A 57,671-nucleotide genomic window follows, 5' to 3' on the forward strand; every position below is an offset into this window, starting at 1 on the left:
CTTGGACCTGCTTACGCAATGGGAAAAATCCTTGAGCGAAATGGCTTGAAGATGGAAGACATGGACGTGATTGAATTCCATGAGGCATTTGCCGGACAGATTCTAGCAAACATTGCGGCTCTTGCATCTGATGAGTTCTGCCAAGAAAATATTGGCCTCGACAAAGCTGTTGGCCAGATTCCAATGGACAAAATGAACCTGTGGGGCGGATCGCTTTCCATCGGCCATCCATTCGGAGCTACTGGTGCGAGAATCGTGACCACCACAGCTAACCGCTTGATTGCGGAAGGCGGCAAATACGGTCTATTGGCCGCTTGTGCTGCCGGTGCGCACGGTCATGCATGTATTTTGGAACGATACGAATCATGAGACTATTATCAATCATTCTACTCTCAGTAAGCCTTCAACTGAAAGCTCAGATTATTATTGAACCGTACGTTACGGGAGAATATAGAGACGATGTGGTTTATATCGGAACGTATCAATCGCCAGGCAATTGTTCGTTTAATGATGGTACCGATTTCACGTTTGACTTCTCGAACTTATTCCTTCCAGATGGAATGGAATTCGCGTTGATCGTAGATGCACCAGACCCGTCCAATGTTTCATTGATGAATGGTTGGCTTCCTGTAAGCGTAGGCGATTCAACCGTTTTCACATCCTCATCACAAGGACTTGGAATCACCGCAGCCAGTGGCCCTGCTACCATCAATTTTCATATTCGAGCAATAGGAACACCAACAACATCTGGTCAGGAATATCCCTGCTGGATTGATGAAGGTGTAACCGAAGCCCTTTGCGGAAACATCTACTCCCTTTATCAAGGAGAAAGTCTGGTTCCGTGTTTAGTTGCTCCCTCTGTTGGCATAGATGACGTTGAAATTCCAACAATCAGCATTGAACTGAACCAACTTGGATTATCAATAACCACTGACGAAAGTGGTCTTGTTTCCGCTTTTGGCTTGGATGGCCGTCAACTAATCTCTAAACAAGTTGACACTGGTTTTACATTCCTTACTCTTGCTTCACTCGCAACGGGAACATATGTTGTTCGGTTTGAAGGAGAAAAGAATACCATTTCAAAGAAAATATTACTTCAATAAGAGTAAAGGCGATTGATTGGCGAATAACGATTAACGAACAGCGATTTACGATTGATGACACCGCAGGAACTTGAAGACAGGTTGATCGCCTTTGCAGTTTCCATCGTTCGGATAACGGAAAAGATGTCAAATTCATACGCTTCGCGATACTATGCTAACCAACTGTTACGAAGCGGGGCTTCTCCAGCGTTAAATTATGGAGAGGCCAGATCAGCCGAATCAACAAAAGACTTCATTCATAAAGTGAACATCATTATTAAAGAGTTGAGGGAAAGCTTCATTTGTTTGAAGATCATTGAGCAGACAAATCTTCATTCAGAAATGAGTGTTATTCAGACAGCAAAATTAGAATGCAACGAACTGATTTCCATTTTCGTGGCAAGTGTAAACACCGCAAAAAAGAAACAATAGGAGTAACGTGAATCGACTGCAAACAATCGCAATTCGTTAATCGATAATCGTTATTCGCAAATTGAATACTATGAAAATGAGGGACGAAGAACGATTAACGATTGAAAATATAATTACCAATTGGAAGAAAAGCGTTCTCGGAAAAATAAATCACACCAATAACATCTATCGATTCCAGCCATTCACAATTCGTTAATCGATAATCGTTATTCGCAAATTGAATACTATGAAAAATAAGTACGTTGAAATAGAAAAACGAAACGGCATTGCCATCATTTGGATGGACGAGCAAGACTCGAAGATCAACAAGATCGGGCCGGATATGATCGACACCTTCAATCCGATGATGGATGAATTGGAGAAAGATCCTGAGGTGCGAGCTGCTGTGATGATCAGTCGCAAGAAGGACTTCATCGCGGGAGCAGACATTGAAGCTTTTGCCAATGTGAAGAAGGAAGGCGATTGGCAACCCATTGCCAAGAAAGGTCACGAGATTCTTGATCGACTTTCTAAAAGCAAAAAACCTGTTGTGGCCGCCATCAATGGTGCCTGCATGGGCGCTGGATTGGAGATTGCCTTGGCATGTGCCGCTCGCGTTGCTTCGGATAGTCCGAAAACAATCATGTCGCTACCCGAAGTGAAACTCGGTCTGCTGCCTGGCGGTGGCGGAACGCAACGACTTCCACGTTTGGTTGGTATTCAGAAAGCATTGGACATGATGCTTACCGGCAAAAACGTGTTTGCCTATCCTGCCAAGAAAATGGGATTGGTTGACCGAATTGCAACCAAAGAAGCCTTGCTCGATGCAGCCATTGTTCTCGCAAATGAGATTGCGAAGCGACCGCTCAAAAGAGAAGACAAGCGTTCGGGAATGGAGAAATTCCTTGAAGGAAATCCGATCACGCGCGGCATCATTTTCAAGAAGGCGAAGGAGATGGTTGACCGTCAGACGAACGGAAATTATCCAGCTCCTTACGAGATCATGGAATGTGTAAAAGTCGGAATGAGTTCGGGCGAAAAAGCGGGTTATGCCGAAGAGGTGAAACGCTTCGAAAAACTCATCCTCACGCCAGAGAGTTTCCAGCTTCGTGGCATTTTCTTCGCCATGACGGAAAAGAAGAAAAATCCGCAGGCCGCATTGGCACGCAAAACCGACACCATGGCCATGGTCGGTGCTGGTTTCATGGGTGCAGGAATTGCACAGGTTTCTGCCGCTAGGGATGTTCGAGTACTACTCAAGGACATCAAGCAGGAAACATTGACCCAAGCACGCAAAACCATTTGGGGCGACATTGGCAAGCGCGTGCAGCGCAAGGCGATGAACCAATTAGATGCCGACCGATTGATGAACCGCATCAACGGACAGCTCGATTACAACAATTTTGACAAGGTTGATGTGTTGATTGAAGCAGTCTTCGAAGACCTCAAAATCAAACATATTGTAATGAAAGAATGCGAGGAGCATTTGAGCAAGGACGCGATTTTCGCTTCCAACACCTCCGCACTTCCGATCAGCGAAATCGCGAAAGCAAGTAAACGACCTGAGCAGGTAATTGGGATGCACTACTTCTCCCCTGTTCCGAAAATGCCGTTGTTGGAAATCGTGGTGACAGATCAAACTGCTGATTGGGTCACGTCAACTTGCTACGACCTTGGTGTCCGTCAAGGAAAGACCGTGATCGTTGTGAAGGATGGTCCTGGTTTCTACACCACACGTATCCTTGCTCCGCTTTTGGGCGAAGCTCTAAACATGCTGGAAGAAGGTGCGGATGCCCTTCAGATAGATAAAGTGCTGAAGAAGTTCGGTTTCCCAGTTGGACCGATAACCTTGATGGACGAAGTTGGAATTGACGTTGGCGCGCACATCATGAGTGGTGAGTTGATGCAGCATTTCGTTTCCACCAGAAAAGGAGTGAAAGTTTCTCAGGCGATGAAGAAGATGTTCGATGCCGGATACCACGGTCGCAAGAACAAGAAAGGCTTCTATCAATATGATGAGAACGGCAAGAAGAAGCGCGAACTCGACCCTAACGTTTATAGCTTTTTCGGGGGCAACACCCGCAAGCAGTTTGACGAGAAGGAAATGTATGAGCGCATTGGCATGAGCATGGTAAGCGAAGCCGCTTTGTGTCTTCAAGAAGGCATCATTGCCAATCCGTTGGATGGCGATGTGGGTGCTGTTTTCGGACTCGGCTTCCCTCCTTTCCGTGGCGGACCGTTCCGTTACATGGACACACTTGGAGCGCAAGCAACGGTTGACATCTTCAACCGATTGGCAGCGAAACATGGCGAGCGTTTCCTTCCGCCTCAGATCATTGTTGATAAGGCGAAGGCGGGAGAGAAGTTCTATCAATAGACCGCCAAACCAAATGAAAGAAAAGCCGAGGCAATTGCTTCGGCTTTTTTGTTCGTCATGAGTTAAAAGAACATTGTAATTTACTGATTTGAATATCCAAGAGCTAACGCAAAACTGCAACCTGTTCCATGCTCTTCAGTGCGTAAAACACATCTATAACAAGTTATTTATTAATCTGACATCTTACTTTACGGAAGAAATTGCGACATTCATCTGTTCGTTTTCAGGTATCCATCGCAAATGCTTCGTCCCTCCCACTTTTTTGTTGCTGCATTAGGGCTTGCGCTTTTCCATGGCAGCTTGGCCAAGGCAGATGGAATTCAATTCATTGAGAATCTCGGGCAATGGAATTCGAAGGTGCTTTACAAGGTAGACATCCCCTCTGGAGCACTTTTTCTAGAGAAGGACGGTTTCACCTATTCGTTACTGGAACGGGAGACGCACCACCATCCACATGTGCAACATCCCGAATCGACCATGCTGAGGGGGCACGCTTTCAGAATGAAATTCGAACAGGCATCGGATGCGGTTCAGCACGCAGGAGATCACAAGAGCTCAAACTATCGAAACTACTTTATCGGAAACGACCCCGACCAATGGAAATCGTGGGTCTATGCTTATGCCGAAGTGAACTACACATCGCTCTATGATGGCATTGACCTCAAGGTCTATTCCCATAACGGTAGTCTGAAATATGATCTGATAATCGCACCCAATGCAAACCCCAACACCGTTGCCATGCATTACGAAGGATTGGACGATATGCGGGTGCTTGCAAGTGGCGATCTGAAACTCACCACCTCCATCATGGATGTTTTCGAGAAAAGTCCTGTTGCATTTCAGGTGATTGACGGACTGCGGAAAGACGTTGCATGCAAATTCAAACTCGAAGGAAAGCGCGTTTCATTTGAGTTCCCCAACGGCTATGACGAAAACCATGAACTCGTCATCGACCCTCAGTTGGTTTTTGCCTCCTACACCGGTTCTACCACCGATAATTTCGGAAGCACCGCCACGTTCGACAACAACGGGAACCTTTATGGGGCGGGAACAAGCTTCGGCTCAGGTTACCCTGTAACCACGGGAGCCTATACCCAACCAGCAGCTGGCAATACCGATATCGGCATCAGTAAGTTCAGTGCCGATGGCTCTACCTTATTGTATTCCACTTTTGTTGGTGGCGCCCATGCCGAATCGGTGAACAGCCTTATTGTAAACAGCAATGATGAACTCTATCTGTTGGGAACATCCAGTAGCTTGGACTATCCCTTAAGCACCACGGCATTCCAATCTACCAATGGCCGAGGGCAAGCCGTCAATTGGTCTGCATTGCCACCTTCCGGTTTTTCGTATGGCTATGGAATTGAACATGCCTTGGGATGCGACATCGTAATAACCAGATTAGCTGCTGATGGCTCCAATATCCTATCGTCAACCTTTGTTGGTGGAACCGATAATGACGGCCTGAATCCGAACACCATCCTGTACTATAATTACGGAGACCCCTTCAGAGGAGAGATAAACATTGATGCTGCCGGAAACGTGTATGTGGCCAGTTCTACCGAATCGGCCGATTTTCCTGTGACCGCAGGATCGGCTCAACCCAACATTGGAGGCGGCCGCGATGGCGTGGTTTTTAAGATGAATCCGAACCTAAGCACCATGCTTTGGTCCACATTCATTGGAGGTTCTTCAACAGATAATGCCTATTCCGTTCAGCTGAGTTCGTCAGGAGAAGTGGTGGTGGCTGGAGGAACGATCAGCAGCAATTTCCCTACAACTTCAGGCACACTTTTTCCTAATTCTCTCGGTCAGGCTGATGGATGGGTCACGAAAATCGCGCCTAACGGAAGTACTTTCAACGCATCTACCTTCATCGGAACGAACAAATACGACCAGGTCTATTTTGTGCAACTTGACCCCGATGACAATATTTTCCTTTTGGGCCAAAGCCTTGGCAATATCCCAACAACACCTGCAACGGTTTACAGCAATCCTAGCAGCGGGCAGTTCATCCAAAAATTGGACAATTCTCTGAGTACAGTTCTCGTATCTACTACCATCGGAACAAGCAGTGGTTCCATCGATTTTTCGCCCACGGCATTTCTGGTGAGCAACTGCTACCAGATATTTCTTTCCGGTTGGGGTGGTTCTACCAATCGGGAAGTTGGCAATGCAACTCAAAGCACAACCGTTGGGCTTCCCATTAGTTCCGATGCATTTCAGTCTACCACAGATGGCAGTGATTTCTACCTGATGATGCTCGAAAAAAACGTGGAAAGTCTGATCTACGGAACATTTTTCGGAGGTGCTCAAAGTGATGAACACGTTGATGGAGGCACGAGCCGATTTGACAAGAACGGAGTGGTCTATCAGGCCGTGTGCGCTGGTTGTGGCAATCATGATGATTTTCCGACAACACCTGGGGCTTGGTCCAACACAAACAATTCTAGCAATTGCAATTTGGGTGTGTTCAAATTCGACCTTAATCAGGTTATTGCTGTTCCTGCGTTCAACGTGCTTCTCGAAAATTGTGAGTATCCCCTCGAAGTTGAATTCAGCAACACGAGTTCGGGCGCCAATACCTTTTTATGGGATTACGGAGATGGAGTAGTTTCTACCGCATTCGATGGCAGTCACTTTTATGCTGACCCAGGAAGTTATGAGGTAAGCTTATTGGCTTCCGATTCTGCGGGATGCCTGACACCCGACTCCGCCACCTTACAATTCGATATTCCCATTCCACCGGTGATCTTGGCTTTTGGAACAGACACCATCTGCGCATTAGACACGGTGCCTCTAGGTGTTGATGGCGTGGGAATAGCAAGTTATGAGTGGATTCCTCCCGGGTCATTGGATGACCCATATTCAACCCAACCCAATGCAAACCCAACAGAAACCACGGTCTATACCGTATTGGCAACCGACTCTATCGGATGCACCGTTTCTCAAGAGGTCATTGTTTACGTATCAGACCCTCCTCCGCTTGATGCAGGGGAAGATGCATATCTGCAACCAGGAGTTTACGGAGAGTTGACCCCAAATGTGAATCCTGGAAACATCGTTGAATGGACGCCTCCTGAAGGATTGAGCTGCACAGATTGCCCGAATCCGATTGCCAATCCGGAAGAAACCACCACTTACTATATTCTTGTGACCGATGAGCTGGGTTGCACCAACACGGATTCCGTAATCGTATACGCCTACCCGACCATCTATGTGCCTAATGCATTCACTCCTGGCGGAAACAACAAAAACCCCATATTCTACGCCTATGGAAGAGGAATTGCAGATTTCACGTTGACCATTTATAGCCGCTGGGGACAGGTGATTTTCCAAAGTACCGATCTAGACACAGGTTGGGATGGAACCATGAACGGCACCGATGTGCAAACGGGTGTGTACATCTGGAGCCTGAAATACACCACTGATATTGAGCCGCTTACCATACACACAGACATTGGGCATGTCACCCTTCTCAGAAACGTGTATTAGTCGATTTATGCCTAAAGTGTGAATGCTGGACGATAAGTTAAAGCACAATTACGCATCTTCGCAGTAAATCGCATCTATCATGAAAAATAACCTTGTTTATCCCGTCTTGCTGCTTGCAATTATCCACCTTTTTGGTTGTAGCAGTAAATCGGAAAAACCAGCTGAACCGGAAGTTGCCCAAACAGATCAGCCAGCGGCTGTAACCGGAAACGCCCAAAAAGGTCAATCGTTGTATGTGGTGTGCTCAACTTGCCATGGCCCACAAGCTGATGGAATGCTTGCATTGGGCGCTCCTGCCTTAGCAGATCAAGAGCCTTATTACTTGCATCAACAGTTGCAGAACTTCAGAACCAACAAGCGTGGTATTCATGAAAAAGATGTGTTTGGCGCTCAAATGGCACCTATGGCAAAAACGCTGAATGGAGAAGGAATTGACGATGTGATCGCTTACATCAAAACCATGCCTTCTCCCAAAGTAGTACCAACGATGGCGGGAGGCGATGCCGAGAACGGGAAAGCCTATTACAACATGATCTGTGGCGCATGTCACGGCCCAGGTGCTGTTGGGATTGAGTCGCTGCATTCACCTCGATTGGTCGGTCTTCAGGATTGGTATGTGGAACGTCAGCTCAATAACTTCCGACAAGGAGTACGTGGTACGGTTGATGGAGACACATACGGTGCGCAGATGCAGCAGATAGCCTTGTCAATTCCAGATGATAAAACAGTGAGCGACCTCATCGCGTACATCAATTCGCTGAGCGCTGAATGAGAAACTCGCTCGCAGGAATCGTTTTTCTGTTAGCGGCCATTTCGTTCGCCCTTTCATCCTGCGAAAAAGATATTGTTCCGAATGATGCGGAGGGTACACAAGAAATAGTCTCCACCTCTAACGGTGAATTCGAACTCTGCAAAAACTGTCCGCCAGGATTTGAGCTGACGGATGAAGGCATTTGCAAACTCCGTTCGCTTTATCAGCAATATGCTTCTCTTACAGATCAAGGCGTTGGAGGGTTGAAAACTGCACTTCCTGAATTCCGAGACGGTTTCACCCCGCAACAGATAGACCTTGGCCGCTACCTTTTCTTCGACCCCATTCTTTCTAAAGATGGAACAATAAGTTGCGCTTCGTGCCATCAACTCGAAAAAGCGTTCAGCGATGGCTTGGCAACTAGTGTTGGAATTGGCGGGCAAGAGGTAAAACGTGGGGCGCCAAGTTTGTGGAACGTGGCCTTCCTCAAACTTTTCTTTTGGGATGGACGAGCCACAACCTTGGAAGAACAGATGCAGGGTCCGCTTTTCGCAGAAAACGAAATGGGAACAACGCCTCATAATTTGCGTGAGACCATCAACTCCATTCCCAATTATGGCAAAATGTTCCGCGTAGCGTTTCCAGAACGGAATGAGGCCAAAATCCAGTTGGAAGAAATCTATACGGCTTTGGCAGCTTTTCAGACATCGCTCATTTCTCTCAATAGCCGCTACGACCAATACGCGCACGGTTTTCATGGCGCGTTGAATCCGCAGGAAATTGAAGGAATGAATGTGTTCCGTTCGTTTGTGGCCCGCTGTGCCGAATGCCACACGCCACCGCTTTTCACTAATCAGCAACTGGCTGTTCTGGGAACGCCAGAGCCTGAAGGACGCGAGTTGGATCCAGGAGCGCAGGTTCCTTACAACGATGTTTCGCTGCGGGCAGGATTCAAAATTCCGAGTCTGAGAAATGTGGCGCTAACCGCTCCATACATGCATTCGGGTAGGTTTAAAACACTTCGCGAAACAGTAGAATTCTACACCAAGGGTCGCGGCCATGCCGTTCCCGAAGGAGAAAATCTCTACTTGCATTGGCACATTTGGGAGCCCGAGCTCTCAGATAACGAGTTAGATCGACTCGTAGATTTCCTCCAAACACTTACGGATGAAAGCTTTATGCCAAAACGTCCAGATCGATTACCTTCATCGCCTTGATAAAAATCAACTCTCTCAAAACACCATGAAAAAAGCCATCATTTGGATCATTGTAAGCGCACTCGTCTTCGCGATCGGTGTCTATTTCGGTAAAGTAAAATTCTCAGCTTCTGGCCCTGCCGCCCCTCCCCCAACCTTCTTTGAAGGTGGCGATGGAACAATGGCTGTTGATCTTTCAGAGAAAAACGTTATCGAAGTAAAGGATGGCCAATCTATCCAAGAAGCTGTTGGAAAGGCAAATCCGGGTGACCTAATCCGTGTTTATCCTGGAACGTATCACGAATGCGTCTACATCGATAAGGACAACATAACGCTTCAAGGCGTTATCCAAAAAGGGAATTGGCCAACATTGGATGGAAGTAAGGACGGTGAGAAAGTCTTGAATGATGCGATTCTCTATTCGGGGTCGAATATGCTGATCGAGAACTTCAAGATCGTTCAGTACAAGGGTAACGGCATCATGGGTCAGGCAGGAAACAACTTCCTCATTCGCAACAATTGGATCATCGAATCAGGTGTTTACGGCATCTTCCCAGAATTCGGGAAAAATGGTCTTATCGAGCACAACATTCTTAGCGGAATTGCGGATGCAGCCATTTACGTTGGCATGTGCGACAACATTGATGTGAAGTACAACGAGGTATACGAAAGTGTGGCTGGAATTGAGATTGAGAACTGCCGTCATGCTTTGGTAGAAGGCAATTACACACACGATAACACAGGCGGAATCCTCGCCTTTATCACTCCTGGACTTCCCATCAAAACCTGCTTTGATGTGATCATCCGAAACAACTTCGTTGTAAACAACAACCACGAGAATTTCGGAAAACCGGGCGCCATCATATCGTTGCTTCCTAAAGGAACAGGGATTATTGTAATGGCTGCTGATGATGTGGTGATTGAGAACAACATCATTACCGGAAACGGAAACACGGGAATAGCAATTACCGACCTGAGTTTTGGTTCTCAATTATCGAAAGATACTGCGGTTGAACCAAATCCTGACCGTGTGGTGATTCTGGACAACGTGATGTATGGAAATGGAGAAAACCCAGTGGCTGACATTAAAGCGGCCATGGCTACTCAAATGGACACGAAAGGTCCAGACATTCTTGCTTACGGAGGCGGTGTTGGAAGTTGCATCCGTAATCGGGACATGTACCGAACATGGGGATTGGAAAATTATGCAAGTTGTGAATTGGCCAGTACTGCTAACGTAAAATCGTACTTGTTGGCGGAACCGGTCGCACCTAGAGAATTGGAGACGGATGAAAAAGGAAAGATGGCCTATTACGGAGTTTGCTCTGGTTGCCATGCCTACGATGTCCGCATGATCGGGCCTCCTGTTCAAGCCATTCAAGCCATGTACAAAGACAATCCGCAAGGCTTGGCCGACTACATAGCCAATCCTGTTCGTAGACGTGAGGATTATCCGGAAATGCCGCCTCAGAATTACTTGACAGAAGAAACCCGTTTAGCCGTTGCTGAGTTCATGCTCAACTTCGAAAAGAAAAAATAATCAACCCAACCCCAAATGACCATCAACCATAAACTTCTCAGCATAGCGGCAAGCGCTATGCTGTTTACTTCATGCGCCCAACCCAAACTGAGCTCCGAAGAACTTCACAAGAAGTTGCAAGAGGAGATGATCGCGGTGCAGGAAGGTGGCGTGATTGAGATTCCTGAAGGAACATACGAGTTCACGAGCGATCTTTCTATGCGCGATGTGAAAAACGTGACCATAAAAGGTGCGGGAATGGATAAGACCATCATCAACTTCGGTAAACAGACCGATGGCGCACAGGGTTTTTATATCAAAGCTGATGGCGTGACCATTTCTGACATGACCATTCAGGATTTGAGTGGTGATGGAATCAAAGTGCACGAAAGCAAGAATGTGACCATCCGAAACGTGAAGGTTGAATGGACAAATGGTTCTTCCTCAGCTAACGGTGCCTATGCGCTTTATCCTGTGCTCTGCGATGGATTGTTGATTGAGAAATGCACGCTCACAAATGCGAGCGATGCAGGGATTTACGCAGGACAAAGTCGCAACGTGATTCTTCGCGACAATTACGCTTCCATGAACGTGCAGGGAATTGCGATTGAAAACTGCTCGTTTGTGGATGTTTACAACAACACTTGCGAAGGAAATGCCTGCGGAATCGCGTTCTACAACCTTCCAGACCTCATCGAAAAGCAAGGAACAAACGTTCGTATCCACGACAACATCATCCGAAACAACAACCACGATAACTTCGGAAATCCGGGGGCAATTGTAGGAGTTCTTCCAGGCGGAACAGCAAGCTTCATCTTGGCAGGAAGAAACATTGAAATGGATCACAACACCTTCTCAAATCACAAAACCACCAGCACGGGCATCATCAGCTACCAATTGACGGAGCGTCCGTATGAAGACAGCCTCTTCTACCCTTTCTCAACTGGAATCAACGTTCACGATAACATCTACGAAGACCAAGAACCGATGCTGCCAGACACCACAAAACGTTTGGGTAAGCTGATGGCCTCGTTGTTCGGAGCAAAATCGCCTCATATCGTTTATGATGGCATTTTCGATCCTGCGCTTATCAACATGGAAACCATGACCATTGCGCCTGAGGACATGATCTGCATCAAGAACAACAACACAACTTTCTGCAACTTCAATGCTCCTAGCAACTTTCAAGACCTGAGTACGGAATTGGAAGGCTTTGATTGCGAACATCCAAGACCAGAATCTCCTGTCAAAGAAGAAATCTGATGAACGGAAAAACAGTCGTCATCACAGGCGGAAACGCGGGAATCGGCAGAGCCACCGCCATTGATCTTGCCAAGAAAGGTGCAAATGTGGTGATCACATCTCGCTCAGAAGACAAAGCGAAAGAAGCGGTTGCGGAGATCAAGAAATCGTCAGGAAACGAGAAGGTTGATTTTGTGACCATTGACCTGAGTTCGCAGAAATCAGTTCGCGAAGCGGCAGAAAAAGTGAGAACGAAATGTCCAAAGATTGATGTCTTGATCAATAATGCCGGATGCTATGTTTCTGACCTGCAACTGAATGTTGATGGGTTGGAAATGCAGTTCGCCACGAATCATTTGGGACATTTTCTACTGACCAATCTGTTGATGGACAATCTGAAAGCCGCAGGAAAAGCGCGCATCGTCAACCTCGCATCGATTGCCCACAAATCAACCCGTGAACTGGACCTCAACGACATCAATTTCGAAAAGTCTGGTTATGGCGGTTGGAAATCGTATTCGCGTTCCAAGTTCTGCAACATCCTTTTCACAAAAGAATTGGCCAAGCGATTGGAAGGAACGGGCATCACTGCCAATGCAGTTCATCCAGGCGGTGTGCGCACCGAAATTGCCGAAAAGAACGCCAATTGGTTCACAAAACTTGGTTGGATTTTGAGCAAGCCGCTGATGGTTACAGTGGAAGAAGGTGCAAAAACATCCATTCATTTGGCATCATCGCCAGATGTTGAAGGAGAAACAGGCGGTTATTGGGTAAAAAGCAAAAAATTCTTCAGCAATCGCCCATCACAAGAACCCGAAACGGCCAAGGCACTTTGGAAAAAGAGCGAAGAATTGGTTGGTCAGGAATTTCCATTGGGTAATTGATGCGCAAGCTCCTCATCATAGGAATTATTGTTGCTGTTTGGATTGGATGCAGCGAAAAACCGTCTCTTGAAGGTCCTGTGAATGTTCCCATTTCGGGAGATTATTTCAAGAAATTATCCGAGTATCATCTATTCCGAGGCGATCTGAAAAACCTTGAAGCAAATGATGGCGTGCTGCCTTACACACTGAATTCCACTCTCTTCACTGATTACGCTCACAAAGCGCGATTCGTTTGGATGCCTGATGGAAAAGCAGCCGAGTACAATCCAACACGAGAGTTTGATTTTCCTGTCGGAGCTGTTCTCGTAAAAAACTTCTATTATCCGCTTGATTTTAGAGATGAAAGCAAAGGACGAAGGATCATTGAAACGCGGTTGTTAATACATCGCGAAGATGGTTGGGTCGGACTTCCGTACATCTGGAATGAGGAACAAACGGATGCGCAATTGGAATTGGCAGGAGGTCGAACGGATGTTTCGTGGATTCATGATGATGGCACGAAGAAATCCGTCAACTACGTGATTCCGAACAAGAACCAATGCAAAGGCTGCCACGAATACGATAAGGCGATGGTTCCCATCGGGCCGAAAGCCAAGCATTTGAACCGAGATTTTGCATATGCGGATGGAGAAATGAACCAGCTGGAAAAGTGGGTATCGAAAGGTTATCTAGCGAGATTTTCGTCTTCAGAAATAACCCCGAAACTGGCTGTTTGGGATGATGAATCAACCGGCACGTTGGATGAACGCGCCCGAGCTTGGCTCGACATCAATTGTGCGCATTGCCACAATGCGAAAGGTCCGGGAAATACATCAGGTTTCTTCTTGAATATCGAAGAAACAGATTGTACCAAACGTGGTTTCAAGAAGACCAATGTGGCTGCTGGTCGCGGTGGCGGACAGTACATGTACGACATTGCTCCTGGTCAACCCGACAGTTCCATCATGGTTTACAGAATGGAAAGCACCGATCCGGGCATCATGATGCCTGAATTAGGTAGAAAATTGGTGCATGAAGAGGCAATGGTTGTCATTCGCCAATGGATTGCAGAGATGGACGAGAACAAGCCATGCGTCAACTAAGCACAACTCACTATCTTGTCAATTTTATCAACTCAGTAAACTAAATGGCAACAGGAACACCTTGGAAACGACTTGAGAAGAAAACAGGATACGATGCCATCGTCATCGGTTCGGGATTGGGCGCCATGACATTCGGGGCCATTATGGCCAAAATGGGCAAGAAGATCCTGTTGCTCGAAAAACACTACGTTCCGGGCGGTTTCACGCACGTTTTTAAGCGGAAAGAATACGAATGGGACGTGGGAATTCACTACGTAGGAGATGTCCATCATGATTTTACATTCATGAGCATTTTGTTCGACTACATTTCTGACCATCAGCTGAAATGGCAAGAAATGGATGAGGTTTACGACCGCATCGTTCTGGGAGAAAACGTCTATGATTTCAAAGCGGGAAAAGAGAATTTTCTGGAGATGCTTTATGAACGCTTTCCAGGAGAAGAAGACGCCATAGACAACTACATCAAACGGGTTTATCAGTCTGCTGCGCAGAACAAGAAATTCTTTCAAGAGCGGGCGTTGCCATCCATTTTGAGTGTGCTTTTCGGGTCAATGATGACCAAGAAGTATTATGAATTGTCGGACAAAACCACAAGCGAGGTTTTGGACGAGATCACCGACAATAGAGAATTGAAAGCTGTGCTTGCCGGACAATATGGTGACCACGGAATGCCTCCGGGAGAAAGCAGTTTCGCTATTCAATCTGTGGTGAACAAGCATTACTGGAAAGGCGGTGCATTTCCTATAGGTGGCTGCCAGCGCATTGCGGAAACCATTATTCCGGTGATTGAAAAAGCAGGTGGAGCGGTTGCTGTGCGCGCTGGAGTTGAGAAGATAATTGTCGAAAATGGAAAAGCCACAGGTGTGCTGATGGAAGATGGTACAATCCTCGAAGCTCCGATGATCGTGAGCAGCGCAGGTTATCTGAACACCTTCGGAAGATTGCTGGACAAAGACATTCAAAATGCCATTGGTTTTAGTCCTGAAAAGGGCGTGCCACCTTCGGTTTCGCATGTTTGTTTGTATATCGGTTTGAAAGAAAACCTCCGCGAATTAGGAATTGGCAATACGAATTATTGGGTTTATCCGCATAACGATCATGACCGTGGCGTGAAGGAATACATGGCCGATCCGAGCAAACCGTTTCCTGTCACATACATTTCTTTCCCATCAATCAAAGACCCTGAATGGGACGATCGTTATCCTGGAAAGAGCACGATTGAAATGATCACGCTGGCGCCTTACGAATGGTTTGCCAAGTGGGAAGACGAGCGCTGGAAACACCGTGGTGAGGAGTACGAAGCCTACAAGGAAGAATTCGCGCAGCGCTTGTTGAAAGAACTTTACAAGCAGTTTCCGCAATTGGAAGGAAAGATTGATTACTACGAACTTTCCACGCCACTTTCTACTAAGCATTTTGTGAACTACGAGCATGGCGAGATCTATGGCCTCGACCACTCTCCTGCCCGCTTCCGAATGAAGGAACTTCGTCCGAAAACACCTATCAAAAATCTATACCTGACAGGTCAGGATATTGTGACAGTTGGAATTGGCGGTGCGCTGATGAGCGGACTACTGACCGCAGCTCACGTAACCACCAGTTTCACCCTTGCTGACAAGATCGTTGATTCGGTGATGAAACAGCGCGAACAACTAAAAAAACAAGCATGAAACGAATGATTCCCTTTTTATTTGTTGGATTTGCTGCCTGCAACCAACCCACAGACCAACCAAGCGCAGCCGAAGAAAACGTAGTTGCGCGAACCAAAACAATGGAATATGCTGTGGACCTGAATTCGGTGTTTCATCAAGATCTGAATGACGAGGATTTTTCGGATGTTTCGCCACTCAGTGTGCAACTAATCGCGGATGTGCTTTCTGGAAAACTGAAGGCTTATGACCGTTCGTCAGATGAAGTATTGAGCGCAGAACAGGTAAAGAATATGCTGCAATTCACAGACACCATTTGGTTTGAGGAGGAGGAAACCGGGGATAAATCCATTGAAATTTTCGAACGAGATTACTCCAAAGATTTCTACGGATTGACCTTTAGAGAACAGTGGAGTTATGATGCAGAAGGCTCCATCATCAATCGAAAAATTTTGGGCCTAGCGCCAAGAATCCCTGTCTACTCATCGCAAGGTGGAGATCTGCGTGGTTATACCTCTGCTTTTTGGGTGAAGTACGATTGAACCTGATTCGTCCTTTCGTGTTCTTATTGCTTGAATCATCATTCAAGTGAAAAAGCGCTACATCTTTCTTCTCGTTTTTATTGGACTTCATATTCCACTTGCGATCTGGTATTTCAACAGCCCAATGTCGGTGGCAAATGACGAAGACACTTATGAATACTTCGAAGATGAAGGATTGAAATGCAGCATCGGTCACGATCGTATTTTCAATCATCCACTGCGCTGGGTTGAGGTTTCAACGCTCGATGAGGACAGGCTTCCAATCGTGATTTTCACGCACGGTGCGCCTGGAGCCGCCAATAATTTCTTCCAGTTCCTAACTGACACTTCCCTTCTGAAATATGCTCGGTTGATCTCGATCGATCGTTTGGGCTACAGTCCTGATGACCAAGGGAATGCTGAGGTTTCGATTCAAAAACAGAGCGAGGCAATTGCCAAGGTGCTTTCGCATTACGCCTATCCGTACGTGATTGCGGTGGGGCATTCTTATGGCGGACCGATCACTTCCAGTTTTGTGTTGGATAATCCTGAAAAGGTCAAGGCGGCTGTTTTGCTTGCTCCTGCTCTCGACCCAGACGAAGAGAAGGATTTTGCCATTGTGAAATTCACAGAATGGAAAGCGACACGTTGGGCTGTTCCTGCATTTTTTATGGTGGCCGCTGCGGAGAAAAAGGCACATGAGGCTGAACTGCGAAAGCTTCTTCCGAAATGGAAGGCCGTGCAAACTCCGTTCATTCATGTACACGGAACGGATGATGATATTGTTCCGTACGAGAACATTGCATTTTCGAAACGGATGATTCCTGATTCGCTATTGACGGTGATCACCATTGAAGGCGGAACACACATGACTCCTTGGGAAGATGAAGACCTCGTCAAGGATCAACTTTTGCAGCTTCTGTACGAATCACATCAGTAAGGTTCCCCAATAGATTGAAACATATCGGCCTAGCTTGCCAAGGAACATCCAAAAAGCTGTGAGCCAAAATTGTGCACGGAAATAACCTAACGCAATAGAAATGACATCGCCAACAAAAGGAAGGAAACTTAGTATGGCAAAGAAACTTCCGTAACGGTCAATTTTGGGTTTCCACTCTTTCAGTTTGGTCTCTTTCACTCCAAAGTATTTCTCCAACCAATGCCACTTACCTAGGTAGCCGAGTCCGTAAGAACTCATTCCGCCCAACCAGTTTCCGAGTGTTGCGGTGCCAATAGCCACAATTGGATCAGCTCCACCAACCAGCATAGCAGCTAAAACTGCTTCGGAAGAAAATGGAAGAACTGTAGCCGAGAGAAAACTGGCCAAGAACAACCCTAAGTATCCCCATTCTAACCAATCCATGTTAGTTCATCAACCAAATGATGCCCGCATAACGAACCGCTTTGCCCACAAACATCCACCAGGCGGTGTTGCGCGCGTTGGCGTGGAAAAAACCAAGGGCGAGAAGAATCACGTTCCCGAGGATGGGCAGCCAACCCAAAATGGCGAAATAGGCTCCATATTTTTCCACGCGATGTTCCCAATCCAATAGTTTTTGGTGCTTAACTCGGAAGTATTTCTCAATCCAATCGAGCTTGCCGAGGTGACCGATCCAGAACGTGGTGTACCCGCCAATGCAATTGCTAACCACCGCGATAACGAAAAGTGCAAATGGATCAAGACCTTCGTTGAGCAGAACAGCCAAAACAGCTTCGGAAGAAAACGGGACAACAGTACCCGAAAGAAATCCAGCCAAACCCATTCCCCAATAACCCCATTCCTGAAGTATCTGATGTAAGGTTGCTAAGAGCTGATGCCAATCCATGGCCGAAAGGTAGCCACACCGTTTGGGATTGTTTTACTTTAGCCATTCATCTTAACAAATCGATGAAACGTCCACATTTTTCCTTTCTCCTTATTAGTTTTTTCCTCACTGCTTGCACCACCCCCAAATGGCCGATGCAAACGGAATATCCGTCAGAAGTTCAGACTGCTTTGCAGGAGTTTCTACCGAAGCTGGAAGTTTCTCCAGATGATCCTGCCTTGCACGATGAAGGCTTTGATTTCAACAAGGAATATTGTCCGCAGTTGAGTGATCCGTATTGGTTGATTCCATCGCTTGATTTGCCGGAAGGAGTTAATCCGCAGAATTCAAACAATAACGTCTCAATCACCATTTTCAATCATCGGTTATTCTTGGCTTTCAGGACGGGACCCACGCATTTTGCTTCGAAGAAAACGGGGCTTTACATCATTTCCACTTCGGATGGAAAAGCATGGCGAAAGGAAAAAGAGATCTTCATTGGGCGGGACATGCGTGAACCGTTTCTTGTTCCGATCGATGGAAAACTGCACTTCTACACTTTTGGTGCAGGCACAAAAATGACCGCTTTTGAGCCTGAATTCATTGACCATTTTACTACGGACGGAAACGGGAATTGGAGCGAACCCGAAAAGGTTTTAAACTTGGGAGAAGTGCATTGGAGCATGAAAAACCGAAACGGCTCGACCTTCATGACGAGTTACATCGGTTCGCACTACGAGTTGCAGGGACCTTCGAAAGTGCGCATGTACTTCAAGCAGACCGATGATGGTGTGAATTGGAAATCAATGAACGATACGGGCGCGGTTTACTTCGGTGGTGTGTCTGAAACGGCTTGGGAATTTGACCGCGACAAGAACCTGTGGGCCGTAACGCGTTTGGAAGATGGTGACAACTCTGGTTTCGGTTCGCACGTGGCCTTTGCGAAAGCAGACGATTACGGCAATTGGGAATTCCCAGATACAGCTGATACGAGGTGTTTCATGTCGCCAAAGATGTTCCGACATGGTGATGACCTCTACCTGATAGGTCGCAGGCAGTTGGGTAAAAAGCCATTCGGAAAGGTGAAACGGACCAAGAAAATGTCGGCACAGCGAAAGGGAAATTGGGTTGGATATTCGCTTTCTCCGAAGACAACCGCACTTTTCAAGATCAACAAGGAAACACGCAAAGTGGAATGGGTGATGGATCTTCCTGGTGCAGGCGACACAGCTTTTCCTTCGATTATTCGACTAGACAAACACCGTTTTCTGGTTGCGAATTACACTTCTCCCATAAATCATCAGAAACGCGATTGGCTGATGGGCCAATTGGGCAAAACGAAGATCTATTTGCAGGTCATTTCGTTTGCTCCCTGCGCGAATTGATTGAACCGCAAAGACGCAGAGATTTCGCGGAGGGTGCAAAGGAGTTACGCGTCATTCCGAGCATAGCATTTGCGAAGTCGAGGAATCTAGCAACAGATGTCTCGGCTCGTTCCTCGCTCGACATGACGAGCTAGTTTAAAAGCGCTTCATTATCCGCACCCAACTTCGGTGCTCGAGATAATTCCACTGACCCGAAAGACGTTGGGAATCCGTTCCTGAAAAGCGGATGCGCTGCGGCCTCTTGAACAGTCAGAACAGGTGAAAGACAAACATCTTCCTTTTCCAATTTATCAACCCAGAATTGCATGGATTGCGTGGCGAATTGAGCAGCAACTTCATCAATCAGTTCGACTTCCATGAGCCTTCCTCCCCACTCTGCGTGGTCCATCAGGTTGCAGAATTTTTGCCAGAACTTGGGTTCTAAAGCACCAAGCGCCACATGTCGGCCATCAGAACATTTGTAGATGTTGTAAGAAGCCAATCTGCCCGACAGATAGCCATTACTCGTTCCTGTTTTCAATTCTTCTGCAATGCGCATCGTCTGCAAAACAGAAACATTATGCGTCATCGAAACATCTACGTGTTGGCCTTCGCCTGTTCGTTCTCGATGAAGCAAGGCCGAAGTAGTTGCATTCAAAGCCATCATAGAACCACCAGCCACATCGGCCAATTGCGCAGCAGAGATGATTGGATTCCCACTCTTATCTCGCTGCGCATCCAGCATTCCTGAGTAGCTCAGATAGTTGATGTCGTGGCCGGGAGTTGCGGCCATTTCCCCTGTTTGTCCATAGCCAGTAATGGCAACAAGAATGATCTTGGGATTTCGCTTTTTGAGTGTTGCGTAGCCCAAACCGAAGGCATCCATCACACCCGGACGGAACTGTTCGATGACCACATCAGCGGTTTCTACCAGCTTCAGAATGGCTTCCTTTCCTTCCTCCGAACGGTAATCGATAGATAGGCTTTTCTTGCCAGCATTCAGGGTTGAATAGAACACGGAAACCCCGTCTTTCATGGGCGGATAAAAGCGAACAGGATCAGGTGAACTTGGACTTTCTACTTTAATGACCTCCGCGCCTTGCTGCGCCATCCAAAGCGTGGCCAAAGGGCCAGGCAAGAGTTTGGTAAAATCGAGAATTCGGTAGCCTTGGAGTGCTTGGTTCATGGGGTGAAAATACGAGTTGGAATCGTCTGCTTGCGTTGATAAGCTTGCATATCTTGGCGGCATCTTAAAATCAAGAACAACCATGTCTTTCGATTTGTTAGGGCTTTCCCGTTTTCTTCTGAGTGCACTCGAAAGTCAAAAGTATGAGAAGCCATACCCTATTCAGGAACAGGCCATTCCGGCCATTCTGAATGGGAAAGATGTGTTGGGAATTGCTCAGACGGGTTCGGGAAAAACGGCCAGTTACGTATTGCCTGTTCTGATGAATTTGGATGGACAAACGGTCAAGAAAAACCGACACATCAACGTGTTGGTGATGGTGCCAACGCGGGAATTGGCGATTCAGGTTGAAGCTGTTTTCAAGCTTTTCGGGGCGGCCATGCCATTTCCTTTCAAGTCGATGGCGGTGTATGGTGGTGTTTCAATCAATCCGCAAATGAAGGCGCTGAGCAACGTGAATGTACTGGTGGCAACGCCCGGAAGATTGCTGGAATTGGCCGATTCGAATGCTTTGCAATTTTCTTCGGTCAGCACGCTTATTTTGGATGAGGCGGACAAGATGCTGAATCTCGGATTCAAATTGGAAATGGACCGCGTTTTTGCGCTTTTGCCCGCTAAGCGGCAGAATCTGCTGTTCTCGGCCACGCTCAATCCTGATGTGGAGAGCATGAAGCGCGTGTTATTGAATGATCCTGTGGTCATCAATGTTGTGCCTGAAAAAGAGGCGATTGAACTCATTGATCAGGTCGGTTATTTCGTTTCCGATGAGAAGAAAGGACCGCTACTTCGTTACTTGATCAGACAGAAGAAAATGGAGCAAGTGTTGGTGTTCACATCTTCGGTTTACCAAGCAGACCTTGTGGCTGAGAAACTGAGCAAGAATGGCATTTCGGCACGAGCCATTCACAGCAAGAAAAGTCAAGGGAACAGGACGGAGTCGCTGCATTATTTCAAGACAGGAGAACTGACGGTTTTGGTTGCGACTGACCTGCTTTCACGCGGCATCGACATCGAATTCCTTCCCTTCGTGATCAACTACGAATTGCCTCGTTCGCCAAAGGATTTTGTGCATCGCATTGGTAGGACTGGCCGAGCAGAAAACCTCGGAAAAGCCATTTCATTTGTCACGCCAGACGACCAACATCATTTCAAGATCATTCAGAAGAAAATGAAGAAAGTGGTGGATATGATTGATTCGGAAGCCCTTGATCTGCGAGGGGCATAAGCCAAGTCGCGGGTTTACAATTAAGTTTGCTTCGTGAGCCAGAAGATCCTTTTAGTCAGTCCGCCCTTTACCCAGCTGAATACGCCTTATCCGGCTACGGCCTACCTCAAGGGTTTTCTGAACACGCAATGCGTTCCCTGCACACAGATGGACCTTGGAATGGAGACCATTCTCCGCTTGTTTTCGAAAGCTGGTCTGAGAGACCTTTTTGCTGTCGCGAAAGGGAGACTTGACGAAGCATCGGACAATTCCCTACGTATTTACGCGCTTCGCGAGCGTTACATCAGTACCATCGATGCTGTCATTAGCTTTTTGCAGGATGAAGACCCTACGCTTTCGCACTTCATTTGCGAACGGAACTTCCTACCCGAAGCTTCCAAATTTGAACAGATGGAAGACTTGGAATGGGCTTTCGGAACAATGGGAATTCGCGACCAAGCACGGCATTTGGGCACGCTTTACTTAGAAGACATCAGCGATTTTATTGTGGAATTGATAGATCCGCATTTTGGCTTTAGTCGCTATGCAGAGCGATTGGGCATGTCGGCTCGTTCTTTTAATGAATTGTATGACGAACTGAACTCAGAAACGAGTTTTATCAGTGAGTTGATGCTTTCTGTTTTCAAGGAAAAGATCAAAGATGAAAAGCCCACACTTGTTTGTCTTTCTGTCCCTTTTCCAGGAAATCTTTTCGCTGCTTTCAAGTGCGGGCAATGGTTGAAACTTAACCATCCGAATATCACTGTTGCAATGGGTGGCGGATTTCCCAATACAGAGCTGCGGTCGTTGTCCGATCCTCGGGTTTTTGAGTTTGTGGATTTCATCACTTTGGATGATGGTGAAGCACCTTTGATGGAGCTGCTTTCTCATCTAGATGGAAGTCTTGAAAAGGAAAAGCTAAAACGCACATTCACGCTCGTTGACGGAGACGTGAAATATCTCAACGGAAGCACAAATCCTGACATCAAACAAGAGAATGTCGGTACGCCAGATTACACAGGACTACCACTGAAAAGATATTTGTCGGTCATCCAACTGACCAACCCGATGCACCGACTTTGGAGCGATGGTCGCTGGAACAAACTGACCATGGCGCACGGTTGCTATTGGGGCAAGTGCACCTTCTGCGATATTTCTCTGGATTACATCCGGAATTATGAAGGTTCATCGGCCACGTTGACCGTTGACCGCATGGAACAACTCGTTGCCCAAACAGGCGAACGCGGTTTCCATTTTGTGGATGAAGCAGCTCCGCCAGCGCTGATGAAAGCCATAGCGCTGGAAATTCTGAAACGCCAATTGGTGGTGACCTGGTGGGCCAACATCCGCTTTGAAAAGAGCTTTAATTATGACCTCTGCCGACTGCTAGCTGCTTCGGGTTGCATTGCCGTTTCGGGCGGATTGGAAGTAGCTTCAGACCGTTTGTTGAAACTGATTGCCAAAGGCGTTACGGTGGAACAGGTGGCGAAGGTGAACGATAACTTCAATCGGGCGGGAATTATGGTGCATGCCTATTTGATGTACGGTTTCCCAACACAGACAGCACAGGAAACCATCGACTCGCTGGAAGTTGTGCGGCAGCTTTTTGAAACGAATGTGCTGCAGTCGGCTTTCTGGCATCGCTTTGCCATGACGGCTCATAGTCCTGTTGGGTTGAATCCGGAGAAGTTCAAGGTGAAAATTGTGGGAGAATCTGTTGGTTCTTTCGCCAATAACGATCTGCAGCACGAAGACCCGACCGGTGCCGATCACGACCAATTCAGCGCAGGATTGAAGAAATCGCTGTTCAATTTCATGCATGGCGTTGGTTTCGGCCTACCGTTGCAAGAATGGTTTGAGCATAAGGTTCCGAAAGCGAGCTTGAAACCTGATATGATTGAGGGTTATTTGGCACAACCTGATGAAAGAATACTCAAACAAACATCTAGCGTAATTTGGCTTTCTGGCCCTGCGGCTTACGATGAAAATGAAGGCGTTCTGACCATTGACACCAATAGGGAAACGATACAATTGGAGTGTGATGAACCAGAAGGTTTGTGGTTGGAAAGCGTACTGAGTGAGCTAACTCCAAGTGGAGAACCTTGGTCGTTCAGTAGGTTGAAAGAAGATTTTGAAGACTTCGGGATGGAGGATTTTGAACTCTTTTGGGAGGATGGCTTGATGCTGGAGCTTCGGGAAATTGGGCTACTTGTGCTATGAGTCGCGTTAAGGATGGAAGCGGCATCCTTTTTTGCCTTTTCGCAAAAAAGATACAGCGGACAGCCTGACCCCTTGCGCAGCTTGGGGAAACGCCCAAAAAGAAGTCTTCTGAAGACAATGCTGAGAAAAGGAGGTTTCTACCTTTGCGGCCATGTACTACAACAATATTCTAGAGACGATAGGCAACACGCCTTTGGTGAAACTGAACAAGGTTTGTAAGGATCTTCCGTGCACGGTTTTGGCCAAGGTGGAAACGTTTAACCCTGGACATTCGATAAAAGATCGGATGGCGTTGCAAATGATTGAGGACGCTGAAGCGGACGGTCGGTTGAAACCCGGTGGGACCATTATTGAAGGCACTTCGGGCAACACGGGAATGGGTTTGGCGCTAGCTGCTATTGTGAAGGGTTACCGCTTGATCTGCACGATGCCAGACAAGCAGAGTAAGGAGAAGATGGATATTCTGCGGGCGATGGGTGCTGAGGTTGTTGTGACGCCTACGAATGTGGAGGCGGACGACCCGCGTTCTTACTATTCGGTAGCAAGGAGATTGAATCAGGAAATTCCGAATTCGTTCTACCCGAATCAGTATGACAATCTGAGCAATCCGAAGGCGAATTATGAGCAGACCGGACCAGAAATTTGGGAACAGACCGAAGGGAAAGTGACGCATTTGGTTGTAGGCGTTGGAACGGGCGGAACCATTTCAGGTGCTGGAAAATATCTGAAGGAACAGAACCCGAATATTCAAGTTTGGGGAATAGATACTTATGGTTCTACGCTAAAGGCGTATCACGAAACGGGTAAGATCGATCCGAATGAGATCTATTCGTACGTGACGGAAGGGATTGGCGAAGACATCATTCCTAAATGTGTTGATTTCAGTGTGATCGATCTTTTTGAAAAAGTTGGCGACAAGGAAGGTATGTTGATGACCCGCGAACTGGCGAAGAAGGAAGGAATTCTAGTGGGAAACAGTGCTGGATGTGCGATTCAAGGATTGCTTCAATTGAAAGATAAACTGAAGCCAACAGACCTCGTAGTGGTGATCTTCCATGATCATGGAACGCGCTACGTTGGTAAGATCTTCAACGATGATTGGATGCGCGATCGTGGATATTTGGACAAGGGCCGAATAAGTGTGGTAGAAGTGCATGGCGCTAAGCAGCCTGAATTGCTGTCGGTTGAGGCAGATGATTCCGTGGCTGATGTGGTGAAACTCATCACAGAAAAGGACATCTCTCAGGTGCCTGTGTTTGAGAATGGTAAGCCCGTTGGATCGGTAACCGAAGGGAAATTGTTCAGTCATCTGTTCAATAAACCGGAAGACCGGAATTGCAAAGTGCGTGATATTATGCAACCTACTTTCCCAGAAGTTGACGCCAACAAAAGCGTGACCGAAATTGCCGATATGTTTGACAAGGAAACACCAGCTGTGCTTTACAAAGATGGCTCTGGAACGTATCGTATTCTGACCAAACACGACATTATCAAGGCGATTGCAGATTAAAATTTGGCTGCTGGGATAGTTTGATTTATTGATGGTAAAAACTACCTTGGTTCAACTAACCAATAAACCTAAACCATCATGAATTTTCCCATTATTCTGGGCGCAGCCCTTATTCCAACCATTGTTGGATTCATTTATTACAATCCGAAATTTGGCCTTGGAAAGGCATGGATGAGCGCTTCGGGCGTGACCGAAGAAATGGCCAAAACAGGTAACATGGCCGTGATCTTTGGTGTGTCGCTTCTGCTAAGTGTCCTTCTTGCCGTGCAAGTGAATATGCTCGTAGTGCATCAAGGACACATCGCCTCGCTGTTTGTAGGTCACGAAAGTCCAGAAGCTACCGCCTATATTGAGAATTTCATGACACAGTACGGAACACTGCACAGAACATGGTCGCATGGAGTTGTTCACGGAATCCTGTCAGGTGTTTTCTTCGTGCTTCCAGTGCTTGGCACCAATGCCCTTTTTGAGCGAAAAGGATTCAAATACATTGCCGTGAACTCAGGATATTGGATCATGACCTTGGCCATTATGGGAGCGGTGATCTGCATGTTCCCGTAATCACATTTAAATAATCTGAAAAGGAGAGGTTTCTTTGCGGAACCTCTTTTTTTATGGCTGAAACTCAAACACATATTGATCAATTAGGACGAAGGCTTGAACTCGTTTCGAGTCCTCAACGCATCGTTTCATTGGTTCCGAGTCAAACAGAATTGCTGTTCGACCTTGGATTGGTGGAGCGAGTTGTCGGCATCACCAAATTCTGTGTTCATCCAGATCACTGGTTTTATTCTAAAACCCGAGTTGGCGGTACGAAAAAACTGGATTTCGAGGCTATTCACAATCTCAAACCAGATCTCATCATTGCCAATAAAGAAGAAAACAATAAGGAAGAGATTGAGAGCTTAGAAAAGGATTTCCCGGTTTGGGTTAGTGATGTCAATAATCTTGATTCTGCGCTGGAAATGATTCGGTTGATAGCTGAAGTGACGAAGACGGATTCTTCGAAACTGACTCAGGAAATCCAGTCAGGTTTCTCGCAGTTGAGGCCAATTCAACCTCAGAAAAAAGTGCTGTATCTCATTTGGAAGAATCCATACATGGTGGCAGGTTCCGACACGTTCGTTCATGATATGATGCTGCGTTGCGGATTTGAAAATGCAGTTACCGATAAACGCTATCCTGAACTCAATGAGGAAGAAATCGTGCAACTCAATCCAGAACTCATACTGCTTTCTTCCGAACCCTTTCCTTTCGCAGAAAAGCACATCCAACAGCTGCAAAATCTTCTCCCAAAAGCGACAATCAAACTAGTAGATGGCGAAATATTCAGTTGGTACGGAAGTCGATTGAAACTAGCTGTCCCCTATTTCGGTGATCTTGTCAAATCCATCGCCAAATAAATTAAGCAAACTCCAAAAACAGTAATTAATCCGTAGATGGGTTCCAACACGTGGTAGGTGGATCCAATTACTGGATGCACGCGCCAAAACGCGTAGTCGATCTTAATGGCATTAAGTACGAGCCACGTGTTTTCGTTGGCAAAATTCGTATATGGAACAACTTGGGAGGTGGCCAGCAAGATGATTGTGACCCCTACCATAGAAAGTAAAATGTAAAGCTCTGGCCTTCTGAATAACGATAGAGGCTGGCTTTTGGGGGCACCGAGGAAAAGTTTGACAATTGACAGGAAAAGTCCTGCTCCTAGCAGATCAAGCAAAATATCATTGAGGTCGAAGTATTCGACATAATCAGGATAGAGAATGATGTATTGATACCATTCATCAACCAACATCACAGGCAAGGCACAAATGATGGCCGCTCCATAACGGCCAAACAGCGGGTAAATAATTGCGGAAAGCAATCCGAATTCCATGGCATGAATGAATTCAATATTCATTTCCGTGAAGACGAAAAAGTGAAAGACAAGCCCCGAAAGGACAAGGCTCGCGAATAGAAAACCTTGTTTATCTACTTGCATTTTGCTATTGAAGGCTCGGTAAATGAGCCCTATCAAAGCAAGCAATACGATCAAAGAAGTTGTGGCCACTACTCGATTATATACAGGCAGCGAAAGACTGTTCATCACCACCACGGAAAGGTTGACAAACGAATCGTGAGCAAAAATGAGGAATAACACATAGGATATAACCAACAAGAAGTTGATCAAGCGATGATCTGAAAGCCATTGAAAGATGCCTCGAATCATTTTTCGGCCAATTTCTGAAGAGAGGAGACCAATCGGTCCAATTCATCAAGCGAAGTATAAATATGCGGACTGATCCGTACGGCATCCAATCCGTTCCATTTTATCTCTCCGACATGCAATCCATCTGACTCAAAAAGTGAATCGGCAATCTGCTCAGAACTCATTCCAGAAATGGAAACCGTTGCCATTGCTCGACTGAATTCGGGTTTAAGCGAAGTATGGAATTTCACATTCTTCAATCCTTCCACTTTTTCTGCCCAATACGTTTTGAGGAACTGTAGGCGCTCGCTCACTTTCTCAACACCAACCTGATGATGGAACTTTATGGCATCCAGAACCGCCATTTCGGCCGGGTACGAGCGCGTGCCCAATAATTCAAACTTGCGGATGTCTGCACTTTTTGGTTCCCAGGCCGAAAGCAGTGGCCAAACGTTCTCAACCTTATCTTTCTTGATGACCATTGCACCGGTTCCAAATGGGGCACCCAGCCATTTATGCAATGATGTTGCCATATAATCGCATCCGATATCTTTAAAGGAAAGCGGAATATGCGCCAACGAATGAGCTGCATCCACCACTACTTCGCAACCCATACTTTGGGCCATTTCAGTTATCTCCTTCACCGGCATTATCTGTCCAGTCCAATTAATGACGTGCGTCAAATGCACGATCTTGGTGTTAGGTGTAATCGCTTTGCGATATAATTCCACAGCCAATTCGGGGTCTTCAATAGGCAATGTAAGCTTCACTTCGCGAATCACGATTCCTTCCCGTTGTTGTCGTTGTTTCCAAGCATTGAGCATGAATAGGTAATCGAAATCACTTACCACCACTTCATCTCCAGCCTTCAAATTCAGTCCGAAAATGACTGTGTTCAAACCTTCTGTAGTATTCCGATTGATGGCAACCTCTTCAGATTCGCAATCCATCAACTTTGCCAATTCTAATCGGAGTGACTCACGTTTTGCATCGACTTCATTCCACATGAAGTAAGAAGGAGCTTTATTACTCTGGTGGTACATTTCAATATGCGCATTCTGCACAGCGATCGATTGCGGCCCAACCGCACCGTTGTTCAGGTTTACCACCTGTTCATCCATCAGAAACTGATTGCGCACCTCCGCCCAAAAAGCTTCATCGGTGTCAACGTGTTGCAATGAGACGCTTCGCAATGGCTGCTCCTCTGAACTTGCTAGCAGCGGTGCAAACGGCAGCACAGCAGATGCAAGCAACGACCGTTTCATAAACTCCTTGCGCGAGAGATGGGGCATGAAGCAAAGTTAGGTTTTAGGGTATTGCAGGCTTCTTGCAGACAACATAAACCACTAATCGGTAACTTCGAATCCCAATGAGACTAATTCTTCTCCTTTTCGTATTGAGTTCTGCGTTTGTTTCCTGTAAAAAGCAGGAAGATGGCGTTTATAAGAACCTGAAGTACGGCAGCGATGCAAGAAACAAGATGGATGTGTACTTACCGGAACAGCGCGATTCCACCACTGCGGTGGTTTTGCTTATCCACGGTGGCGGTTGGGTTGCTGGCAATAAAGAAGATTGGGGAAAAGATACCCGCGATTTTCTTTTGGATGCCGGCTACGCTGTGGTCGCCATGAATTACCGTTATGCCTGTGGCGATTTTCACAAACAAATGGAGGACATAGAAAATGCCATTGGCCTGATACGCGCACGATCTGCGGAATGGAACATTGACGATGCAACATTTGCCCTCGTAGGAGGTAGCGCTGGCGGTCATCTTTCGTTACTATACGGACATGCGTTTGATTCTCAACATGTGGTAAAAACAGTGGTTTCGTTGGTTGGGCCAACGGACATGACCGATACGCTATTCCATCAATATGCCGACAACTACCAGATCGGCTACGTGTTTGAGGCATTTTTCGGAACCAGCTATGGGCAAAATCCTCAATTGTATGAAGATGGAAGTCCGATTTTCAACTATACAAACGTTCCCACGTTTTTCCTGTGCGGTGCATTGGATGATTTGGTTCCTTATGGCCAAAGCATTCGAATGTTCGACACGTTGACTACGAACGGCATTGTTGCCGACACTACCGTTTTCTACAATGCCGGGCACGACCTATTTGGGCCTGGTCAGATCAACAAGAACCAGATTTACGATGAGCTACTACTTTGGCTGAACACGTATTTGGTGAATTGAGCTTCAATAGATAAGGGTCGGCAATTGCCGACCCTTATTACTTTGTGACCCCGAGAGGGTTCGAACCTCTAACCCTCAGAGCCGAAATCTGAGATTCTATCCAGTTGAACTACGGAGCCATTAAGCAAATGCAAATGTAAACCTATCGATCGGACTGCTCCAAACGAAAATTTGAAATTATTCAGGGTGATAAATACGCTTGGCGTTCTTGTATATCTCAGCCTTGTCCAAGCTCATTTTCTTGAGTTGATGTTTGGCAAAAGGCACCATTTGATCGGTGTTGTGAGGACTATCAGGAAAGCTTGAAGAACCAAAAGCGTTAATACTTTCGATGATGGGACCGTTTTCTGTAAACTGAACCAACTGCACGTAACCATCGCCTGCTCGCATTCGGTTGCGGCCATCTTCCATAAATGTCCCGAACACTGCACGGATGCAATCTGGGCCACCATCCACCGCCACTGATTTTCCATTGCGTTCCAAAACTTGCAATTGTCTTAGCTCAATGTCAATGGTGCCGAAACGCTGAATCATTTTGGTCTTTGCCTTCGAAATGCAATCAGCATACATCTCTACTTGTTTGGCTTGGTTAGTTTTCGCTTCGTTGCGTTTCGTGCCATTGTAATCCAAAAGTTCGTAGATGGTCATCAGCAGCATGGGGAAATTTGGATCCAAGGTGTCCGCTGTCCTATCAAACGCTTGGATTCGCTGAATCGCATCCGCAATTTCTGGGAATTTGGCCGCATCCATTGCAAACAGTTCATCCATCCAGAACTCGCCTTTATAGGTCATTCTTTGCGGATATGTGTGATCGAATTTTAAGGCTTTAAAGTCATCATAGCTTATCTTTTTCCCAGCATAATCACCCTCCATTATTTCGTAAACGCGCAGGCTACGGTTATTAACGGATGGATCATATCCGATATGTGGATTGTAATCTTCGAGTTTTCGATTTTCCGCTTTGGAAGTTGCTTCATAGCCCGCATTGTTGGTATTGAAGAGCCAACCACATTCTGGATTCAGAAACTGAGCGAAGCTATCAACTGGAAGAAAGGTGTTCCAAAGCGTTGCAGATGTATCGCCAGGTAATACTTTTCGCCAATTGTATCCATCGGCACGATTAGGAATGTAACCGTTGGAAATGAAGAATATGGTATCGTTCTTATCAGCATAAGTGATGTTCTGTCGTGATAATCCCTGAATATCCAAAGCAGCCTTGAATTCGGAGAAGTTGCTGGCCTTATTCATTCTATACCATTGAAGAATGGGGAAAATATTCATCAAAGCAGGCATACGAAGCGAGAAATAACCGTAATCGTTCTTGATGGTTGGGCCGTAAATACTGTTCCAGAATTTCTTGCCAACCGAAATCTTGAACCACTGATTCTTTCCCAATCCGACTTTGAGTTTGGCACGATCGGTTTCCAATTTGTGCCATTCGCCATCCACGCTGTACCAGAGTTTTTTCTTCGGATGCATTTTTAGCTTGTAAACGTCAAGCTCGTCCAAATCTCCTGTAGTATGCGCCCATCCCAAGTTTTCGTTCGAGCCCAAAAAGACGGTCGGAGAGCCATGAAAAAGACCACCGACCATGTTCCAGCCCTCTTCGGAGCATACATGCGCCTCATACCACGATAAAAGGCCTTCAATGGGCTGGTGTGCATTCACGGCCAAGTAGGTATTGCCATCGGCAGTTTTATTTGAGTTGAATGCAAACGCGTTCGAACCGATTCCATCTTCCTTTTCAATCACATCCTGTTGGATTTTTCCGTTCACCATTCGCTCCACGGTTCCTTGCACTCCGCCCATTAAAGACATAGCCAACATGTAGCCTGTAACGAAATCCTGAGGTTTCACAGGAAGCATCTTCTTGTTCCACAGCAGATCTTGATGAGAATAGAAATAAGCATTTGCTCCCGCGGCCGCACCTTCCAAAACGCGTTTGAGGTCTTCAGGTATGCTTTCTTCGTAATGCTCGTTCACGTAATCAACCACACCAAGGAACTGAACCGCAAAATCAATCTTTGCTCCGTCAACTCCTTGCTTCGTGCCTAGTAATCCGCGCATGGCGCAAAGCATGAACTGTGCATTCTCCACATCATCTTCGGCCGTTGCCCATTCCAAACCATAGGCAACTTCAGCATCTGTTTTTGCGAAGATGTGTGGTACGCCATACTCATCGCGTACAATATCAATCTTGGTTGGGTCGAACTGTTGCTGGGCAAAGGAAATGGCCGCGAACAAAACGGCTGCAATAAATAAGGTGAATCGTTTCATAAAGAATGCGTGCATTGGATTCAGTGAAAGTACAATCTGATGCAATGCGACAGAAATCAAAAAGGCCGCAAATGCGGCCTTTCGTATTAGTTTATTATGCTTGAGCAGTTGGTCCGCCAAAGTTCATTGGTAGTGGTGGCGGTCCTTCGGTGTGTCTGATTGTTCCGTGTTCAGATTCGTACTTCGCAACATTATCTTGCAAAGCCCGCATAAAACGTTTGGCATGCTCTGGAGTTAGTACAATTCTTGATTTCACTTTTGCCTTTGGCATTCCCGGCATCACTTTGATGAAGTCGACCACAAATTCGGCTGTGGAATGCGTGATGATGGCGAGGTTGGAATAAACACCATCTGCCACTTCTTCCGATAATTCGATGCTCAATTGTCCCTGAACGGGTTGTTGTTTTTCATCTGCCATTTTTCAGCTGTTAGCTATTGGCCGTTAGCCTTTAGCGGTTTATGTATTATTCAACGAATGAACAAAAAAGAAAGCCATTAGCAATAACCCTAAGGCTAACTGCTAATGGCTTTCTTCTAATTGCTATGCTTAAGCTTCGGCTTCCTCTTTTTTGGCTGCCATCAACGCTTCGTATTCTTCCTTAGAACCAACAACCAATTTGTCGTATTCACGAAGACCCGTTCCTGCTGGAATCAAGTGGCCAACGATCACGTTCTCTTTCAAGCCGTGAAGTTCATCTATTTTACCTCTTACCGCTGCTTCGTTCAACACTTTCGTTGTTTCTTGGAACGATGCTGCAGAAATGAAGCTGTCCGTTTGAAGCGATGCGCGTGTGATACCTTGAAGGATCGGCTCTGAAGTAGCTGGAATTGCTTCGCGAGCTACAACTGGTTTCAAGTCCTTACGTTTCAGTACAGAGTTCTCATCGCGCAGTTTACGTGCAGTAATGATCTGTCCTGGTTTAAGGTTCTCTGAATCACCTGGATCCTCAACATACATTTTACCATAGATCCAATCGTTTTCCTCACGGAACTCGTAACGATTCACCAATTCTTTCTCCAAGAATTTAGTGTCGCCTGGATCAAGGATGTTCACCTTACGCATCATCTGACGAACGATAACCTCATAGTGCTTATCGTTGATCTTCACACCTTGAAGTCGGTAAACCTCTTGAATCTCGTTAACCAAATACTCCTGTACAGCAGTAGGTCCTTTGATCATCAAGATGTCTGCTGGCGTGATTGCACCTTCAGAAAGTGGCATACCAGCCTTCACGAAGTCATTCTCTTGAACTAGGATGTGCTTAGACAATGACACAAGATATTTTCTGATATCTCCAGTTCTTGCTTCGATGATGATCTCGCGATTACCACGTTTGATCTTACCGAAAGAAGCTACACCATCTACTTCAGATACTACCGCAGGATTTGAAGGGTTACGTGCTTCGAAAAGCTCTGTTACCCTTGGAAGACCTCCGGTGATATCACCTGATTTACCAGAAACACGAGGAATTTTGACCAACGTGTCGCCTGCTTTCACTGCTTGTCCATCTTGAACCGCAATGTGAGCACCAACTGGCATGTTGTAATTCTTGATCTCTTTGGTTTTTGTGCTTCCAAATACCACTTGAATGGCAGGAATCATCTTCTTATCCTTAGAATCGATCACCACCATTTCGTTGAAGCCTGTTTGTTCATCAGACTCAACTCGGTAAGTGACACCATCAGCAAGACTGTCGAACTCAACCTTTCCATCAACCTCCGATACGATAACCGCGTTAAACGGATCCCAATCGCAGATCAATTCGTCTTTCTTCACTTTATCACCATCCTTCTTGTACAGTTTAGAACCGTAAGGAATGTTGTGAGTAGCAACCAGAACTCCTGTGTTCTTGTTGATCAAACGAAGCTCTGCAGAACGTCCAATGACAACATCGTAATCTCCTTGAGAGCTTTTAACCGTTTTCAACTCATCAAACTCAGCAGTTGCTTCGGCTTTCGATACAATACGTGATTCTGATGCAATGTGAGATGCAACCCCACCAACGTGGAACGTACGAAGCGTAAGCTGTGTACCCGGCTCACCAATTGACTGTGCAGCAATTACACCAACTGCAGATCCTTTCTTGATCTCGCGGCTAGTTGAAAGATCGCGACCATAGCATTTTGAGCAGCAACCACGTTTTGTTTCGCAGGTAAGTACAGAACGAATCTCTACAGAATCGATTCCAGCTGCTTCAATTGCTTTAGCCTCTTCTTCGTTGATCAACTCTCCTGAAGCAACAATTACATCACCAGTTTCTGGGTTCAGAACATCATGAAGTGATGTACGTCCCAAAATCCTATCGTAAAGTGATTCGATGATGTCCTCATTCTTTTTCAACGGTGTAGCAATCAATCCACGAAGTGTACCGCAGTCCACATCATTGATCACCACATCTTGAGCAACGTCAACAAGTCGTCTTGTCAAGTATCCCGCATCAGCCGTTTTCAAAGCCGTATCCGCAAGTCCTTTACGCGCACCGTGAGTAGAAATGAAGTACTCAAGAATCGATAGACCTTCCTTAAAGTTAGAAAGGATCGGGTTTTCGATGATCTCTTGAGTTGTAGCACCCGATTTCTGTGGCTTGGCCATCAGACCTCGCATACCAGAAAGCTGACGAATTTGCTCTTTAGAACCCCTTGCACCTGAATCAAGCATCATGTAAACAGAGTTGAATCCCTGCTTATCATTCTTCATTTGATCCATCAATGTTTGGGTCAATCGAGAGTTTGTATGTGTCCAGATATCAATGATCTGGTTGTAACGCTCGTTATTGGTAATGAATCCCATGTTGAAATTGCTCATTACCTCATCCACTTGCTCCTGAGCTTTTCCAATCATCGCAACTTTCTGCTCTGGGATCAATACGTCACCCAAGTTGAAAGAAAGACCGCCACGGAATGCGCTCATGAAACCAAGGTTTTTCATCCTGTCAAGGAACCTTGCTGATTCAGCCATACCCACTCGGTAAATGATGTCACCGATAATATCGCGAAGCGCTTTTTTGGTAAGCAACTCATCAATAAAAGCTACTCCTTTAGGAACAACTTGATTGAAAAGCACACGACCAACGGTTGTTTCAATTACGCTAGCTTTTTCTCCTTCAATATGTGATGGAACTCGCACCTTAATGATTGCGTGCAGGTCAACTTTCTTCTCGTTGTGAGCAATAATCACTTCCTCAGCAGAGTAGAATGTCATTCCTTCTCCTTTCACTTTTTCTTCCGGAGTGCTTCTCTTTTCCTTGGTCATGTAGTACAGACCAAGAACCATGTCCTGAGATGGAACCGCAATCGGGGCGCCATTGGCAGGGTTAAGGATATTGTGTGAAGCAAGCATCAGCATCTGTGCTTCCAAAATGGCTGCATTGCCCAATGGCAAGTGAACCGCCATTTGGTCACCATCAAAATCCGCGTTGAAAGCCGTACACACAAGGGGATGCAATTGGATTGCTTTTCCTTCAATCAGTTTTGGCTGGAACGCCTGGATACCCAAACGGTGAAGAGTCGGAGCTCGGTTAAGAAGAACAGGGTGGTTTGTAAGAACGTTCTCAAGAATATCCCAAACAACCGCATCTTTCTTATCAACCAATTTCTTAGCTGATTTTACCGTTTTCACGATTCCGCGCTCAATCATCTTACGGATGATGAACGGCTTGTAAAGCTCAGCTGCCATTCCTTTTGGAATACCACACTGATGCATTTCCAATTCTGGTCCAACAACAATTACCGAACGAGCTGAATAGTCAACACGTTTTCCAAGAAGGTTCTGACGGAATCGTCCTTGCTTTCCTTTCAACGAATCTGAAAGTGATTTCAGCGCTCGGTTTGATTCAGTTTTAACAGCAGATGATTTTCTAGAGTTATCGAAAAGTGAATCGACAGACTCTTGAAGCATACGCTTCTCGTTACGCAAGATCACTTCTGGAGCTTTGATCTCAATCAATCGCTTCAGACGGTTGTTACGGATGATAACCCTTCTGTAAAGGTCGTTCAAATCCGATGTTGCGAAACGTCCACCATCCAACGGCACCAACGGACGAAGGTCTGGTGGAATTACTGGAATCACCTTCACAACCATCCATTCTGGACGGTTTTCAATGTGTTCTTGTGCACTTCTGAAAGCTTCTACAACTTGAAGACGCTTCAAAGCCTCATTCTTACGTTGCTGACTTGTTTCAGTGTTTGCTTTATGACGAAGATCAAATGAAAGCTCATCCAATTTCAAGCCCATTAGCAAAGACTCAAGTGCTTCAGCACCCATCTTAGCAACGAATTTGTTTGGATCATGATCATCCAAATATTGGTTCTCTTTTGGAAGTCTTTCCAACGCGTCCAAATACTCGTCTTCTGTAAGGAAGTCCATGTAATTCAACGCCTCACCTTCATTATTGGTAGCACCACCTGGTTGAATAACCACGTAACGCTCGTAATAGATGATCATGTCCAACTTCTTGGTTGGAAGACCAAGTAGGTAACCTATCTTATTAGGAAGTGAACGGTAATTCCAGATATGCGCTACAGGAACAACCAATTGGATGTGTCCCATTCGCTCACGTCTTACTTTCTTTTCCGTAACCTCAACTCCACAACGGTCGCAAATGATTCCCTTGTAACGGATACGTTTGTATTTACCACAATGACATTCGTAATCCTTTACGGGTCCGAAAATCCTTTCGCAGAAAAGACCATCACGCTCAGGTTTGTACGTCCTGTAGTTGATGGTTTCAGGCTTCAACACCTCACCTCTAGAAGCTTCTAGAATCTTCTCTGGTGAAGTAAGGCTGATGACAACCTTCTTAAAATTGCTTTTAATCTTATTCTCTCTTTTGAGGGCCATTTGAGGACTTTTAACTTTTAATATTCTGTTGAGTAAAATTTTCCTCCCGATTGCTCGGGAGGAAAACCATTATCAGTCAAGCGTTACATTCAGACACAGACCGCGAAGTTCGTGCATCAATACGTTGAAGGATTCTGGGATACCAGGTGCTGGCATCGGATCTCCTTTAACGATGGCTTCGTAAGCCTTAGCACGTCCAACCACGTCATCCGACTTGATGGTAAGCATTTCTTGAAGGATGTTTGCTGCACCGAAACCTTCGAGTGCCCAAACCTCCATCTCTCCCAAACGCTGACCACCAAACTGGGCCTTACCACCAAGTGGTTGTTGCGTAATAAGTGAGTATGGTCCGATAGAACGTGCGTGCATTTTATCATCAACCATGTGGCCGAGTTTAAGCATGTAGATTATACCAACAGTTGCTGGTTGGTCAAATCGCTCTCCAGTACCACCATCATATAGGTATGTTCTACCAAATGAAGGAAGACCAGCTTCAGCAAGTTCTGCTTCAATTTGATCCAAAGTTGCTCCATCGAAAATCGGTGTGGCATACTTACGGCCTAGTTTTTCTCCTGCCCAAGCAAGGATCGTTTCGTAGATCTGTCCAAGGTTCATCCTTGATGGTACACCAAGCGGATTCAATACGATATCAACTGGCGTTCCATCTTCCAAGAATGGCATATCCTCTTCACGAACGATACGGGCAACAATACCCTTGTTTCCGTGACGACCTGCCATCTTATCACCCACTTTAAGCTTACGCTTCTTAGCGATGTAAACTTTGGCCAACTGTACGATTCCTGCTGGAAGTTCGTCTCCAATGGAAACAGCAAACTTCTTGCGTTTGAACGATCCTAGAAGGTCGTTTACCTTGATGTTGAAGTTGTGAAGCAACTCCTTTATCAATGTATTCTTATCCTCATCGGTTGTCCAACCAGCTGGATTGATGTTATCGTACTCGATAGATGAAAGCGATTTTTGCGTGAATTTGGTTCCTTTCGGAATCAATACTTCGCGAAGATTGTTCTCAACACCTTGAGATGTTTTACCGTTTACAAGTACAAACAACTTGTCAACAAGCACACCTTTAAGGATAGCAAGTTCTTTTTCGTACTCCTCATCAATGCGGGCAAGAACTTTCTTCTCGTCTGCTTTGGTCTTTTTGTCTTTAATGTTTCTTGAGAACAGTTTTTTCTCAAGTACAACACCATTCAAAGATGGAGGTGCTTTCAATGAAGCATCTTTCACATCTCCTGCTTTATCACCGAAGATGGCTCTCAAAAGTTTCTCTTCTGGAGAAGGATCAGTTTCTCCTTTCGGAGTGATCTTTCCGATCAAGATATCACCTGGTTGAACTTCAGCTCCAATGCGGATAAGTCCGTTCTCATCAAGGTCTTTGGTGGCTTCCTCACTTACGTTAGGAATATCTGCAGTAAGTTCTTCCAAACCTCGTTTGGTGTCTCTTACTTCCAAAGTATACTCATCGATGTGAATAGACGTGAAGATATCTTCTTTGGCAACTTTCTCCGAGATCACGATCGCATCCTCAAAGTTGTAACCTTTCCATGGCATGAAAGCCACTTTCAAGTTACGGCCAATTGCCAACTCTCCATTTTCTGTTCCGAAACCATCGCAAAGCACTTCGCCTTGTTTCACCTTTTGTCCTTTTACAACAATTGGTTTAAGGTTAACAGTCGTGTTCTGGTTTGTCTTACGGAATTTAACCAACGAGTAGGTTCTAAGGTCTTCCTCAAAACTTACCAATTTGTCCATATCGTTACGCTCATAACGGATGCTGATCTTGTTGGCATCAACATATTCAACAACTCCGTCTCGCTCAGCATTGATCAATACACGAGAGTCGCGAGCAACCAATGGCTCAAGACCAGTACCTACGATAGGCGCTTGTGGTCTCAACAATGGAACTGCCTGACGCATCATGTTCGATCCCATCAAAGCACGGTTCGCATCATCATGCTCCAAGAAAGGAATCAATGATGCAGCGATTGAAGCGATCTGGTTTGGAGCAACGTCCATCAAGTTGATGTTGTTCGGATTTTCCACAGGGAAATCTCCTTCCAAACGTGCCTTGATTCTGTCGCTTGCAAATGAACCATCATCCTTCAGCACCGCGTTGGCCTGAGCAATCGTGTTCTTCTCTTCGTCTTCAGCGCTTAAGTAGATAGGCTCACTTTTCATATCCACTTTTCCACCTTCTACATTTCTGTAAGGAGTTTCAATGAATCCGAGCTTATTGACTTTTGCGTAAACACAAAGTGACGAGATAAGACCGATGTTCGGTCCTTCTGGTGTTTCAATGGTACAAAGACGACCGTAGTGTGTGTAGTGAACGTCACGGACCTCGAATCCAGCTCTTTCTCTCGAAAGACCACCAGGTCCAAGGGCAGACATTCTACGTTTGTGAGTTACCTCCGACAATGGATTGGTTTGATCCATGAACTGAGATAGCTGGTTTGTTCCGAAGAACGAGTTGATAACTGAAGAAAGTGTCTTCGCGTTGATCAAGTCAATTGGTGTAAAAACCTCGTTGTCACGAACGTTCATACGCTCCCGGATTGTTCTTGCCATACGAGCAAGACCAACTCCGAACTGCGCATACAATTGCTCTCCAACTGTTCTTACACGTCTGTTGCTCAAGTGGTCAATATCATCCACATCAGTCTTAGAATTGATCAGCTCGATCAAATACTTGATGATGGAAATGATGTCTTCCTTGGTAAGTACTTTTTGGTCTTCCGGAGTGTTCAAACCGAGTTTACGGTTGATTCGGAATCGACCTACTTCACCAAGATCGTATCGTTTATCTGAGAAGAACAACTTATCGATGATACCACGAGCAGTTTCCTCATCTGGTGGTTCAGCATTACGAAGTTGACGATAGATGTGCTCTACAGCTTCCTTCTCAGAGTTAGAAGTATCTTTTGCAAGTGTGTTGTAAATGATGGCGTAATCTGCCGCGTTCACTTCCTCTTTGTGAAGAATGATGCTCTTAACACCAGCTTCCAAAATAAGGTCGATGTGCTCTTTCTCAACAATCGTTTCACGATCAATGATCACCTCATTACGCTCGATTGATACAACTTCTCCAGTATCCTCATCTACGAAATCCTCAACCCATGAACGGAGAACCCTTGCGGCCAATTTGCGGCCTTTTACTCTTGCGAGACCTGCTTTGCTAACTTTTACTTCGTCAGCAAGACCGAAGATCTCTAAAATGTCTTTATCGCTTTCGAAACCAATAGCTCTTAAAAGCGTGGTTACAGGAAGCTTTTTCTTACGGTCGATGTAAGCATACATCGCACCGTGAATATCTGTTGCAAATTCAATCCAAGAACCTTTGAACGGAATTACACGCGCTGAGTACAATTTAGTACCGTTTGCATGGTAGCTCTGTCCGAAGAAAACTCCTGGTGAACGGTGAAGCTGAGATACAACAACACGTTCTGCACCATTTACAACAAATGATCCTTTCGGAGTCATATAAGGGATTGTTCCCAAATACACATCCTGAACGATGGTCTCAAAATCCTCATGCTCTGGGTCTGTACAATACAGCTTCAGCTTGGCCTTCAAAGGAACACTATGCGTCAGTCCTCTCTCTATACACTCTTCAATTGAATAGCGTGGAGGGTCGATAAAGTAATCCAAGAACTCAAGAACGAAGTTGTTCCTTGTATCAGTGATCGGGAAATTTTCCGCAAACACCTTGAAGAGACCCTCGTTATGACGATTCTCCGGAGTGGTCTCCAGCTGGAAAAAATCTTTAAAAGACTTGAGTTGTATTTCTAAGAAATCAGGATAAGGTATCTGATTCTTTGTGGATGCGAAACTGATTCGTCCGGTTTTTGTCTTCAAAGCCAAAATATTGAATTTTGAGGTTCGTGAAATGAAATGTCTGTAAACGGTAATAGGCCGAAGTCAGATCCCGACATGATCGGGACTGACTTCAACCTTGAAATGTTAGAAGAGGAGATTACTTAACCTCAACTTCTGCTCCTGCCTCAGTAAGCTGAGATTTAAGAGCTTCCGCTTCTTCTTTCGAAACTCCTTCTTTAAGTGGTTTTGGAGCACCATCAACAAGCTCTTTTGCCTCTTTAAGGCCAAGTCCTGTAAGCTCTTTTACCAACTTAACTACTGCAAGCTTAGCAGCTCCAGCTGATTTAAGGATAACATCGAATTCAGTTTGAGCTTCTGCTTCGTCTCCAGCGCCAGCACCAGCCGCAGGGCCAGCAAAAGCAACTGCAGCAGCTGCAGGCTCAATTCCGTATTCATCTTTAAGTATTTGAGCAAGTTCGTTCACTTCCTTTACAGAAAGGCTAACGAGTTGTTCTGCGAATTCTTTAAGATCTGCCATTTTATTTAGTTGTTATTCGTGTTTGTAAAATTGATTAATTGAAAACCGATAGGCGACTATTCGCCTTTTTCGGCAAGTGTTTGTAGTATACCAGCAATGTTTCTACCTGGGGTTTGAAGCGCAGAGATAAGGTTCTTCGCAGGCGACTGCAGAAGTCCAATGATCTCTCCAACCATCTCCTCTTTCGATTTGATGTTCTCCAAGACGTCAATACTTGCGTCTCCCACATAGATGCTTTCTCCTACATAAGCTCCTTTAAGCAATGGTCGGTCACCTTTCTTTCTGTACTCTTTGATCAGCTTTGCCGGAACATTGCCAGTTTCAGAGAACATGATTGAGGTATTGCCTTTCAATACGCCATAAAGACCTTCGTAATCGCCAGAGGCTCTTTCCATTGCTTTTCTAAGCAATGTGTTCTTTACAACTTTAAGACTTACCGATTTCTTGTGTGCCGCAGCACGAAGCTTGTAAGTTTGCTCAGCGTTGAGTTTTGAGATGTCAGCCAAATAAAAATTCGGATTGTTCTCCAACTCAACAGTCAAAGCATCAATTGCTTGATTTTTCTCTTGTTTGTTCATAATTGAGTCTTAACCGAATTAAACTGATTTAACATCTACTCTTACACTCGGAGTCATTGTCCCCGATAGAGCGATACTTTTAATGTAGGTTCCTTTGGCCGCAGATGGCTTCAGTTTAACAAGTGTTGAAATCAACTCTTTTGCATTCTCAACAAGTTTGTCTTCCGTAAAAGACACCTTGCCGATTGCTGCGTGAACGATTCCATACTTATCAACTTTGAAGTCGATCTTTCCGGCTTTAACATCCGAAACCGCCTTACCAATGTCCATGGTAACTGTTCCCGCTTTTGGGTTAGGCATAAGACCTCTTGGTCCCAATATCCTACCCAACGGACCCAATTTGGCCATAACCGTTGGCATGGTTACTATAACATCTACATCGGTCCATCCCCCTTTGATCTTGTCGAGATACTCGTCAAGTCCAACAAAGTCAGCACCGGCTGCCTTAGCTTCTTCCTCCTTATCTGGAGTACAAAGCGCAAGAACTTTCACCGCTTTACCTGTACCATGCGGCAGGCTGCATACACCACGCACCATTTGGTTCGCTTTTCTCGGATCGACACCTAACCTTACAGCTACGTCTACCGAAGCATCGAACTTTGATGCTGGCATTTGTTTGATCAGCCCTGCTGCATCCAAGAGTGAGTAGGTCTTGTCAACCTCCACCAACTCAAGGGCTTTCTTTCTATTTTTAGTAAGTGCCATTTTCTTAAGCTTTTTGTGGAAGGTTTCCAGTTACAGTCACTCCCATGCTACGCGCTGTTCCAGCGATCATATGCATGGCAGATTCAACAGTAAAACAGTTCATGTCAGACATTTTTTCTTCAGCAATGGCTTGAATCTGAGCTACTGTGATCTTACCGACTTTAACGCGGTTAGATTCAGCAGAACCAGTTTTAAGCTTGATCGCCTCTTTAATTGAGATAGCTACAGGGGATTTCTTGATCACAAACTCGAACGACTTGTCCGCGTAAACTGTGATCACCACCGGCAAAACCTTACCCGGAGAATCCTGTGTACGAGCGTTGAATTGCTTACAGAAGTCCATGATATTGACTCCTTTGGCACCCAATGCAGGTCCAATAGGCGGGGCAGGGTTAGCGGCACCACCCCGAACCTGGAGCTTAATAAATGCGCTTATCTCTTTTGCCATGTTTAACTATTGTTATTTGAACTATTTATATGTGATAGACAGCGCAGGGGGAAGCATTCGTAAATCAATGCGCTGAGATACCCGTGTTTATTTACTCTTTTTCTACTTGCATGTAGCTCAATTCCAATGGTGTTTTTCTTCCGAAAATCTTCACCATAACCTTGAGTTTTTTCTTTTCCTCGTTGATCTCTTCAATGATTCCACTGAAGCTATTGAAAGGTCCATCGATTACTTTAACCGCTTCTCCAACAACGAATGGGATATTCATTTCCTCATCGCTCTCGGCCAATTCATCAACCTTACCTAAAATTCGGTTAACCTCTGATTGACGCAATGGAACCGGTGAACCCCCTTTGGTCTCGCCAAGAAAGCCAATAACCCCTGTCACATTCTTAATGATGTGTGGGATTTCACCAATCAAATCTGCTTCAATCAAAATATATCCTGGAAAAAAGCTTCGCTCTTTACTTACTTTCTTTCCTTTTCTGATCTGAAACACTTTTTCCTTCGGAATAAGTACTTGAGCAACATGGTCAGACATTCCAGCGTGAGAAATCTCAGCCTCGATGTAGTCCTTTACTTTCGATTCCTGACCACTTATGGCCCGAACCACATACCATTTTTTACTGCTCTCACTCATCCTTGTCCTTACTTCAGTTTGTTCAGAATAACTCATAGAAAAATCCTAAAACACCTTTCCAAACCGAGTCCTCTCCACCGTTGATTCCGAAAACGAAGTCCATCACAAAAATCATAAGTGCTATGATGACAGACGCAACAGCTACAATCCAAGTGCTGTTCTGTAACTCAGCCCAAGTTGGCCAAGAAACTTTGTTCACTAACTCGTTGTACGATTCTTCTACGTATGTAATGATATTCGCCATTTCCTTTGTTTCGTTGCCGTTGCACGGGAGGAGAGACTCGAACTCCCGACACCAGGTTTTGGAGACCTGTGCTCTACCAACTGAGCTACACCCGTTTATTGAAGGCAAAAGGCATCCCGACAAGTCGGGACACCTTTTACAGCTTCAGTTTTTATTATTATTTGGTGATCTCTGTGATCTGACCAGCACCCACTGTTCTACCACCTTCACGGATAGCGAAACGTAGACCGATAGCCATTGCAACTGGAACAATCAACTTCACATTGATGGTCAAGTTATCTCCAGGCATAACCATTTCCTGTCCTTCTGGAAGGAAAATCTCACCAGTTACGTCTGTAGTTCTGATGTAGAACTGTGGACGATACTTGTTGTGAAATGGAGTGTGACGTCCACCTTCTTCTTTTTTCAAAACATAGATCTCAGCTTTGAATTCAGTATGAGGCTTGATTGATCCTGGCTTGGCAATTACCATTCCTCTTTTGATCGCTTCTTTCTCAATACCTCTAAGTAGAAGACCAACGTTATCTCCAGCTTCTCCTCTGTCTAGGATCTTACGGAACATCTCAACTCCAGTGATAGTAGAAGTCAATTTTTCTTCTCCCATACCAAGGATTTCAACTGGATCTCCAGTGTTGATAACACCGGTTTCAATTCTACCAGTAGCAACAGTTCCACGTCCAGTGATTGAGAATACGTCCTCAACTGGCATTAGGAATGGCTTATCGATCTCTCTTGGTGGAATTTCAATCCAAGTATCAACAGCATCCATCAACTCCATAATGGTCTTAGACCATTTTTCATCTCCGTTCAATCCACCCAAAGCAGAACCTTGGATAACTGGAGTGTTGTCTCCATCGTAATCATAGAAAGAAAGCAATTCTCTCAACTCCATGTCAACAAGCTCCAACAACTCTTCGTCATCGACCATGTCGCACTTGTTCATGAAAACAACTACTCTAGGTACGTTTACCTGACGTGCAAGAAGGATATGCTCACGTGTTTGTGGCATTGGTCCGTCTGTAGCAGCACAAACAAGGATAGCTCCGTCCATTTGAGCGGCACCAGTAACCATGTTTTTCACGTAATCCGCGTGACCTGGACAGTCAACGTGTGCATAGTGACGATTAGCAGTTGTGTACTCTACGTGAGAAGTATTGATTGTAATCCCTCTTTCTTTTTCTTCAGGGGCATTATCAATTGAGTCAAAACTTCTTTCAACAGACAAACCAGCTTTAGCTAGTACCATTGTAATAGCAGCTGTAAGTGTTGTTTTACCGTGGTCAACGTGGCCAATTGTACCAATGTTGACATGCGGCTTGGAACGATCAAAATTCTCTTTGGCCATGGTTAATTGTTAATTGATTATTACTTATTTGATTTTACTGTTTTACTTTTCAATATGCTCTCTCTCCTCTAATCGTTGAGCCAATGAGGGGAATTGAACCCCTGACCTCGTCCTTACCAAGGACGCGCTCTACCCCTGAGCTACATCGGCTTTCACACCCCGCAGCAATGGGGTTCTGTTTTAAATGAGCGGGAGACGAGATTCGAACTCGCGACCCTCAGCTTGGAAGGCTGATGCTCTACCAACTGAGCTACTCCCGCTTATAAATTTGTTTGGTGGTGGGGAGAGAAGGATTCGAACCTTCGAAGGTATAAACCAACAGATTTACAGTCTGTCCTCGTTGGCCGCTTGAGTATCTCCCCTACACTTAATATTTTCAAAGAACGAGCCGGTGGAGGGATTCGAACCCCCGACCAGCTGATTACAAATCAGCTGCTCTGGCCAACTGAGCTACACCGGCTTTTTTCACTACTTTCCTTTGTCCACGGGGGCTACAGCGTTGTTTGACCCTGAACCTCCTCGAAAAAGGACTGCAAATGTAATACTTTACCTTCAGCTGAACAACCCCGCTAGAAAAATTTATGACTTAATTCTGACGTCTCTCAAAATGTTTAGAAAACGGTTATCAACATTTCAATTCCAGTAACTATTGAGCACAAAAAAACTCCAGCAAGCTGGAGTTTCAAATCGTGCGAGACAATGCTTTGGTTAAGGCATCGTCTTTTCTTTTTGCTTTTTCAATTGTCTCCTAAGCGCTTCTACCGCCAAATCAGTCGCTTCTTCAAACGATTTGCACTGACGTTTGGCGAACAGATCGTTGCCTGGAACCAGCAACTTTATCTCTGCTATCTTGTTCTCTGCTGAACTACTTTTATCCAATCGAAGAAATACCTCGCTATCTATTATTGAGTTACTGTAGGTATTCAACTTGTCGATCTTACTCTCAATGAAGTTGATCAGTTTCTCGTCAGCATCGAAATGGATTGATTGAATCTTAACCTTCATGACTTCGTTTTTTATGCCCTTGGATGAGCTTGTTTATATATCTGTGTTAATTTCTCTATGGTATTATGGGTGTAGACCTGAGTGGCAGATAGACTGGCGTGACCCAACAACTCTTTAATGGCATTAAGATCAGCGCCATTATTGAGCATATGTGTTGCAAACGTGTGCCTAAGAATATGTGGACTCTTTTTCCCAATGGTTGTTACTAATCGAAGATACTTATTCACTTTCCGATAAACAAATCCATCTGACATCATCTTTCCATTATCGTCCAAGAGCAAACATTCGGGTGCGCTTAGGTTGCCAAATTGATGAGTTGTCATTTGACTGTATTCACTGATCATGCTTATCGTTTGAGGGGATAACGGAATGATCCGTTCCTTATTCCTTTTACCACGAACTTTTAACTCTTGTTTTGATTCGTTAACATTTGCCACCTGAAGACTGATCAGCTCTGCGCGTCTCATACCTGTGCAGTAAAGCAATTCAATGATCAACTTATCTCTTGTTCCGGCAAAACCATCTCCGAAATCGAGATCGTCAAGTAAACGCTCCATTTGAACCTGTTCAAGAAAAAGCGGAAGTTTTTTCTTGGTTTTAAGCGAATTGATCTTAGCCATCGGATTTTTGGCCACCAATTCGTTTCGGATGAGATATTTATAGAATGATCGGAGGCACGAGATCTTCCGGTTTACGGAACTTGGTTGAAGTTTATCGTCTTCGAGGATTGAAATGATCCATGAACGGATGTCATGATGATCGACCTCTTCAATATTTGCTACCTCAAGATTTTCGGTAACGTGGTGAATGAATTGGTCGAGGTCTTTGGAATATGCCGTGACCGTGTGAACAGAGAATCGCTTTTCCTTTTGGATATAATTCAAGAAATCCTGTACGATATGGCGCATAAAAAAATTCCAGCTAGTATTTCTCTAACTGGAATTCCAATAATTTGTTTCAGTGTTTCTGACGAACTAAGATTCGTCTTCTATACGTAGTCCTTGAACGTAAACTGCTTTCTTAATTTCTTTTCTTCGCTCAACAGATGGCTTTACGTATTGCTTTCTGTTTCGCAGATCACGCATTGCTCCGGTTTTTTCAAACTTACGTTTGAATTTCTTCAGACTTCTTTCAATGCTTTCGCCTTCTTTTACTGGGATGATCAACATGTCTTTTAACTCCTTTTGTTCAAAATGGGCTGCAAAAATACATTTTTATCTATTGTTTGAACGCTATCAGTCAATTATTCTGGTGATTGGAAATCAAGTTTCTTTATCTGAACGTGGATTTCCTGTCTATTCATGTTCCAGAAGTATATTTTGAAGTTGGTTGCGGCAGCATCAAAATGGTAAGTTCTTTTCAAAATCAGCTGGTCATTGTCCCAACTTGGGCGTATCCAATGCATCGGAATCATGTTGTAAGTGCCATTTCCATCGGGGTCTGAAGATGATATTACGAGCTGGCCGTCCCAAAATCCACCATCCACTTCAACATTTGCCAAAAGTCCAAAACTGCCTGTTGATCCTGGAAGCCGCGAGACCGAATCGTTCAGCAACTCGTAAAACTCATCCGTTCCATTAATCTCGCTTGATTTTGGCTGCAGATTCCAAGGTTCAGACCAGTGGATGGGATTCCTTCTCGACAACAGATATACTCCATTAGCATCATCTATATACATGGTATCGTACGGAATGCTTCGGAAATCAAAATCCGCAGGCCGCGCGATGATCAGATCCGCCAGCGTATCGGGCACTGGATCTCGCTGAAGTAGTTGCAGTTCAGAATTGTTTAGGAAGTTATAGTAGGCCCAACCGAGTTCATTCAAATATTCTGCACTGATTGTCAATGGTTCATCCAAGGTCCGTTGATATTCCACAACCTCATTGTAAATATCATCGCTTCCATGCCATTTAGGCCAAAGAATGGTGGTGTTGAAATTGAAATGATCAGCAAGATGCATCGGGAAAAACAAAAGCGATAATCCCATCCATTTTACCTTCCTATTGGTTTCTGTCAGTTCATCCAATGCACCAGAAAAGGTGATAAGAAACAGCGGAATGTAGTACATGCCAACCCTGTTTTCGGGGAAATTCATTCCAAAAATGAGATTGAGAAGAATGGATCCGATAGCATTAAACAACAGCAGAAACGCAGCCAATCGAACCGAATTCCACTGCATACTTTTCATTGCTGCCCGTGCGAGCAGATAAACGGAAGATAATGCCCCAATAATGGTAATGATGGTTGAGAATGTCGGAGTTTCCTTAATAAGCTGATAGCGAACCAAGGACCTGACCGTGACCTGAATGAACCCATCATCAAACCCCGTATAAAGCAGCCCTCGCTCCTTTAGCTCGAAACCGTAATAAGAAGCCGCTACAAAGAAGAGCCCTCCAAAAACAGCCCAGACAATGAAATGCAATCCGCGTTTAGTTTCCACGCCAAACAGTATCAGGAACGTAAGGCCGAGGAAAATGAGATACGTGTTGAGTAAGGCAAGGCTGGCCGCAACCGCCAACCACATCCAGAACCAAAGTAAAAATTGATGCTTGAGTTTTGTGGTCCGTAGATACTGCGCTCCATGAAATATTGCGCCAAGCAGAAAAGCCAATGACATGGCATAGCCTCGCGCCAAGGAGAAAAATTCCAACGGGAAAGCAGCGGTAATGAGCGCAATGAGCGTAAGCCAACGAAGCAATCCGCTTTTAAACTCTTGGGTTATTCGAATGGCGAAGAACCCGTAAACGAGAAAGGCTAGCACATTCGGAAGTCGTATCCAAATCTGTTCTGGTCCGAAAACGCGGTAACAGAAGTAACTGAGCGCTGAATTGAGAATGTGGTTGTTGGCATCCCAATGCGCCTGATAAGGCAAGAATTTTCCAGGAACGATATAGTGAAAAAACGTTGCCGCCTCATCGTGGAAGGTTGGAACATACATGGCGCGCAGCACCACATATATAAAGACCAATAGCACGGAGAGTGCGGCCAACAGCCGCTCGATCTGACTCATAAGCGGCAAGTTAGCCCAAGAAATTCAAACGATTATCCTTTGATGAGATTCTTGGCAATGACCACTTTCTGAATCTCAGACGTGCCTTCGCCAATGGTGCACAGTTTGCTATCGCGGTAGTATTTCTCGGCAGGAAAATCTTTTGTGAACCCGTATCCACCGAATATCTGCACTGCTTCTGTACTTGAACGCACGCAAACTTCGGACGCGTAATACTTGGCCATGGCCGATTTTACGGTAACGTTCAATCCGCGGTTTTTCATATCTGCAGCTTGAAGCGTTAGCAATTCAGCGGCTTCATATTCGGTGTGCATATCGGCCAATTTGAATGCAATGCCTTGAAATTCGGCAATTGGCTTTCCAAATTGCTCGCGCTCTTTGGCGTATTTGGTAGCTGCTTTGGTTGCTCCTTTGGCAATACCAAGGGAAAGCGCTGCAATAGAGATGCGACCACCATCCAACACTTTCATTGCCTGAATGAATCCATCTCCTTCTTTACCGATCATGTTGCTTTCGTGCACTCGGCAATCTTGGAAAATGAGCTCAGCGGTTTCGGAAGCACGCATTCCAAGCTTGTTCTCTTTCTTACCAGAAGTAAAACCTGGCGTTCCTTTCTCAATAGCAAAAGCGGTCATCCCATGAGAATCGCCTTTTGCGCCTGTTCTGGTCATTACAACAGCAATATCGCCAGATATGGCATGTGTGATGAAGTTCTTCGCTCCATTGATGACCCAATATTCTCCGTCTTTGACAGCTGTGGTGTTCATCCCTCCCGAATCGGAACCAGTGTTGTGCTCTGTCAATCCCCATGCACCGATCCATTCGGCAGTGGCAAGTTTTGGCAACCAGCGCTTTTTCTGTTCTTCATTGGCGTGAGCAAGAATGTGCCCTGTGCACAAGGAATTGTGCGCAGCCATGGAAAGTGCGATGCTTCCGCAAACGCTTCCGATCTCGGTCAATGCGGTGACGTATTCCAAATAGGATAGGCCGGCACCACCGTATTCTTGCGGAACGAGCATTCCCATCAATCCCAATTCGCCCATTTGCTTGAAAAGCGGCACAGGGAATTCCTGGCTTTCATCCCACTCCATCATTTTTGGGCGGATGTTCTTCTCTGCAAAATCGCGACACATGTCTGCGATCATCTTCTGGTTCTCGTTCTGTGAAAAATCCATATTGGCTTTTTATTCTCTATTTAAAATATGCTGATGCTCAATTAATTCCGCGCTTTGCTACTACTAAATCCCCCGTCTCGTTCCTCGACACCCCCTTTGAAAGGGGGAATCGCAACTTGCAGATATTGTGGTAAAATGAATTCACTCATATCAATAACTGATCAAGCTGACAAAGTTCTCTGAATAGTTATCCAAAGCGTCTTTGCCGTTTAAAAAATCGAGTGCTACAAGGAAGGCAAACCCTGCCACCTTGCCTTTTTGTTTTTGAATTAGTTCTGCGGCTGCACAGGCAGTTCCGCCTGTGGCCAACAGGTCGTCATGAATCAATACGTTCCAACCGGGCTGAATGACATCGGTGTGCATTTCTACCGTGGCTGTACCGTACTCCAATTCGTATTGATGCGAGACTGTTTGGTACGGCAGTTTCCCTGCTTTTCGGACCGGGATGAATGGAATTTTGAGCGCTTGAGCCATCATCATTCCAAAAAAGAAACCGCGGCTTTCAACCCCAACAATTGCATCCACTTTCCAAGACTTTACATGAGCGGCCAAGGATTCGGCAATATCGAGACACAGAGTGTGATCGAGCAATATGGGCGTGATGTCTTTGAAGAGTATTCCCGGTTTGGGAAAATCAGGGACATCTCGGATGGCTTGCTTTACTCGGGATTGCAGCATTTAGGGCAGCGTGATATAAGCTGCAATTTTACGATAAGGTTCTCCTTTTAGCAAATGGATGTTTTCTAGGTCGGAAATGCTCCTAAAAGCACCATGCTGTTCTCTATAGTTTACAATCGCCTTGGCCTGATTAAGGTTAATGTAGGGATGTTTCAATAGTTGCTTTACATCTGCAGTGTTCACATTTATGCGTTCTCGTATTGTGGTGTCAACTGTTACGAAAGCTGAAATCGGATTGAATCTAGCGGTATCCATTCCGTAAACTTCCAGCAATTGTTCTTTTGTGATGTAGCCACCAAGTAGCTCGCGGTATTTGACAATCCGTTTAGCATAGGAACTTCCGATGCCGCGAAGTTTGATCAATTCGTTGGTGTCGGCAGTATTCAGTTCAACAACAACAGGTTCGAATTTGGGCTTCTCCCACTTTGGTCGGTTTTCAAACTCTCTTTTAAATTCCTTTTCAGGAATTGCTTCAATATTGATGAATGGTGCAAGTTCCTGGTATCGTTCATCGTCAACCACAAACAGTTTCTTGATGTCTTCTGGTTTTTTGAAGCAGGCTCCTGCGTTTCGATACTTGATGATGGAAGCTGATTGTTTTGGGCTGAAGCCCAAAGCCACCCAACCGGCACTGTCAAGTGTGTTCGGGTCGAATTTGAAAAGTTCCTTCTTTTCTGGAAGCCAAGGTTGCGGTGTTTCGTTCTGCTCTACGATTGAATCCGTCTGAATTTGAAACTGAAGGATTGAAGGCCCGTACTTCAATTGTATTTCCTGCCAATCGCCTTTCCAAAAAAACCGCTGATACATGTTGAAGGCTATCAGGCCTAGCAACAGCAGCACCAGCACAATAATTGCATTGCGCTCTGAGCGATGAAACGTTAGATATTCCTTGAACCAACGGGGTAACATTCCTCTTGATCTTGAAAACCAAGAAGAAAATTAATAATCATAAACTGAAAATCCAACAAAGTGATATGATCACTTTCCTTTTATCGCCTCCAAGTATCTGGCGAGTTCTTCCTTTACGTAAGGTGTGAGGATGAAGAGTCCGATCATGTTAGGTACCATCATGGCAAAGATCATGGCATCGGAAAAATCGAGTACGGAGCCCATTTTGGATGCGGCACCGACCACTACGAACAGACAGAAGAGCACTTTATAGATGACCTCGTTTCGGTGCGACTTTCCGAAGAGGAAGGTCCATGATTGCATTCCGTAATAGGACCAAGAGATCATGGTAGAGAAGGCGAAGAGCACAACTGCTATGGTAAGAACGATGGAGAAATGCGGTATGGCACTTTCGAAGATGTGATTTGTGAGACCGACACCTGAAAGTGTTCCTACGCCTTCGATAACGGCATTGCCTCCTGCATCGCCATAGGCAAAAAGACCTTCTACGTTATAAATAACGATAACGAGGGCAGTCATGGTGCAGATGACCACGGTATCGATGAATGGTTCGAGGAGTGCAACGATTCCTTCGGAGGCTGCATGTTTTGTTTTGACCGCGGAGTGAGCGATGGCTGCAGACCCGATTCCTGCCTCGTTTGAAAACGCTGCTCTACGGAAGCCTTGAATGAGTACACCAATAGCTCCGCCTGCGATGCCTGCACCTGTGAATGCTCCGTTAAAAATGGCGGCAAAGGCTGCTGGGATATGCTCGGCATTCATGAAAATGATGATGAGCGCAGCACCCACGTAAATGACTGCCATGAAAGGAACGATCTTCTCAGTAACAGATGCTATTCGTTGAATTCCACCAAGAATGACCACGCCAACTAGGAGCGAAAGGATAATTCCGAAAACGGTGCCACCGTAAGCAGATTGAATTCCTGCTGAAGTGAGGAAAATCTCTGCTGCTTGATTGGCTTGGAACATGTTTCCTCCTCCGAACGAACCACCCACGCACATGATGGCAAATATCACGGCTAAGGCTTTTCCGAGACCTGTCATGTTCTTAGCGGAAAGGCCTTTAGAAAGGTAATACATTGGGCCGCCATAGACGCGTCCATTGGCATCTATCTCTCGGAAGCGAACACCCAAGGTACACTCCACAAACTTGGAAGACATTCCGAGCAGTCCGGCAAAGATCATCCAAAACGTGGCTCCTGGCCCGCCAATGGCAATGGCCACTGCTACACCTGCAATATTGCCCAATCCGACAGTGGCAGATAATGCTGCAGTAAGTGCCTGAAAGTGATTGACCTCGCCATCGGCACCTTCGATACGAATCGTGTCAGGTTCGTTACCATCGACAATGTTCAGGTCCGAAGGCATTTCCTCTACATGCTCGTATTTTCCACGAACGGTGTTTATTGCTATCCCGAAAAGGCGCAGCCCTGGAAACTTGAAAATGACCGTAAAATATAGGGCTCCCAAAATGAGGGGAAATAGCACCCAAAAAACCTTAATGTCTTCTGTGAATGGAATCTGATAGAATATGAGCCCAACAAACCAGCCTGTTGCCTGACCGAAATAGTGATCGATCTTCTGATCCAATCCCATTGCTTCTTGGGCAAAGGTGAACATAGGCATTAGAGTGGCTGTGAATAGTGCTAAAAGCTGCTTCATATATCTGAGGTTAACATTGAATGAATAGATGGTTAAGAACAAAAGTCTAAAAAAGGACGAGATGGGCAAGAGAATCTTGCGTGAAGTTTCGATATATCGCATGCATCGGGCCTAAGGCTCAAAGACAATCGATCATGAAAAAATGAAAATTGACTATGCGCGTTTCTTCTTGAACCACGCCATTATCTGTTTGCGATAAAAGGCGTAGAAGAAAATGGCTGCCATGATATATGGCATGAACATGAGATAAACAATGGCATTATTCAAGCCATTACCTACAGTGAATGAATCATCACTCAATTGATTTGACTCCGTAGTTGCACGACACATGCTGCATTGCGCTTCTGCCAATTCCGGAAGAAAAATGGCCAACACGAAAACCGCCACAAACATCATTGCCAAGCAATTCCATCTATTGGATCTAGATGTATTCGTGTTTGCTATTTGACCTATAATCTTCACTTAAAACTCGTAGTAAGGCGAAATCATCAGATAAACCACCACCCCAGTTACTGTTACATACAGCCAAACTGGGAACGTGAATTTAGATACTTTTCGGTGACGCTCTACTTTTCCGGTGAGGCCCAAATAGAAGGAAACCAACACCATTGGGAGCACAATTGCAGCCAGCAAGATGTGCGTTAAAAGTATGAACAGATAAAGCGGTCGAATTGGATTATCAATGGGGAATTTGGTTTCAACACCGAAAGAATGAAAGATGATATATGACACCAAAAACAGGCTGGACAGCACAAACGTGGTAATGTTGAGACTCTTGTGCAAGGCTATTTTCTTGTTCTTAATGGCCATGAGTGATGTGATCAACAGTACAGAACACGCACCATTTATTGTTGCATTCAACAAGGGAAGATATTTGGCCCATTCGGGAATAAAATCCTGCTTTGGTAATGAGTAGAGCACTACTACGACACCAAAAACCACTACTGAGAGTGCCATTATCAGTTGAAAAACCTTCTTGTCGTTCATTCTTGTTCTTTTCAGTCAAACTCAGCAACCAATTGCGAAAGGGAATGTTCAGTCTTCCACCAAGATTCCAGCATTCTGAGAATGCTTATTCAGCTGCTTCCGGTTTCTTGTTCTTCTTAAGCTCTAGGTTGTACTCTGCAATCAAGACCTTGATGTCATCGATCAGGTCGCGCATTTGATGTGCGTCCGTTCCATCGTAAACTCCGATGATGTTCCCGTTGTCATCTTCCCGCGAGCGAAGATGTCCTTCCTTATCTACCAGAATGAAATATTCGGTGTGTAGAAATCCGCCTTTGGCTAAGCTGTCTTCCATTGCGCTAGAGAGGTAATCGTAGGCTACAGCATACAATGAATCTTTTTCTCCCGTAAGAAAGTGCCAATCCTGACTGTTTATTTTTCGATCGTCCGCGTATTGCTTTAGAATAGCTGGCGTATCATGCTTTGGGTCTACCGTATGCGATAAGATCAAAAACTCATCGTAGTGCGCAAACCGATCATTGATCTTCATGAGATTGGCCGTCATGATCGGACAAATGGTAGGACATGAAGTGAAAAAGAAATCTACCAAGTAGATCTTTCCTTCAACATCTTTATTGGTAATTGTATCTCCTTCTTGATCGATGAATGAGAATTTTGGAGCAGAACGCTGTACGGTTTCTCCATCGACATTGGTATACGTTATAAAAGGAAGGTGAGCAAAATTGTGCTCACCTTTCACAAAGAATAAGTATAAAATGGTAGGAAGAAAAAGTATCGCAAAAAGTATGATGTACTTTTTGGCACCTGTTTCACCTTTCATCAAAAGCCGAAATAGTTTTCGAGTACTGGACGAACTCCTCCGTTGTAAACTCCTTCCGTTAGGCCAATAAAGATGAGATATCCGATTAGAACGAAGTATGGAAGCAACACTACTGCTTGGAAACTTTTCTTTTCGTCTCCCAAGTGCATGAAGATCATCACAATGTAGCCGGCCTTCACCAAGGTCAGCGTAATGAATGTGTATTTAAGAATAGCGGTCATCGATTCATCTCTCGACCACATCATTCCCATTGCTACTTCAATGATGGTTACTATTGACAACAATGCCAGTACCATCATGAATTTTTTGCGCATTTTCTTGCCTTCCTCCTCGCTGTGGTGAGTGTCTAGGCTGTATTCGTAAATGTCGTCTCTTGCGTCCATTGCTGTCTATTGAGCTGATTTATCAGAGTAGGTAAAAGAATGTGAAAACGAAGACCCATACAAGGTCTACAAAGTGCCAGTACAATCCAGACTTCTCAACCATTTCGTAGTGGCCGGTCTTTTCAAATTTGCCATCTACCACCATTAGGAAGATGATGAAATTGATGACCACACCCGAGAATACGTGGAAACCGTGGAAACCTGTAATGAAGAAGAAGAAATCGGCAAACAACGGTATGCCATATTCATTGTGTCTCAAATTTGCTCCATGAATATGAGTAGCTGTAGCAAGCATTCCTTCGGCTTCTTTCCCAGAAACTTCTTTAAAACCAACATGTCCGTTATCAGGAACAACAAAAACACCTTCTGCCATTACGTGTGTATGTGGGTCAATCTTGTAGCGCATAACCGTAACGCCATCTTCCAACAAATAGGCTCCGTGCTCCGTTCCATGAATGAAGTGATACCATTCCCAAGCTTGCGAACCAACGAAAACCAGACCGCCAACGATGGTCAGCACCATCCAGAATTGAACTGATTTCTTCTTCATTCTGTGTCCGGCCTCTACAGCCAATACCATTGTAACAGAAGACGCGATCAGCACAAATGTCATGAAAGCCACATATGCCAACTCAATATGTCCATCGTACATTGGAAAGTGTGTGAACACATCGCCAGCTGTTGGCCAAATGTCATCGTACTTGTGGCGCATGTAACCATACGCTGTAAGTAGTCCTGAAAAGGTGAAAGCATCGGAGATGAGGAAGAACCACATCATCATTTTTCCGTAGCTGATCTTGTAAGGTGAGGTTCCTCCGCCCCACGGAGATGCGCTGTGATCGCTGTGCGATGGAGCGGCTGTTTGACTAACGTGTCCTGACATTATTTAGACTGATTATAAAGACCTGATTTTAAAGTCGCTGCAATTTTAACGAATTAATAGTAAAAACAAGAAGAGGTAAACCCACAGGATATCAAGAAAATGCCAATAGATTGATCCTAGTTCTAGTGGAAGCACATTTTGCTGCGTAATTTTTCCCGAAAACGCCTTCATTAATAAGATGATCAACCAGATAATTCCTCCCAAAAGGTGAACTATATGAAGTCCCGAAAGGATATAAAGGAATGATGCACTGACGTTAAAGGTCTCATTGATGCGTTCATTAATAGGTTCGGAATAGGAAATGTCGCCTGGTTTGTAGAAATTTCCTTGATCGTAAAGCACCGGCTCTCCTTTCATCAAAATGATGTAGTCTTGGCCATACTCGCCTTGCAGGTTGCCTAGGTTACCGAGAAAAAACTTCCCTTCAGATCGAAGTTCGCTCCAACCCAAGTATTGAGTTCCAGTGAACCCAAGTCCCAAAATAAAAGTGAGCGCCAACCAAAGCTTCAAGCCTGAAACGTTTCCTGCAACAATACTTTGCTTTGCAAGAAAAATGGTGATACTACTAACAACAAGAAGAAGCGTGCTGTAAGTGAACATCTGTGGCAACTTGTCCTGAACCCAGAAATGATCTGCCTGAAGCACAATATATGCGCTAGTGAAAGCGGCAAAGAACATGGCAATGCTTGCCACGCCCAACCAAACCAACATACGTTTGGCTCTATTTGCTCCTGGCTCTTGGTTTGAATTTGTTTCCATTTCAGATCTTATCAATAAGGTATGCAAGCTGAACAACAGGTAAATAAACGAACGAACCGAACATCAGTTTCTTGGCATCATCAGCC

The 57,671-nt window shown here is 45.3% G+C and carries 52 protein-coding genes and 6 tRNA genes (1 of these 58 running past the window's edge); 21 read left to right on the forward strand and 37 right to left on the reverse strand.

The annotated features are described in order from the left end of the window. The 14 genes from K9J17_10435 to K9J17_10500 all read left to right on the forward strand — a co-directional run. Nucleotides 1-369 (forward strand): acetyl-CoA C-acyltransferase (locus K9J17_10435; GenBank protein MCF8277143.1); only part of this gene is annotated, 369 nt, incomplete at its 5' end. Beyond that, nucleotides 366-1,103, forward strand: coding sequence for a T9SS type A sorting domain-containing protein (locus K9J17_10440; GenBank protein ID MCF8277144.1), 738 nt, complete (start codon nucleotides 366-368; stop codon nucleotides 1,101-1,103). The genes K9J17_10435 and K9J17_10440, both read left to right, overlap by 4 nt. A gap of 54 nt (nucleotides 1,104-1,157) precedes the next feature. After that, nucleotides 1,158-1,514: a four helix bundle protein gene (locus K9J17_10445; GenBank protein ID MCF8277145.1), complete on the forward strand. Its 357-nt coding sequence runs from the start codon at nucleotides 1,158-1,160 to the stop codon at nucleotides 1,512-1,514. A 226-nt stretch (nucleotides 1,515-1,740) separates the two neighbouring features. Next, nucleotides 1,741-3,870, forward strand: coding sequence for an enoyl-CoA hydratase/isomerase family protein (locus K9J17_10450; GenBank protein ID MCF8277146.1), 2,130 nt, complete (start codon nucleotides 1,741-1,743; stop codon nucleotides 3,868-3,870). A 240-nt stretch (nucleotides 3,871-4,110) separates the two neighbouring features. Beyond that, nucleotides 4,111-7,365, forward strand: a complete 3,255-nt coding sequence (locus K9J17_10455; protein ID MCF8277147.1) for a gliding motility-associated C-terminal domain-containing protein — start codon at nucleotides 4,111-4,113, stop codon at nucleotides 7,363-7,365. Between the two features lie 79 nt (nucleotides 7,366-7,444). Continuing rightward, the gene (locus K9J17_10460; protein ID MCF8277148.1) at nucleotides 7,445-8,137 is read left to right on the forward strand and encodes a c-type cytochrome; all 693 of its coding nucleotides are present in this window, start codon (nucleotides 7,445-7,447) and stop codon (nucleotides 8,135-8,137) included. Further along, nucleotides 8,134-9,333, forward strand: coding sequence for a cytochrome-c peroxidase (locus K9J17_10465; protein ID MCF8277149.1), 1,200 nt, complete (start codon nucleotides 8,134-8,136; stop codon nucleotides 9,331-9,333). The genes K9J17_10460 and K9J17_10465 overlap by 4 nt, the downstream gene beginning before the upstream one ends. Nucleotides 9,334-9,358: 25 nt before the next feature. Continuing rightward, complete coding sequence (locus tag K9J17_10470) at nucleotides 9,359-10,852, forward strand: right-handed parallel beta-helix repeat-containing protein (protein ID MCF8277150.1); 1,494 nt, start codon at nucleotides 9,359-9,361, stop codon at nucleotides 10,850-10,852. 15 nt (nucleotides 10,853-10,867) lie between these two features. Beyond that, the gene (locus tag K9J17_10475) at nucleotides 10,868-12,094 is read left to right on the forward strand and encodes a right-handed parallel beta-helix repeat-containing protein (protein MCF8277151.1); all 1,227 of its coding nucleotides are present in this window, start codon (nucleotides 10,868-10,870) and stop codon (nucleotides 12,092-12,094) included. Beyond that, a complete protein-coding gene (locus K9J17_10480; protein ID MCF8277152.1) occupies nucleotides 12,094-12,957 on the forward strand; it encodes an SDR family oxidoreductase in 864 nt (287 codons plus the stop codon). Before K9J17_10475 ends, K9J17_10480 begins: the two co-directional genes overlap by 1 nt. Further along, nucleotides 12,957-14,039, forward strand: a complete 1,083-nt coding sequence (locus tag K9J17_10485) for a hypothetical protein (GenBank protein MCF8277153.1) — start codon at nucleotides 12,957-12,959, stop codon at nucleotides 14,037-14,039. Before K9J17_10480 ends, K9J17_10485 begins: the two co-directional genes overlap by 1 nt. Nucleotides 14,040-14,083: 44 nt before the next feature. Then, nucleotides 14,084-15,709, forward strand: a complete 1,626-nt coding sequence (locus K9J17_10490; GenBank protein MCF8277154.1) for an NAD(P)/FAD-dependent oxidoreductase — start codon at nucleotides 14,084-14,086, stop codon at nucleotides 15,707-15,709. Then, a complete protein-coding gene (locus K9J17_10495; GenBank protein ID MCF8277155.1) occupies nucleotides 15,706-16,230 on the forward strand; it encodes a hypothetical protein in 525 nt (174 codons plus the stop codon). The genes K9J17_10490 and K9J17_10495 overlap by 4 nt, the downstream gene beginning before the upstream one ends. 46 nt (nucleotides 16,231-16,276) lie before the next feature. Then, nucleotides 16,277-17,149 carry an alpha/beta hydrolase gene (locus tag K9J17_10500; GenBank protein MCF8277156.1) on the forward strand — a complete coding sequence of 291 codons (873 nt, stop codon included), beginning with the start codon at nucleotides 16,277-16,279 and terminating at the stop codon, nucleotides 17,147-17,149. Here the strand turns inward: K9J17_10500 and K9J17_10505 are convergent. Then, nucleotides 17,138-17,572 (reverse strand): DedA family protein, encoded by a 435-nt coding sequence (locus K9J17_10505; protein ID MCF8277157.1) that lies wholly within the window; start codon nucleotides 17,570-17,572, stop codon nucleotides 17,138-17,140. The genes K9J17_10500 and K9J17_10505 overlap by 12 nt on opposite strands. A gap of 1 nt (nucleotide 17,573) precedes the next feature. Further along, nucleotides 17,574-18,035, reverse strand: coding sequence for a VTT domain-containing protein (locus K9J17_10510; protein MCF8277158.1), 462 nt, complete (start codon nucleotides 18,033-18,035; stop codon nucleotides 17,574-17,576). Between the two features lie 62 nt (nucleotides 18,036-18,097). Between K9J17_10510 and K9J17_10515 the strand changes: the two genes are divergently transcribed. Then, complete coding sequence (locus K9J17_10515) at nucleotides 18,098-19,399, forward strand: hypothetical protein (GenBank protein ID MCF8277159.1); 1,302 nt, start codon at nucleotides 18,098-18,100, stop codon at nucleotides 19,397-19,399. A gap of 130 nt (nucleotides 19,400-19,529) precedes the next feature. On the opposite strand, the gene K9J17_10520 is transcribed toward K9J17_10515, so the two are convergent. Then, nucleotides 19,530-20,564 (reverse strand): CoA transferase, encoded by a 1,035-nt coding sequence (locus tag K9J17_10520; protein MCF8277160.1) that lies wholly within the window; start codon nucleotides 20,562-20,564, stop codon nucleotides 19,530-19,532. Nucleotides 20,565-20,646: 82 nt separating this feature from the next. Between K9J17_10520 and K9J17_10525 the strand changes: the two genes are divergently transcribed. The 5 genes from K9J17_10525 (at nucleotide 20,647) to K9J17_10545 (ending at nucleotide 26,901) form a co-directional block, all read left to right on the forward strand. Further along, nucleotides 20,647-21,789, forward strand: coding sequence for a DEAD/DEAH box helicase (locus K9J17_10525; GenBank protein ID MCF8277161.1), 1,143 nt, complete (start codon nucleotides 20,647-20,649; stop codon nucleotides 21,787-21,789). 33 nt (nucleotides 21,790-21,822) lie between these two features. After that, nucleotides 21,823-23,988, forward strand: a complete 2,166-nt coding sequence (locus K9J17_10530) for a radical SAM protein (protein ID MCF8277162.1) — start codon at nucleotides 21,823-21,825, stop codon at nucleotides 23,986-23,988. A 151-nt stretch (nucleotides 23,989-24,139) separates the two neighbouring features. After that, nucleotides 24,140-25,498, forward strand: a complete 1,359-nt coding sequence (locus tag K9J17_10535) for a pyridoxal-phosphate dependent enzyme (GenBank protein ID MCF8277163.1) — start codon at nucleotides 24,140-24,142, stop codon at nucleotides 25,496-25,498. Between the two features lie 78 nt (nucleotides 25,499-25,576). Beyond that, nucleotides 25,577-26,059, forward strand: a complete 483-nt coding sequence (locus tag K9J17_10540) for a DUF1761 domain-containing protein (protein ID MCF8277164.1) — start codon at nucleotides 25,577-25,579, stop codon at nucleotides 26,057-26,059. 53 nt (nucleotides 26,060-26,112) lie between these two features. After that, nucleotides 26,113-26,901, forward strand: a complete 789-nt coding sequence (locus K9J17_10545) for a helical backbone metal receptor (GenBank protein MCF8277165.1) — start codon at nucleotides 26,113-26,115, stop codon at nucleotides 26,899-26,901. On the opposite strand, the gene K9J17_10550 is transcribed toward K9J17_10545, so the two are convergent. After that, entirely contained in the window at nucleotides 26,865-27,707 is an 843-nt protein-coding gene (locus K9J17_10550; GenBank protein MCF8277166.1) for a hypothetical protein, read from the reverse strand. The two genes, K9J17_10545 and K9J17_10550, sit on opposite strands and share 37 nt — an antisense overlap. Then, on the reverse strand, nucleotides 27,704-28,978 hold the full coding sequence (locus K9J17_10555; GenBank protein ID MCF8277167.1) for an aminotransferase class V-fold PLP-dependent enzyme: 1,275 nt from the start codon (nucleotides 28,976-28,978) through the stop codon (nucleotides 27,704-27,706). Before K9J17_10555 ends, K9J17_10550 begins: the two co-directional genes overlap by 4 nt. Before the next feature lie 77 nt (nucleotides 28,979-29,055). On the opposite strand from K9J17_10555, the gene K9J17_10560 reads away from it, so the two are divergent. Beyond that, entirely contained in the window at nucleotides 29,056-29,883 is an 828-nt protein-coding gene (locus K9J17_10560; GenBank protein ID MCF8277168.1) for an alpha/beta hydrolase, read from the forward strand. Nucleotides 29,884-29,928: 45 nt separating this feature from the next. On the opposite strand, the gene K9J17_10565 is transcribed toward K9J17_10560, so the two are convergent. From K9J17_10565 to cyoE, 32 genes are all read right to left on the reverse strand, one after another. After that, nucleotides 29,929-30,002: transfer RNA gene (locus tag K9J17_10565), tRNA-Arg, on the reverse strand. 58 nt (nucleotides 30,003-30,060) lie between these two features. Continuing rightward, on the reverse strand, nucleotides 30,061-32,175 hold the full coding sequence (locus tag K9J17_10570; GenBank protein ID MCF8277169.1) for a penicillin acylase family protein: 2,115 nt from the start codon (nucleotides 32,173-32,175) through the stop codon (nucleotides 30,061-30,063). 79 nt (nucleotides 32,176-32,254) lie between these two features. Beyond that, nucleotides 32,255-32,578 (reverse strand): DUF3467 domain-containing protein, encoded by a 324-nt coding sequence (locus tag K9J17_10575; GenBank protein ID MCF8277170.1) that lies wholly within the window; start codon nucleotides 32,576-32,578, stop codon nucleotides 32,255-32,257. A gap of 129 nt (nucleotides 32,579-32,707) precedes the next feature. Next, nucleotides 32,708-37,000: a DNA-directed RNA polymerase subunit beta' gene (rpoC, locus tag K9J17_10580; protein MCF8277171.1), complete on the reverse strand. Its 4,293-nt coding sequence runs from the start codon at nucleotides 36,998-37,000 to the stop codon at nucleotides 32,708-32,710. 72 nt (nucleotides 37,001-37,072) lie between these two features. Further along, nucleotides 37,073-40,876, reverse strand: coding sequence for a DNA-directed RNA polymerase subunit beta (gene rpoB / locus K9J17_10585; GenBank protein MCF8277172.1), 3,804 nt, complete (start codon nucleotides 40,874-40,876; stop codon nucleotides 37,073-37,075). Between the two features lie 118 nt (nucleotides 40,877-40,994). Beyond that, nucleotides 40,995-41,375: a 50S ribosomal protein L7/L12 gene (gene rplL / locus K9J17_10590; GenBank protein ID MCF8277173.1), complete on the reverse strand. Its 381-nt coding sequence runs from the start codon at nucleotides 41,373-41,375 to the stop codon at nucleotides 40,995-40,997. A 56-nt stretch (nucleotides 41,376-41,431) separates the two neighbouring features. Next, nucleotides 41,432-41,953, reverse strand: a complete 522-nt coding sequence (gene rplJ / locus K9J17_10595) for a 50S ribosomal protein L10 (GenBank protein MCF8277174.1) — start codon at nucleotides 41,951-41,953, stop codon at nucleotides 41,432-41,434. A gap of 18 nt (nucleotides 41,954-41,971) precedes the next feature. Further along, on the reverse strand, nucleotides 41,972-42,658 hold the full coding sequence (rplA, locus tag K9J17_10600) for a 50S ribosomal protein L1 (GenBank protein ID MCF8277175.1): 687 nt from the start codon (nucleotides 42,656-42,658) through the stop codon (nucleotides 41,972-41,974). A gap of 4 nt (nucleotides 42,659-42,662) precedes the next feature. Continuing rightward, nucleotides 42,663-43,106 carry a 50S ribosomal protein L11 gene (rplK, locus tag K9J17_10605; protein MCF8277176.1) on the reverse strand — a complete coding sequence of 148 codons (444 nt, stop codon included), beginning with the start codon at nucleotides 43,104-43,106 and terminating at the stop codon, nucleotides 42,663-42,665. A 91-nt stretch (nucleotides 43,107-43,197) separates the two neighbouring features. Beyond that, nucleotides 43,198-43,746, reverse strand: a complete 549-nt coding sequence (gene nusG, locus K9J17_10610; protein MCF8277177.1) for a transcription termination/antitermination protein NusG — start codon at nucleotides 43,744-43,746, stop codon at nucleotides 43,198-43,200. 22 nt (nucleotides 43,747-43,768) lie between these two features. Next, nucleotides 43,769-43,990, reverse strand: a complete 222-nt coding sequence (secE, locus tag K9J17_10615; GenBank protein MCF8277178.1) for a preprotein translocase subunit SecE — start codon at nucleotides 43,988-43,990, stop codon at nucleotides 43,769-43,771. Nucleotides 43,991-44,012: 22 nt separating this feature from the next. Next, nucleotides 44,013-44,085, reverse strand: a tRNA-Trp gene (locus K9J17_10620). Between the two features lie 62 nt (nucleotides 44,086-44,147). Beyond that, nucleotides 44,148-45,335 (reverse strand): elongation factor Tu, encoded by a 1,188-nt coding sequence (gene tuf, locus K9J17_10625; GenBank protein MCF8277179.1) that lies wholly within the window; start codon nucleotides 45,333-45,335, stop codon nucleotides 44,148-44,150. Nucleotides 45,336-45,413: 78 nt separating this feature from the next. Next, nucleotides 45,414-45,485, reverse strand: a tRNA-Thr gene (locus K9J17_10630). Between the two features lie 37 nt (nucleotides 45,486-45,522). Continuing rightward, nucleotides 45,523-45,595 (reverse strand) — tRNA-Gly (locus tag K9J17_10635). A gap of 16 nt (nucleotides 45,596-45,611) precedes the next feature. Further along, a tRNA-Tyr gene (locus K9J17_10640) sits at nucleotides 45,612-45,697 on the reverse strand. 24 nt (nucleotides 45,698-45,721) lie between these two features. After that, a tRNA-Thr gene (locus tag K9J17_10645) sits at nucleotides 45,722-45,795 on the reverse strand. A 248-nt stretch (nucleotides 45,796-46,043) separates the two neighbouring features. Further along, nucleotides 46,044-46,340 (reverse strand): ribosome-associated translation inhibitor RaiA, encoded by a 297-nt coding sequence (gene raiA, locus K9J17_10650; GenBank protein ID MCF8277180.1) that lies wholly within the window; start codon nucleotides 46,338-46,340, stop codon nucleotides 46,044-46,046. An 11-nt stretch (nucleotides 46,341-46,351) separates the two neighbouring features. Continuing rightward, nucleotides 46,352-47,248, reverse strand: coding sequence for a tyrosine-type recombinase/integrase (locus K9J17_10655; GenBank protein MCF8277181.1), 897 nt, complete (start codon nucleotides 47,246-47,248; stop codon nucleotides 46,352-46,354). A 66-nt stretch (nucleotides 47,249-47,314) separates the two neighbouring features. Beyond that, complete coding sequence (gene rpsU, locus K9J17_10660; GenBank protein ID MCF8277182.1) at nucleotides 47,315-47,509, reverse strand: 30S ribosomal protein S21; 195 nt, start codon at nucleotides 47,507-47,509, stop codon at nucleotides 47,315-47,317. A gap of 74 nt (nucleotides 47,510-47,583) precedes the next feature. Then, complete coding sequence (locus K9J17_10665) at nucleotides 47,584-49,350, reverse strand: hypothetical protein (protein MCF8277183.1); 1,767 nt, start codon at nucleotides 49,348-49,350, stop codon at nucleotides 47,584-47,586. Between the two features lie 32 nt (nucleotides 49,351-49,382). Then, on the reverse strand, nucleotides 49,383-50,525 hold the full coding sequence (locus K9J17_10670; GenBank protein MCF8277184.1) for an acyl-CoA dehydrogenase family protein: 1,143 nt from the start codon (nucleotides 50,523-50,525) through the stop codon (nucleotides 49,383-49,385). 150 nt (nucleotides 50,526-50,675) lie between these two features. Beyond that, nucleotides 50,676-51,203: an adenine phosphoribosyltransferase gene (locus K9J17_10675; GenBank protein ID MCF8277185.1), complete on the reverse strand. Its 528-nt coding sequence runs from the start codon at nucleotides 51,201-51,203 to the stop codon at nucleotides 50,676-50,678. Then, nucleotides 51,204-52,112, reverse strand: coding sequence for a helix-hairpin-helix domain-containing protein (locus K9J17_10680; protein MCF8277186.1), 909 nt, complete (start codon nucleotides 52,110-52,112; stop codon nucleotides 51,204-51,206). 69 nt (nucleotides 52,113-52,181) lie between these two features. After that, the gene (locus K9J17_10685; GenBank protein MCF8277187.1) at nucleotides 52,182-53,774 is read right to left on the reverse strand and encodes an alanine:cation symporter family protein; all 1,593 of its coding nucleotides are present in this window, start codon (nucleotides 53,772-53,774) and stop codon (nucleotides 52,182-52,184) included. 153 nt (nucleotides 53,775-53,927) lie between these two features. Then, nucleotides 53,928-54,170 (reverse strand): hypothetical protein, encoded by a 243-nt coding sequence (locus K9J17_10690; protein ID MCF8277188.1) that lies wholly within the window; start codon nucleotides 54,168-54,170, stop codon nucleotides 53,928-53,930. 66 nt (nucleotides 54,171-54,236) lie between these two features. Continuing rightward, the gene (locus K9J17_10695) at nucleotides 54,237-54,761 is read right to left on the reverse strand and encodes a DUF420 domain-containing protein (protein MCF8277189.1); all 525 of its coding nucleotides are present in this window, start codon (nucleotides 54,759-54,761) and stop codon (nucleotides 54,237-54,239) included. 85 nt (nucleotides 54,762-54,846) lie between these two features. After that, nucleotides 54,847-55,560, reverse strand: coding sequence for an SCO family protein (locus tag K9J17_10700; GenBank protein ID MCF8277190.1), 714 nt, complete (start codon nucleotides 55,558-55,560; stop codon nucleotides 54,847-54,849). Then, complete coding sequence (locus tag K9J17_10705) at nucleotides 55,560-55,943, reverse strand: cytochrome C oxidase subunit IV family protein (GenBank protein ID MCF8277191.1); 384 nt, start codon at nucleotides 55,941-55,943, stop codon at nucleotides 55,560-55,562. The genes K9J17_10700 and K9J17_10705 overlap by 1 nt, the downstream gene beginning before the upstream one ends. A 22-nt stretch (nucleotides 55,944-55,965) precedes the next feature. Next, on the reverse strand, nucleotides 55,966-56,826 hold the full coding sequence (locus K9J17_10710; protein MCF8277192.1) for a cytochrome c oxidase subunit 3: 861 nt from the start codon (nucleotides 56,824-56,826) through the stop codon (nucleotides 55,966-55,968). Nucleotides 56,827-56,871: 45 nt separating this feature from the next. Next, on the reverse strand, nucleotides 56,872-57,585 hold the full coding sequence (locus tag K9J17_10715; protein MCF8277193.1) for a cytochrome c oxidase subunit 3: 714 nt from the start codon (nucleotides 57,583-57,585) through the stop codon (nucleotides 56,872-56,874). A 1-nt stretch (nucleotide 57,586) separates the two neighbouring features. Then, nucleotides 57,587-57,671 carry the 3' end of a heme o synthase gene (gene cyoE, locus K9J17_10720; GenBank protein MCF8277194.1) on the reverse strand. The gene runs 776 nt beyond the window's last position, so only the last 85 of its 861 coding nucleotides appear in the window; the start codon falls outside the window, past its right edge — the gene reads right to left on this strand; its stop codon occupies nucleotides 57,587-57,589.

This window comes from Flavobacteriales bacterium (genome assembly GCA_021739695.1).
Lineage (GTDB): Bacteria > Bacteroidota > Bacteroidia > UBA10329 > UBA10329 > UBA10329.

Coding starts and splice junctions, on each gene's coding strand:
- K9J17_10550 (MCF8277166.1), bottom strand. CDS start 27,707: ATGATTCGAGGCATCTTTCAATGGCTTTCAGATCATCGCTTGATCAAC.
- K9J17_10540 (MCF8277164.1), top strand. CDS start 25,577: ATGAATTTTCCCATTATTCTGGGCGCAGCCCTTATTCCAACCATTGTT.
- secE (MCF8277178.1), bottom strand. CDS start 43,990: ATGGCGAATATCATTACATACGTAGAAGAATCGTACAACGAGTTAGTG.
- raiA (MCF8277180.1), bottom strand. CDS start 46,340: ATGAAGGTTAAGATTCAATCAATCCATTTCGATGCTGACGAGAAACTG.
- K9J17_10560 (MCF8277168.1), top strand. CDS start 29,056: ATGAGACTAATTCTTCTCCTTTTCGTATTGAGTTCTGCGTTTGTTTCC.
- rplJ (MCF8277174.1), bottom strand. CDS start 41,953: ATGAACAAACAAGAGAAAAATCAAGCAATTGATGCTTTGACTGTTGAG.
- K9J17_10570 (MCF8277169.1), bottom strand. CDS start 32,175: ATGCACGCATTCTTTATGAAACGATTCACCTTATTTATTGCAGCCGTT.
- K9J17_10665 (MCF8277183.1), bottom strand. CDS start 49,350: ATGAGTCAGATCGAGCGGCTGTTGGCCGCACTCTCCGTGCTATTGGTC.
- K9J17_10490 (MCF8277154.1), top strand. CDS start 14,084: ATGGCAACAGGAACACCTTGGAAACGACTTGAGAAGAAAACAGGATAC.
- K9J17_10680 (MCF8277186.1), bottom strand. CDS start 52,112: ATGTTACCCCGTTGGTTCAAGGAATATCTAACGTTTCATCGCTCAGAG.
- K9J17_10470 (MCF8277150.1), top strand. CDS start 9,359: ATGAAAAAAGCCATCATTTGGATCATTGTAAGCGCACTCGTCTTCGCG.
- K9J17_10455 (MCF8277147.1), top strand. CDS start 4,111: ATGCTTCGTCCCTCCCACTTTTTTGTTGCTGCATTAGGGCTTGCGCTT.
- K9J17_10575 (MCF8277170.1), bottom strand. CDS start 32,578: ATGGCAGATGAAAAACAACAACCCGTTCAGGGACAATTGAGCATCGAA.
- K9J17_10545 (MCF8277165.1), top strand. CDS start 26,113: ATGGCTGAAACTCAAACACATATTGATCAATTAGGACGAAGGCTTGAA.
- nusG (MCF8277177.1), bottom strand. CDS start 43,746: ATGAGTGAGAGCAGTAAAAAATGGTATGTGGTTCGGGCCATAAGTGGT.
- rpoC (MCF8277171.1), bottom strand. CDS start 37,000: ATGGCCCTCAAAAGAGAGAATAAGATTAAAAGCAATTTTAAGAAGGTT.
- rplL (MCF8277173.1), bottom strand. CDS start 41,375: ATGGCAGATCTTAAAGAATTCGCAGAACAACTCGTTAGCCTTTCTGTA.
- K9J17_10485 (MCF8277153.1), top strand. CDS start 12,957: ATGCGCAAGCTCCTCATCATAGGAATTATTGTTGCTGTTTGGATTGGA.
- K9J17_10710 (MCF8277192.1), bottom strand. CDS start 56,826: ATGTCAGGACACGTTAGTCAAACAGCCGCTCCATCGCACAGCGATCAC.
- K9J17_10685 (MCF8277187.1), bottom strand. CDS start 53,774: ATGAAGCAGCTTTTAGCACTATTCACAGCCACTCTAATGCCTATGTTC.
- K9J17_10555 (MCF8277167.1), bottom strand. CDS start 28,978: ATGCCCCATCTCTCGCGCAAGGAGTTTATGAAACGGTCGTTGCTTGCA.
- K9J17_10475 (MCF8277151.1), top strand. CDS start 10,868: ATGACCATCAACCATAAACTTCTCAGCATAGCGGCAAGCGCTATGCTG.
- K9J17_10505 (MCF8277157.1), bottom strand. CDS start 17,572: ATGGATTGGTTAGAATGGGGATACTTAGGGTTGTTCTTGGCCAGTTTT.
- K9J17_10520 (MCF8277160.1), bottom strand. CDS start 20,564: ATGAACCAAGCACTCCAAGGCTACCGAATTCTCGATTTTACCAAACTC.
- K9J17_10480 (MCF8277152.1), top strand. CDS start 12,094: ATGAACGGAAAAACAGTCGTCATCACAGGCGGAAACGCGGGAATCGGC.
- K9J17_10535 (MCF8277163.1), top strand. CDS start 24,140: ATGTACTACAACAATATTCTAGAGACGATAGGCAACACGCCTTTGGTG.
- K9J17_10465 (MCF8277149.1), top strand. CDS start 8,134: ATGAGAAACTCGCTCGCAGGAATCGTTTTTCTGTTAGCGGCCATTTCG.
- K9J17_10525 (MCF8277161.1), top strand. CDS start 20,647: ATGTCTTTCGATTTGTTAGGGCTTTCCCGTTTTCTTCTGAGTGCACTC.
- K9J17_10655 (MCF8277181.1), bottom strand. CDS start 47,248: ATGCGCCATATCGTACAGGATTTCTTGAATTATATCCAAAAGGAAAAG.
- K9J17_10670 (MCF8277184.1), bottom strand. CDS start 50,525: ATGGATTTTTCACAGAACGAGAACCAGAAGATGATCGCAGACATGTGT.
- K9J17_10700 (MCF8277190.1), bottom strand. CDS start 55,560: ATGAAAGGTGAAACAGGTGCCAAAAAGTACATCATACTTTTTGCGATA.
- K9J17_10515 (MCF8277159.1), top strand. CDS start 18,098: ATGAAACGTCCACATTTTTCCTTTCTCCTTATTAGTTTTTTCCTCACT.
- K9J17_10510 (MCF8277158.1), bottom strand. CDS start 18,035: ATGGATTGGCATCAGCTCTTAGCAACCTTACATCAGATACTTCAGGAA.
- rplK (MCF8277176.1), bottom strand. CDS start 43,106: ATGGCAAAAGAGATAAGCGCATTTATTAAGCTCCAGGTTCGGGGTGGT.
- K9J17_10690 (MCF8277188.1), bottom strand. CDS start 54,170: ATGATGTTTGTGGCGGTTTTCGTGTTGGCCATTTTTCTTCCGGAATTG.
- K9J17_10715 (MCF8277193.1), bottom strand. CDS start 57,585: ATGGAAACAAATTCAAACCAAGAGCCAGGAGCAAATAGAGCCAAACGT.
- K9J17_10450 (MCF8277146.1), top strand. CDS start 1,741: ATGAAAAATAAGTACGTTGAAATAGAAAAACGAAACGGCATTGCCATC.
- K9J17_10695 (MCF8277189.1), bottom strand. CDS start 54,761: ATGAACGACAAGAAGGTTTTTCAACTGATAATGGCACTCTCAGTAGTG.
- K9J17_10445 (MCF8277145.1), top strand. CDS start 1,158: ATGACACCGCAGGAACTTGAAGACAGGTTGATCGCCTTTGCAGTTTCC.
- K9J17_10460 (MCF8277148.1), top strand. CDS start 7,445: ATGAAAAATAACCTTGTTTATCCCGTCTTGCTGCTTGCAATTATCCAC.
- K9J17_10495 (MCF8277155.1), top strand. CDS start 15,706: ATGAAACGAATGATTCCCTTTTTATTTGTTGGATTTGCTGCCTGCAAC.
- rplA (MCF8277175.1), bottom strand. CDS start 42,658: ATGGCACTTACTAAAAATAGAAAGAAAGCCCTTGAGTTGGTGGAGGTT.
- tuf (MCF8277179.1), bottom strand. CDS start 45,335: ATGGCCAAAGAGAATTTTGATCGTTCCAAGCCGCATGTCAACATTGGT.
- rpsU (MCF8277182.1), bottom strand. CDS start 47,509: ATGTTGATCATCCCAGTAAAAGAAGGCGAAAGCATTGAAAGAAGTCTG.
- K9J17_10705 (MCF8277191.1), bottom strand. CDS start 55,943: ATGGACGCAAGAGACGACATTTACGAATACAGCCTAGACACTCACCAC.
- K9J17_10675 (MCF8277185.1), bottom strand. CDS start 51,203: ATGCTGCAATCCCGAGTAAAGCAAGCCATCCGAGATGTCCCTGATTTT.
- K9J17_10440 (MCF8277144.1), top strand. CDS start 366: ATGAGACTATTATCAATCATTCTACTCTCAGTAAGCCTTCAACTGAAA.